Raw genomic sequence first — 57671 nt, forward strand, 5'->3', positions numbered from 1 at the left:
AAGAAACAGACCGAAAAGCCGAACGACTCGCGAAATACGGTGTCTACGACGACCCGGTTCTTTCTGTCCCGAATTGGCTCCCCACGATCAGTGACTGCGGGGCTTGGGGCTACAAGTCTCTACCCTTCCCGCCGTACGGGAACGAAGATATGCTTGACTTCTACGAGACGCTGAACGTTACTGTCGGCGTCACAATCGACCATCTCGTCCTCGGGTCGGGCAAGGACAAGGGCCGACTCTACCTTGATGAGCGAGCATTCGACGAAGAACTCAGCAAAGGCGATGTCCCTGATGCGATCACCGACGTCGTCGACGTAATGGTCGATGAGTGGCCGGAAGAGTGGCCCTCATACGCCGATGAGTATGAGCCGACCATTCGTACCGGTTCCGACACAGATGTTGAGCCGTTTGTTACAGAGGACTTCCAAGGAGATATTGACACGGTTCTAGCTCGTCTCGCAGAGGATCCACGCGCAGTCTACCGTAAACACGACGCCGAGTTCCGCTACGACCTAACGCTGCGGAACGCCCAAGAGATGTATGACCTCTACCAGCGTCGTGACTACGCGTTCCGACTGATGGTTGCCATCCAGGGCTGGAACCCCGACACATACAGTAAGGCCGCTGAGGAGGTGCTTGATATTGGCTACGACTACCTCGGAATTGGAGGCGTTGCAGGTAGTCCAACTCACGACGTCCGTGGAATCGTTAAAAGCGTCGGAAAGACGATCAAGCAGTTCGAACGGGAACACAACACACGTATCGACTCACACGTCTTCGGCTTCGCGAAGACTGAAGCGTTCGAGACGATCGGTCGCTCGGGGATGACTAGTTTCGATAGCGCCAGTATGCTTCGTTCGGCGTGGACGGGTGGACAGAATTATCGCCTTGATAATGGCGAACGCTACGATGCCATTCGAGTTCGCTATCCATCGAGCCGAGACGATCTCGACGAAGCTGTCGAGAAATCCCTACGCGGTCGTGAAACACTGGTAGCGCTCCGAGCATACGATGTAGGAGATCCTATTCGTGATGCTCTCGAGAGTTGGTACGAGCGGGCCGAGAAGGTACTACCAGCGACGAGAGAATATCTGCGGGAACATCGCCACGAGGACCAGTACGACGAGTCACTCCTACAGGACATAGAAAGGGCATTCCGAGAGGATTTCGAGTATGGACGTGAGCTTCAGGCGAGCTTCAGCGATAATCTACGTAGTAAGCTAGTCAAGCTCCTGCGGAAAGATACCTCGGCTGCCCCAGTATCGTTCGAGGAATACGACGAACTGCTTAGCACGGCGGTAGACGTATTCGAGGCGTTCCCACACGCGAAGACCGGTTTGGACGAGCCGTATGTCGTCAGTGATTATGACCGAGTCTGGGCGATTGTCAGGGATTATGCTACTTGGATCGGTGACGACGACCTGCTCGAAGAGTATCAAGACACCCTTCGAAGTCGTCCGTGGGAGAAATGTGACTGTCCAATCTGTAGAGAGCATGGTATCGAGATTTGTATCTTCCGAGGGAACGATCGGAATCGGAGACGAGGGTTCCACAATACACGCCGCTTCTACGATGAATTCGAAGAAGACCTTCCGAAGATCCTCGTCGCGACCCAGGGTGATGCGGCCCTCAGTGGCTACGATACTGTTGAAGACTATCTGCGCGACAAATACTCCTCGTTCTGGACTCAGACACATGACCTTCCGGTCGCAGAGATTGGTGTACTAGATGCGAACGGTGTGAGTGAGTGGTGGGAAGAAACTCCCTCGCTCGTCTCGTTCGCCCCAGATCGTATGGCAGCAAACGTCGGCGAACAAGCAGCGAGGTACCAACACCTCTTTGTACACACCTCGGATGATGGGCTTGACGAAGAAACCGTAGCGGCTGCTCGGAAAAACGGTTGCGAGGTACACACCAATAGCAACCCTCGAGACTTGCGTGATGAAATACTCGAGGTCTGCGGGCAGAACTATACAGCCAGCGACGATTTCGTGCCTCATCCACCTGAGATCGATACCGAAAACGGATTGGACATCCTTGTCATCGACCAGTGTTCAGGATCGAAGGAGATACCAGACGACGCGCCTATTTTCGGTAAAGAGGAAACTCTCCAGTTCTCTCGTGAAGACCTCCTCGCTCGTGATAATGTGCCAAGTATTGCGGCACGCGACCTGTACACGGGACGCCAGCAAAACCACGTCAAGAGTGCAATTAGATGGCTTCTGCGACAAGGCCACGACGTTGACCGTTACTTCGTGAGTGCAGGATTTGGCCTTGTCGCAGAAGACGAGTATCTCCCACCCTATGAGGTAACGTTCAGTTCAATGAACGTTAGCGATATAAGAGAGCGATCTGCGAAACTTGATATCCAAAAAGATCTACGACACCTCCTTCAAGAGGCCGATTACGATGTCGTCTTTTTCACCCTCGGGAAGGATTATTACACCAGTATCGACATCGATGAGATGGTTCAGGAGGTACGTGCCGACCGGATTGGTGTGGTCTTCAACCGCGAACTTGTCGAAGACCAGTTTGACAATATCGAATCGATCCCTGCCCGGACAGAGGAAGCAAAAGAGCATGGCACGATCGTGGTTGGACTCAAGGGGCAATATATGAAGAACTTCGCTCGATACATCGATACTGTCGATACTCTTCGCCCGGAAACCATCGAAGAACTATGTCGGCGAGCAGAGGAAGTACCGCCACAAGATGAATTCGAGTCTGAGTGATCCTCCACCTACCGTATGGCATCATATGCGTTGTTTCGTTCATTAAACAAAGACAGACTGGGATCACGAGATTCCCAATGGAAGGAGAATATTCTACGAGACGACTTCCTGAATGATCTCTTTGTCTATGTTTGCCCTTCCCCGCTTGGCGGCATCATCGACCGTGTAGCTACAGATCGAAAGCGCCTGTCGAACGTTCCCCTGTGAACTCTGTAAAATCAATTGGAGGCTATCTTCCTCGAAGACATCGAACACTGAAACCGCCTCACCGGCGGCAAGGTCAAGGTAAGAATCGACGAGGTCTTTCAAGTGTTCTTCTGTCATCGGTCGGAGAGAAACCTCTCGACCGATCCGCTCGGAGAACGCGTGGTACTCGCTCATGATGTCCTGCCAGACCTCCGGAGCACATCCGAACATCATGCTGAGTCCGGAACTGTTCTGATCCATCAAATGGCGTAGACTGTTGAGCGTCGCCTGTTCGTTCTTCGGGGAGAGTCGCGCCACGCTTTCGAACTCATCCACGAAGACGAACACGCCAGTATACTCGAGTTCCAGGAGCATATTCTTGAGCGCAGTAAACGCACGCACACCCATCGTATCATCGTCAAGCGCGCTGTGAATCTCCATCTCCTTGCGCTGCTCGTACCGAATTCCCTCTGCGGTGAGCCACTGCCACGCGTAGAGGTTCGTGTCCTCATAGACCATATGTACAATCGCCCGAGCGAAGTCTGCGAATTTTGTGACGTCACTCAGCAGTTGGACAGCTTTTGGAACGAGTTCTGAGAGCAGAATATCTCCCTCGTCGATCAGAGATTTCATCGAGGCTGCCCCCATCGGATTCGTCTCGGTATGCTTCCGGGCGACGTGAGAAAGGAATTCGTACGCAAGTTCCTGTACACGATCGAAGCCGAGATCGTACATGAACTCGTGATAGATGTCAAGGAACCCTTCTCCGGGCTGAGCGACGTATCCAACGAGAACATCTTCGCGGTCACGGACGAGCGACCGTGCGTATTTGAGGGTATGTGATTTCCCGTTTCCGTACTTTCCGGTTATGACGAGGTGTTTCGATTTTCCGGTACTGAGCACCGATGAGACGGTATCGCTCACCACGTCCGCTACGTGATCCTGTCCACAGTAAACCTCAGGATTATCCGAGGGTACTGGGCTGTAGGGGAACGGGTTTTGGTCGAGACCGAGGGATGAGTAGTCGCGCTGTTCGTCTGTAATCTCGAAATTATCAGTCGTCATTGTTGTTGAACTGGAGGTTGCGGTCGTATACCGCGAGGTAGTAGTATTGCTTATCGAGCTGTTCGACACCACGCATCACCTGCTCTGAAGACTGGTTGGTAGTGACGAGTTCGCCGTCGCTGTCGGCCAGTTCGATCGTCTTGAGTCCGTACCGTGCTTCCTTCGCGCCGGTGTCGATCGGTGCTCCGGAGAGCTCTATCCGACCAATATTCTCTTGTGCGAGCGTCCGCAGGGCGTCATCGAACGCAGCACGGTCACAACTGAGGCGCTCACAGGTATGCTCACGAAGTTCGGGGATCGAGAGATACCGCTTCTTCAGATTCACGCCAGCACTTTCTTCTAGGCTGTCAGCAACAGACAGCAACACGTACGGGAAGTTTGGCGGCACTTCGCTTTCTTCGACTGCATAGAAGGTCCCATCGAACGCGTTTCTTTGGATTGCGCCGAGGCGTTGTGCCCAAGCCCCGATGACATCTAACGATGTCTCGTTATACTCGTAGGTGGTAAACTCGGCTTGGTCCTCAAGCAGTTCCAGCGCCACATCTGGTTCGATGGTACAACCATCTTCGAATAGACCGAGAAACTCACCGTAGTGTGGACTGTGAGTTTGTAGAACCGAGCTGACTTTCTCCCAATCGCTCGCTTCGACGGCATCGATAAAGCGCTCACCGACGGACGTTGTCGCGTAGGTTTCCTCGGTAGATATTTCTTCAATAAGATTGATGCGCGTCGATTCGAGGATTGTTTCTCGTGCACGTCGTTTGCTCACGTCGAGTGTATCAACGACGTCATCCGTTGGCTGTGCGCCGTCCCGACACAAGTGAGTTAGTTCGACCAGTCGGCCGAGGTTAACCGGTCGAACGGTAGGGCGTTCGTCACTCATGCGAGCCTCCTAACTTGTTGTTTTGCTAGTTTGTAGGCCCGAGCTGTAACATCATTGCCACGGAAGCGAAGATCGAGGTATGATTCAACATCCTCACCTGCTTCCACCATGTACCGGAAGCGACGAAGTTCGAGTGCGAGTGCCCACAAGTTGTGCTTCACAAGAGCATCACGGTCCTTACGGACATCGTCAAGTGTGCGATCCTTACAGACCGGACAAGCACAAGGTAGGTATTCAAGATCCTTGATATGTCGGATTTCCTCCCCTCCGAATCCAGGAATCAGGTAGTTCCGGTTACCAGCACTCCGGATAAACGCACTTGAGTCGAAACTGTCCACTCCGCAATAGAGCAGTAATGGTTGATACACGAGGCCGCCCAGTCCGTACGCATGGAGATGCTTGTCAGTTGCTCGCCTCGCAGCTAATATCAGTTTTGTGACTTTCTCATAGTCGGTCCTGATAGGAACGAGACTACCGAGCGCGTACCCGTCAAATTCACCGTTTTTCTCAAGATATCGAATCCCGTTCTGTATTGTCTCAGGGTCGTACCCGTGTACGCTAGCGAAAAGTAAGCCGTCGCCGTTATGCGAATCACTCGCGGAAAGTGCCCGCTGTATATTCTCTTCTGCCCGTCGGTCGTTCTCTCGCTCTCTATTCTCACGCGAAAGTGGAATGTCGACTGTCCCAAGGATATCTGCTTCGATTGCCTGCTGTGTTTCGAGCGATTTCTCTGGGGTGGTGTCTAGTTCCTCAGAGCGGAAATCAAATCCACCACTATCGGCGAAAATAATGGTAGACTTGGGTACCCCCATCTCACTCCGCAGGGTCTGACCGTCCTGTATTCTGTCCCACTGTGGTTCGCGCTGACGTATCGACCGAGCGTTAACCATCGCAGTCGAGAGGTCAGGGATCCTATCCGTGTACTCTGGGGTGTTATCGCTTGATCGCTTCCCGATGTTACGGACTGGAAAGAGAACAGGTGTCTCTAACTCCCCGTGTGGTGTTGATAATGACCGTCGCCTGTACAACATATGACGAGCTGCGGTAAGCTCAGCTGTAACTTATATCTTTTCCCGACTAGAATGTATGAAGACCGCATTCGGTCAACGAATGTAGAAATATACCTATCCCGATAATATTAATCTGCTATTTATGTAGCCTGTAGTGTCGAGTATATTTGTCTATTTATTACACCACGTCGAACACGCTTCTCGAGCACTGTATTCGATATTATGCTTTGATACAGCATCGGAGATTGGTCTTCATTCAGCACAGATTACATCTAAGCCGGCCGCTCCACGAACTCCGTAACGGCGTAGAACGGGAGCGTATCAATCAGCGCGACAAGCAGTTTCACGATGTACTGCCCAGCAACGATCGACACGAGCGCCCAACCCCACGTCGGGTCCCCGCCAAGGCCGAGTGCCGGAAAGATAGCGAAGCCGAGCGTGATGAACACGACTGTGTCCACGGCTTGACTAATTGCCGTGGAACCGCAGTTCCGGATCCAGCGATGCCGACCGCCGGTGCGACTCTTCAGATTAGCGAAGAGTCGGACATCGAGATGTTGGGCAGCGGCAAGCGCTACGACGGAGGCGAGGATAATCGAGGCGGAACCACCAAGCGTCGAGACGAACGCTTCCTGGCCGCCGTAGAACGGGGCAGACGGCATCCAAATGGCGAGGAACACGAGCGCATACGCGATGACGAGCGTGACGACGGTTCCGTTGACCACGGTCGCGGCGTACTCTTTCCCGTGGTACTCGACGAGCAGGTCTGAAGCGAGGTACGCGACACCGAACGCAACGAACCCGGCAGGGACGGCGACGCCGCCAAGTCCGGGGAGTTCAATCCACGTAAGTTTCGCTGCGAGGACGTTTGCGAGGACGATTGAGCCGGCGAACACGGCAGTGAAGATCGCACGAGTGTCTTCAGTCTGCATCAACTGTCATCACCGTCTGTGACCATACAATTGCGTGCGGTGCTATGCTGCGGCCCGGCCGGAAATGATACCAGTGGGCGACGAGAGAGTCGACGAAGAGACGATTGTGAGTGGTGCTGCCGTTCCATGGGTGGAGTATCGAAACTCAATATTTATATATTCCCCGAATATTCTTCGAGTATGGCTCGGAGTATATCTAGAGACGAATCCGAAGCAGATGTGCTTCAGGAAGCAGGCCAACGAACACTCCAAATCGGGGACAACAACCCCATCCGAATTAGCTCGGGCCATCGAATCCTCCACCACGACGGGAAGTGCTCGCGGCCACACGGGCACAACTACGAGATCACCGTTGAAGTGACCGGGGAACTCACCGAGGAGGGGTGGGTCGTCGACAAAGGCGACGTCACGGACGTCATCGACGCGTGGGACCACCGGTTCCTCGTCGAGGAGGGCGATCCGCTCGTCGACGCGTTCGAAGCGTCCGGCGACGGCGACGCGCTCGTCGTCTTGGAGCACCCGCCGACGGCAGAGGTGATGAGCGTCCTCCTCGAACAACGCATGCTCGATGCGTTCCCGGACACCGTCTCGGACGTGTCGGTGTCGGTGAGCGAAACCGGCGAGCTCTGTGCGAGTTACTGATGCCGGTCGCTAGTGATATCGAGGAGCCCGCAACAGACGCTGACGCGACTGGTGAGGGCCTCCCGATCAACGAGGTTTTCTACTCGTTACAGGGCGAGGGAACGCTCGCAGGCGTCCCCTCCGTCTTCGTACGGACCTCTGGGTGTAACCTGCGGTGTTGGTTCTGTGATTCGTACCATACCTCGTGGGAGCCGACCGGGGCGTGGCGCGACGTCGACTCTATCGTGGAGGAAGTACATTCCCACGAACAGGCTGGCCACGTCGTGCTCACAGGTGGGGAACCACTCATCCACGAGGAGTCAGTCGAACTCCTCGAACGACTCGCCGCAGACGGCTATCACACGACGGTGGAGACGAACGGGACAATCTACCGGGACGCACCAATCGATCTGGCGAGTATCAGCCCGAAGTTGGCGAGCAGCACGCCAACACCCGATCGTGACCCAAAGGGGGAGGGCGAGTGGGAGGAGAAACACGAACAGAATCGGATCGATATGGATGCGTTGTCCCAGATGGTCGATGCGTACGAGACACAACTCAAGTTCGTCGTGACCGACGAGTCGGACCTCCCAGAGATCACGGACCTGGTTGACCGAGTACGAAAAGCGACGGCGACGACCGTCACCGATGATGACGTGTTGTTGATGCCGGAGGGCATGACGCGCGAGCAACTCGACGGGACACGAAGCGAGGTCGCCGAGTTAGCGATGGAGTACGGCTACCGGTACACGCCGCGACTCCACGTGGACCTATGGAACGACGCACCGGGGACGTGAGCACGTCACTCTCAGAGGCCGGTCGGAAGAGCGCGGTGCCGCGAGGGCGGTGTGGTGAACAGAGCAACAATCGATTCGACACAACTGAGCAACCATGAGCAACAAAAGTGCGGTCATTCTGGTGTCCGGCGGGATGGATAGTGCAACGGCGGTGTACGAGGCGATGGAGCAAGGGTACAATCCGTACTTCCTCCATACGTCGTACGGTCAGCGCACCGAAGACAAGGAGTATGAGTGTGCGAAAGCGCTTGCCGAGGAGGTCGGTGCGCCTGATTTCCTCCATATCGAAACGGGACATCTCTCGCAGATCGGCGCGTCGAGTCTGACGGACGAAGAGATGGACGTGGTTGACGCAGATATGGAGAGTGACGATATTCCGACGTCGTACGTTCCCTTCCGAAACGCGAATCTGTTGTCGATGGCGACATCGTACGCGGAGGCAACTGATTCAGAGGCGCTGTTCATCGGCGCACACTCAGAGGATTTCTCCGGGTACCCTGACTGTCGCCCGGCGTTCTTCGATGCCTTTCAGAACGTGATCGATGTCGGGACAAAACCGGAGACAGAAATTGAATTGAAAGCTCCGTTCGTTGAGTGGTCGAAAACAGAGATTGCGGAGCGGGGATTAGAGCTTGGCGTGCCGTATGAGATGACATGGTCTTGTTACCGGGATGAGGAGCCGGCGTGCGGAACGTGTGATGCGTGTGCGTTCCGGCTAGAAGCGTTCCGAAACGCTGGATCACGCGACCCAATTGCGTACGCTGAGCGACCGGAGTTCTCGTAACGCTTCTATTCAAACGACGTAGGAAAAACTAGCTCGGCCTGCTGGGGCTAAGCTTCGTCGGTGATGTCACCTGTAAACTCATCTTCGCCGTTGAGCCGTCCCGCAACTCCATTCATGGCGTAGATTAGCGTCGCTGCTACGTCGAACGCTTCTTCTCGTGATAGCCGAGATATCGGCCGTGTTACGAATTCCTCATCATCCGTATTCACGCCGGTGATCGGAGTGACAGAATAGTCGCCATCGCCCATTGTGCCGTCAAGACGGACGAGAATTGATTCATCATCATCGGATCTCCACTCGATATAGTACTCGTCGTGAATCTCCTCACTCCATCCTGAAGGATAGTAATCAAGAGCCTCAGTTTCACTTTCAGGCATTGTGTATATCAGAGTATTATACCCACTAGCGATTAAAAATATGTGTCTATACTTCGGTTGGGGTGCCCCAGAAAGTTGAGTCAAACGAATCACTTGAAAACCTGGGTTGTCAGGGTGATCAATAGTCAGCATATCAGACATGTCTCAGCTACTGAAAGCGGGGTTACGTGGTGTAACGATCAGTTAGGCGCTATCCGATGTCCTGGCCGACAATATGAATATATTCCTCTGCGAATACGATGGTATGCCGAAGGTCAGCGTCGAGATCCCTCAAGAACTGCTTGATGACCTCGATGAACACGTCGGTGACGAGGGAAAATTCGTCAATCGAAGTGATGCGGTTCGGGCATCAATCCGAAAGACACTGGATATGCTTGATGAGATAGATAGACGGCACGGACGGGCCGAAACTGACGAAGTAGAGTAGTGACATTAACCTACAATAGCTCCAAAGGTCCCCAATTGTTGGTTAAAGGTTCTAAATTAGGCTTGTAAATCAAATTGGCCACTCGAAAGTTTCTCTACGATTGACTCAGGAAACGAGATTTCCATCGTATCGAGTTGCTGGCCTAACTCTCTGATCTCAGCCGTTTCATCGATTGCCCGGAGCCACCGGTCGGGAAGTTCAGACGCGCCAAACCGTGCCCCCGCAACAGCGCCAGCAACGGCCGCAATCGTATCTGTATCACCACCCAGCATCACCGCTTCGACGATGGCGTCCTCTACACTCTCAGCAACTCGGACCCTTCCATGATAGACAGAACCTCCTCACACGCGGTTCGCAGTTCAGCAGGCGCATCGGCTGCGAGTTCAAGTGCCGACGTAAGGGGTTGTTTCTCACCGGCGAGCAGACCAGCGAGCGTCGCGTTTAGAATCACACATCCCCACTGGCAGCGCGGGTCGGCATGCGTGATCGCCGACGACACACGACTCGCCGTCACGAGCGCGTCGGAGTCACCAGCAAACGCAATTCCGTACGGGGCACATCGCATGACGCTGCCGTTGCCCGCATTGGATCCCTCTGGGAGGTGTTTCCATTCATCGATCCCAGCCTCATCCCACGCGTCACCATTTCGGAGTCGTCTGAGGATTGTGCTAGTGAGTATTCCAATATCAAACGGTCCAGACTGATACCACTCAACAAATCGTCCCGCGACATCGTCGGGATCAAAGGAGCCGGATTCTACGAGACTTTGTGCTATACACAACGCCATCTTGGTGTCGTCCGTGATCGTGCCAGCTGGTTGGCCATGTGTCCCATTGGCCAGCATCTCCGTGACGCGGCCGTGCCGGCGCTGGATGGAGGCTGTTTGCTGGAACTCTACCGGACGGCCGAGGGCATCACCGCACGCGAGACCGAGGAGAACACCTGCCGCTGAGTCACGCATAGGTCAAAAAAAGCAGCGAGGGATCATAGTAGTTGGACATCCGACGGATTGCTACTCTGTGGCAGTCTCCGGCGCGTACCCCGCACCCTGGAGGCTAGTCAGGATCTGTTCGATGTCCGCAAGGAGAGTATACAGGTTCTCAGTCGTGCGGCCACTACTCAAAAACTGGTCACTGTCCGTGTTCTCGACAAGGAGATTAGCGTGGGCGACATCGTTCCGGAGCTCCGTAATATCGTGGAGTCGCGACTGCGCCTCACCTGCAGTTGAAAACCCGCACTCTTGCCAACAGGCCTCGACGCTCGACACAATCGTACTGAGTGTCGAAAATTGCGCGTAGTGGATCTCTGATAATTCCACGTTAGCGGCTTTGGCATCCGCATACCGGGCTTCGATACCATCGATTTCGTCGGTACTCACAGGAGTCTGCTTCCAATCGGGAACCTCCGCCGAGATGAGTTCGCGCAGATGTTCTTCCAAGTACGTGATCCTATCGAAGAGATACATCCGCGCAGGTGATGTGTTTAGATCCGCACGGGTCAGAATACCGGTGATCCGGTTGTGGCCCCCAAGGAAGTAGACCGGCTCTTCGATTAGCGCTTCGAGACTTTCCGCAAACGACGTGTCGCCACTGATCAGATAGTCGATGGTGAGCGGCGTGAGTGCCGCCTCAAGCGTGTTACCAGTATCGTCGGTGTCGACGTCGTCTTCGTGGATGAATCCAATTGGATCTCCGTCCCGGTCGACTGGTGCCGCATCGTAGCCGTTCGTCACGAGCCAATCGGCAGCAGCACCCGGGGCGGTATCGTACGAAACGTGTTCAACAGAGCCAGTTGCGAGTTCTGCCGCGGTGCTCTCGTATAGATGTCGGGCCACACACGGCGGTGAACCGGGCTGGGTATTCAACTTACGGGCTACACGAATCGCGTGGCGCGGGAATGCTTGGCGCCGCAATATTAATGTCTTTGGAGCATATAGAAATATTCGATTATGTCCAAAGGGCATTTTTATTCGGCGGGGGCAAGTGTTCAGTACGGGACAGCGGCCTGTCTCTTCCCTGTCGATGAACTGGATGCGACCGTCCTCCAGCATCGGGATGCCCAACTCGCCCTCGACGCTGCCGATGGTGATGCGGTAATCGTCGTCTCTCCCACGAGTCTCGCAACCGGCTACAAGCTTGGAGGTCACCCAGTGACGGCGATCCGTGTCGACAGTCTCCCTGCCGACATTACTGCCACACTTGACGCCGCTGTTGAAGACGACATCGAGACCTTCGATCTCATTCAGATCGGAAAGTGGAACCACAACAGTCCCAACCACTCGCTTGCTGAGTTCACCGACGCGTAGGCCGGCTACCCTTCCCACTAGAGTCCACAATGCCCGATACCCTTGCTGACGAGTACCCGGAAGCAGCCCCATTCATTGCCGAAGCTGTCGAAGAGTACGGTGAGGAATGGGTCCTAGAAAACTACTACTCTGAGCTCTATCCGCTCACCCAAGTGATGGCGATGCCGGAGAAAGAGGTACTTCCGTTCTTCGACCCGGACACCGATGAGACAATGTCGAAAAACGAGCAGATCGAAATGTACGAGGCGTGGGCTGAGTACCGAGAGAATCTGCGAACTGGAACGAAGCCGGATAAGTGATCAGAAGTCAGACAGTACGACCCTTCACCAATAAACATCAACCCGGCTATCGTCTGTATCGTTGAGGCTAAAGCTGGAAACCAGGAGCAAATGACGGGGTGCGAAGACGCACGCGAGTAAGGACATTCGAGAGTATCACGAAGATAGAAGACCGAACCGACGACACCGTTACGAGTTGTACGGACTCGCTGACAAGGTGATCGAGATAATGGAAGAAGCAACTATCGAGTAGCATCTGTGGTCGTGATTATTGCGCTAATTCCACCCACTCGATGACATAATACACCTGAAACGGGCGTTTGAGAGGTTATTGTTTGAATGCTTTCGCCACAAGCAGTGGGAAGACAAGTGTTGCCTCTGCTTCCACTTGTGTGTAGTTCGTCTGGTTTTCTTTTATTTTCCCCCAAGAGACTGCCTCGTTCGGTGGTGCACCCGATAATGACCCATCACCCTCCATCCCCGTTGAAATATACACCACGTAATCCGCTCCTCCCCGAAAGAGGTTCGTCATGATTGCATGGTGTTTCGGTACTCCACCCCCCACCGCAATGAGCCCCGTCGAGTCCGCGAGCAGCCCATCTTCAATTAGCGAGTCATAGTCGTCCAATATCTCGATGCCGACATCTGAATCGTACCCTTGCCGATAGTAGTAGAGGAAGTTCCCGACCTCGGAGTCCGTCAACGCTGGACAGTACACCGGTACGTCGTTGTCCGCCGCCTGCTTCAGAACCGAATCCTCATCCTCAAGAGTTTCACCTAACTCGCGTGCGAACGATTTCGGCGTTCTCACTTTCTCCTCTGCGAAAAAGTCCTCAAAGAAATCATACAGATACTCTTCCAACCACACATACCGGTCAGAAGGAACGAAGAGATTCCCGAGCCGATTGATCCCACGCTCACGGAGCGATGCCTCGTCTGCGTCCCATTTTCCCATCTTGAATGGCTTTGCCGTCTTGATCACGTCCTCGGTCAGCGATCCAGACGTCGTAATAACTACGTCCACATACCCCTCTCGAACGAGATACGCGACGGTCTCGCGCAGCCCCGACGAAATAATGTTTGACGTGAACGTGAGGTACACAGTGGCGTCCGCCTCCTGCATACGTTCGGCGATGTCGATTGCCTCTGCGAGCTGCGTCGCCTGGAACCCCGTTGTCCCGTAGGCGTCGAGCATCTCGTCAAAATCAAATTCTCCACGAAAGTCGTAGCCACCAACATCCGGCGTGTCGGGTTCCTCATCACTCCCAGGAACGACGTCGCTGTGAGAGTCGTCTGTGTCCATACTACTGGATAATCTGACGCCGGTTTGAAGAACTCGGAATCAGTCTCCAAGCCGTTGTTAAAATCCTCAGCAGTTGAGAGTTTTCACCCCAATCGCTCTGTACAGCGTTTCAGTATAACAGACACAGAACGTTACTAGCGAATCTGAACCTACAGGAACCCCCACAAAACATACACTAAAACAACCAGACTAATTGGTACAATAGATATCAGCACTTGCCCTATGATGACCATTGAGTATACTACACTCAGTACAATTATGCTCCAACCGGTGACACGGTGTATGAGGGACGTATTTGGTTTGGACCATTCAACCATGCCTCATTTTACAAAATAGTGATAGTAAATCTTCTGTTCATGAACGTTAGGATGAGTAGACAACACAAGTTCAGTAGCTTTTGATAACTCTAGTAGTGTATTGTTGATAGGTAAGCAGCCCTCGTCGACTGGCTATTTCAGACGAGAATGTGTCTGGAAAATTGGATATCAACACAGCAGTAGTCGCTTGTTCTCTAGTGAATAGCTTCGGACATGGTGGTGTGCGGGTTCCCACGATTGCTCGTCAACGAAAGCTTCGGAAACGGTGGAGAGACAGTATTGAACTCACACACCACTGCTTCAAGTGAAATAACAGACTCCATTGGCGATAGGTATTTTCAGCAGTTCTCCATGAGAGTGAGCGATATTAACCAACATGCTGGACGGCTCCCCCGGTCTACGTTGGTTAAACAACGACCTCGTGTGTAGATTATCGGTGTAATCAGCGAACTCCCTATGCGAGAGATTCCAATACAAAAGTATGAGAGTTGGTGACTAAGAGCTGTCAGAATCTCTCGAAAGCAGAGTCACTCTTCCTCGTACGTGAGGTTCATCAGCCATTGGGAGAACGCGTCTGCCTGCGGATCGACCTCTTCTTCACCGATGAATGGCGAGAGCATATCACCCGCCATCAGCAGTGAAAAGTCACGATCAGATGCTGTTGGTTCGAGATAGTAGGTCCGTTGACCTTCGTACACCGTTTCCTCACGCTGGATCAGTTCGGCACTCTCAAGCCCTTCGACTAGTCGGCTTCCTTTTCGCGAAGAGACACCCAGCTCTTTCCAAAAGTCGCTCTGGTGAATCCCACCCGTCTCGCGGACCAGTTCAAGACCCGCACGTTCGTCCTCCGAGAGATCGGCTTCACCCTGTGACGCACTCATATTCCAACAGCTAACGTGTATCCATTATAATCGTTCTTTCTATTGCTAACACTGGTTATGATATTGGTCGTGATTGCTGTGCTGATCAGGTTGAGCCACCGGGGTGATGCTCTCAATAGTCACCGGCAGAGTCGAACACATCGGTAAAATTCTGAAGAATATCTTGTGACGACTTCCCATCAGCACGAGATGGGATTGGATCTTCCCGGCATTCGATCTCAAGTGTTTGTGCATCCGATATCGGATGCGGATCAGTTGTCACATTGAGAATTGCCGTGTGATAGATAGCAAGGAGTCGGTGATCATGGACACTAACGTGATCGATGCCAGCCCGATTCAGGACTGCTGGAATATCCGTGGGGCCAGAGAGAGATACCGAGACGGTTGGAGAATCCGGGTCACCCATACCATCAATTCTCACATCAGACGGATAAACCATCTGTGCTGGAGAGCCTCGAGGTACTCGCGTTGGCCTTAGACAAACGCCTGCGTCCGCTCTGCTGTGTGCTTGCTGACGACCTCGGTGACACCCTCGCGATCAAGCATCGCTTTGTGGAGCGCTTCCTCGATTGTTCTCAGCTCGCTTATCTCGTCGGCATCGTCAATTCCTTCCTCCCATGCTTCGCGTTCACCGGGTCGGAAGACTCCACGGTCGTCGAGCGCGGCGACCAGCTCAGACAGATCCTCGGAATACGCAGACAACTGCGCCATATTCCATGTTCCATTCTGTATATGGGTTAGGTCTTTCTTTCATACCCGAATCCGTTCACTGTGATATCAAGTAGAGTTCAGCAGACGGTTGGTGAGCAGCATGTGAGTAAACTGGCCCTCCAACTGGGTTGCTCTTAATCGGTAGCTCGAGAACACCCACGTCAGGGCCGACGTCGGCCGTGGCTGGTCTCTTCTCCTCGTCACGTCGCCGGACCGACTCACCGGTCGGCACTCGAGCGCGTGTGATACGACTGTCCAGACTTGAACTCAGTGAGTTCCTCGATCCGGGATTCAAGCTCTTCGACTTCGTCGCGAAGCTGGTCGGCGTTGTCAGCATCGCTCGCTGCAAGCTGGTCTTTCAATCCCTGGAGCCGTGTCTCCTTGCGATCCTCATCCACCTCGGCTTTCCGGACGTACTCGGTTTCTTCAGTCTCATAGACATCGCTTTCGGCGATGTCGGTGACCTCGAGGGCATCGTCAACCTTCCCGCGGTCAACGCTCAACACCCGGCCACGGTCGATCCCGACTGCTTCAAGCGTGTCCAGCACCTCGTCGTCATCTTTGAGCGAGCGGTTCGTCCGAGCGGTCCGCTGGACTGAGCCGTACGATCCTGAGACAGGCCGGTCGTGATGGAGTCGATCTAAGAGCGTGTCGGCGATCTCCTTGCGGAGGTCGTCAGCATTCCGTTGGACATCCGACAGCAAGGTATACAGGTCGATGAGTACCCCTGTCTCTACCTCTTCGAGTGCTGTAACCTCGTGACGTTCCAGCGCGTCGACGAGCAAGAGCGCATCCGCGTAGACATCAAGATCGGGCTCTGTTCGCTCGTCGGGATCTGGGTCAGGAGGCGCGCCCTCATCAAGTAACAGTGAGGTGGTTGGCTCTTCGGTCTCGATAATCACACCTCGGTCGTCGTTCACCTCGAATCGTGGATGGAGACTCAATACCGTCGGGTATGGATCCGCATCGGGTGGGAGCCGATCGAGGTCGAATCCGCCGGTAGAGTCGGATACCCGCCGATATAGCGTCTCGAACTGGTCTTTTTGAAGAGGCCGCGACTCACCGTTGTCTGTGAACCTGATGATGACACGGTGTTCCTGAACACCAGTGATCTGAAACCGGTCGTTCGAGAGTGGTGTCCGGAACGTGGCCCCTTCCGGAAGCTCATCTAACCGCTCAAGGAGATTATGCCAGCTGACCCGAAACGACATATTCGTACTGAGACAGCCGGCTGCTAAATGTCTGAGGTTGCTCACAGAGATTATTCTCGGACGGTTTGAGGTGTTTTTCACTTCTTGATTACAGCGACGGGGATGAGACACAACAGTAAGATACGATTGAGTCCACGGATTCAAGGTATTTCTCCACGAATCATCGCATATGACCGATAGTTCAGAGACTTCACCTTCGTTTCTCTCGTCGCTTCCGAGCCAACCCATTACCGACGGCATTGTGAAACAGATTGGCGAAAGCGACAATCAAAAAATTCGCGGAGCTATGGGTTTTCCGGGATCGTCTCCCGGCATGGTCGAAGCGTTTCTGCTGGATATGGAAGCGAAGACGCACGTGATGGTCTTTGATTCAAGTCCGGAACAATGGCAGGTCTACAAATCCTTCGAAACCAAGGGAATGGACCATCAGGAGATGGTCGATCATGCGAGCGAACTCGCCAACGAGTGGCTCGCGCAAAGCCTCTCGGATCGCATCGCAGCCGCAGAAAAGACTGAAAATCCATGATTCTCCGCTACTACGCCGATGCGGACGTCCGAGAATGGCACGACCATACGCTACAGCTCTTTCGAACACTGTATGATACGCACGGCATCGCTGTCGAGATCGACCGGATCGACGAGCAGCACGGACCGATCACGGACTTCCCAGGCGAAATACGATCCTTGACACCTGAAGATGTCTACGAGCGCGACCTCAAACGTAACCGTGCTCTGAACCAAACTATCGACCAGACACCGTCAGAGGCGTTCAAACGCTACGGGAAACTCGACATCGCTGGGAACGTCGCGGTCGTCGATGATGAGAGGACTGTTCAGTGGGCCTCGACACTGCCAGGCTACGCTAACGGCTATCGGCCAGGGGCTGCGTCACAGACCGCGATGGACTTTCTGGAGGATATCGCCACCGGTCCAAGCAACCGTCTCTGCGTTGAGTGCCTCTCTCTGCTGGATGGCGACGAAACCTTCTGTCCGAACTGTGGCTACGAATTTCCATAGCACAGTCGCTCATGTGTAAGAGATTGTTGATGGCCCGCCTTCTTGCGGTTTGACGGATTTTGTCTTCGGTTTGAGAATCGTCTTGTAAACCGATCTCCGTGGGGTTTAGAACTTACTTCGAGTTCGACTGAGCTGTATCAACAATCTCCGCCAGAAGAGCGTACATCGAGTTGTATGCTCGCCCGTCTTCGAGACTGGATGCGTGAGCATACCGAGCGAAAGCGACTCGTCGCAATCGTCGGGATCGACGACAATATCCGTGTCTGCTGCCAAGCCGCTGGATTCGAACTCGATCGAAGCAAAACCGTCTCGAGTACTGATTGGGAGAACCGAGAAGGACATACTGTGCCCCGTCGCGACGAGTGGACGGAACGAAGATACGTCTCGGCCTTATAACAACGATCTAGTCAGGCGGATCGTTTCAGCGAGGATCTAGAGATATCCCTGAACCGAGTATCTTCCATCACAATATCAAGGATAGCCTCAGGATTGTGGAGTAACCGATGAGAGTTGTGGCGGCCGCCGCCTTTTCCCATATTCACCTCTTTAGTTTCAATCACCTGACTGAGCTGCATCTCATCAAGAATATCCCGGAACCGCCGTATCCCGATCGTGTCCATGTCTATGGCGTTAGTGATCTGCTGGTACGCATCGTAGAGTTCGCCTGTGATGATGTAATCGTCACGCGAGTAAAGTGACTTAGCAGCTATCGAGAGACATGCGGCTTTCATTTGAGTGGGGGTTCCCTGGAGGAAGTCACGGAACCGATCCTTTTCAAGTGCGTCCTGAGCGCGTCGGACATGATCTTCCTCCACTACGTCAGATTCCTCACGATCAGCAAGCTCTCCCGCGGTCCTAAATAGTCGCATTGCCTTCCGTGCATCTCCGTGTTCCTGTGCTGAGAAAGCTGCGACAAGAGGAATAACGTCATCAGTTAGAACACCATCACGGAATGCGTCATCACGACCTCGAAGAATCTCTTGGATTTGGTTTGCATTATATGGGTCAAAATTGAGTTCTTGGGTCTGGAAGGCACTCTTGGTGCGTGGGTTCAGTTCGTCGAAGAAATTGATTTGATTGCTTATTGCGATAATCCCGATCTGACACGACGTATCATTCGATTCGACGGCCTTCGCGAGACTCATCAGAACGTGGTCGGTCTTGAGAAGGTCGACTTCGTCAAGAATGATGATAGCCGAATCGTAGTGATCGAGAATCTGCCAGAGCCGTTTGTAGAATTTGTCTTTCGGTAGCCCGGTATCGGGCATATTCACGATCTCCTCATCCTCGTCATAGATATCCTCGTCGTTCAGCTGTTGCCCGATCGTCGAGATGACCTGGACTTCAGTTGAGGACTTCGAGCAATCTAGATACGTATGGCCGATTCGAATATCATCAACTGACGCATTGACAGCTCGACGAGTAACGTATCGGGAGACGAGAGATTTTCCCGTTCCTGTCTTCCCGGTAATTGAGATGTGATTTGGTGCACCCCCATAGACAGCGTCATTCAGACAGCTACTGATAGTGGAGATATAGTCATCACGTCCGACAATACGATTGCCATCAGGTACCCAACCGACACGAACCATCTCTTTATTCTGGAAAATCCCCTCCCGTTGAGAAAAGAGCGGGTCATCAACCTGGAATTGTTGGCCGTCCCCATCGCTTGATAGCGGTTTTTCATCCTCGTCTGAGTTCCCCTTCGGTTCCGACGTTTGAACACTAGATCGGTCGTTTTGACCGCCTGAAGGTGTAGAATTCTGATCTCGACTTTCATCGGAAGTCGAGGTTCCGTTTGACATAGGGACACCGACGAAACCCGATGACTTAAAAGTATTCCCACCTCGACTTCCGACGTAAATCTACCACGAATGGGATCTACTGGAATGGTCGTCTCAATATTCGAACAATCACGGGACCCAACACACACACCCCTTCGGTTCCGTCGTTAGCGATGGACGTATCCCCTCCACAGGAAAGGTAGGAAGAAACACGTTTTAGGGGATAAAACACGTCTCTATACGGTATCTAGCCGTTTCTACCTGTTAGCAAGTTTCGTCACGAACGTAGTAGTCGCTTCGCTTTACTCTTCTTTGAATTTCGTCTCGCGGAATTGTTTTGACGCTATTGTAATAAAGCTAGGGTGAAATAACTCATTTCTTATATTTTCTCATTGTGGCACAGAATACAGGTAGCTACCACTAGTCTCAGTCTAATTACCTACTTTCCGTATCTGCTAACGTCGGAACCGGTGGGGTGTGCCTGGTCATAGCGATCTTGGGCTAGGTAGTCCACATATACCTAACGACGGAACCGAAGGGGTGTGGGCCAGATATCGAGCAGTGATTGAGTTTCTTGACTATAGTTCTCGTCTCTAACTTTCGCTATTCGACATTTAAGACCCGTTCCACTCGTGGAATACTGAAGAATTTACGCTTGATGAGGTTCCTCAGTTATTCTCCACTCGTCTTTTCACCTCAGTCGTCCCGCTTCCCTACTAATCTAAGCAGTAGATTCGACACGCTAACGTCGGAACTGGTGGGGTGCCCCCTCCCGATATCTGGAGACTTCATCCGATTTATCCCTCGTTTACGACGGAAGTCTTGGGGTGTCCCCTTTTCGATAACGTCGGAACCCGTGGGGTGTTGACCGTCTCGCCTTACGACGGAACTGGAGGGGTGTCCCTTCTCTGGATTTTTCTCCCCCCCACGTTGAACGGAGTCGATTCGTCGATGCCACGACTGCCTCGATGTCTCTATCCTGCGGAGATTTATAACCGAAAACGCGGCTAAACCGGTTACCGATGACTGCCCCCACACCAAATGACCCATTCGACACCGATGTACCCTCCACCACACCGCTGTACTCCCCTGTCACCGCCACGAACATCTACCACGCCGTAACCGACCTCGGATATCCTACCGAGTACGTCACTATCATCTCTCGCGCACTGGATGAATTTCAACTCGCCATCTCCGCTGCCAATGACGGTCATTTTCTGCTCGACCAGCTCGTACCGCAGGCTGAACGCTTCGAGGTCCTCGGCGTCGACCGTATCTCCGGCCGTAACCGACTTGAGGATCTCCTGTTTTTCAGCGGCCCCTATGCAAAGACGATCCTCACCGACGCCGTCGGCATCGCGATGCCCGAGTTCGAGGGTCCCGCCACAGGACACCCCTACCCAATGTCGCCCTCATCGTTTGGCGTCGACGACGACCATCAGCAGCGAGGACACGAGAACGTCACCGAGGATGATTCCAATCGCGACAGTGAAAGCAAACCGAGGTATGGATATGCCGACATCGACATCGATATTGACTTCAGGATCTCGTCGCTCGACGAGGGTCGACTCCTTCCCGGGGTACACTCGCAGGTAATGCGCGCCGAGGTTCAGCAGATTGTAGAACTCGCGTTCGTCTATTATCGAACGGAACCTGGACTGGTGAACGAACTCGATCCCGTCGTCGGTTGTACCTTCGCCGTCAGGTCGGCCCCCCACGATGACATCGTGATGGCTGAACCTGGCCCGCGAACTGTGCCACTTCCCGGCGACACACGCGTCGCCTGAGTTACCAAGAACCAGCTCAGCGTCCAATTGAGAATCCTGATCTGGATTCGGTGTTGTCTTCCTACCCAAATCTCGATGCGAGACTATAGACGAGTCCGACCCCGCCAGCGACTACCGCGATGGCTCTCGGGACGAAAAGCGCATATTCGGTACACACGTTCCGGTGAGGAGATTCGGTCCCGCGCCGTTGAGGAGGCAGACCGTGAACTGATACGAATCCCAGATGAGCACCGCACCCGCAAGCAGATCCACGGCACTCAGTGCTAAGACGCCCAACTTCCCACTGGACGCCGCGGTCATCGCCGAGGTCATCGCATCACCCAGCGGAGGCCTCGTAGGAAGGCTCGACCGGCCACTCGAAGGACACGCAGCCCGTTGAACCCACCTATGCCGTAGCCACTCCCCGTCGAGTGACCGTGAATCCCGTTATGGCAGTACTGGCAGACCGTCACCAAGTTCCCAAGGTGATGCCAGCCCCCATCGCGAAGCGACTGCCGATGATGAGCGTGTAACACGACCCCGCCATCTCCAGCGTGGGGGCCACTCCGTCGCCCACACTGCTGACATGTGTAGTTGTCGCGCTTGTAGACCGCCTTCCGACGAGCATCCCAGTCCGGCGGGTATTTGCCGTCGTGAGCTCGCGGATCGTCAAACTGACCGTTAATTCTGGAACGACCACCGAACATGACTAGTCGAGATCGGTGTCAACCCCGGATGAGTCGCCGAGTTGCTTCCCCAGCTCCTCCGGCGGCAGCGACTCTCTTACGAGCTCCTCAGAGTCGTCGCCGTCGTCACCCGTGAATTCAGCCGAGCTCTCGGACTCGACTTTCCGAGGGCGCTTCTCGAAGGTCTCTTCGTCGAGGCTCGTCCCGTTCACCGAGTTGAGGCCGTTCGCATCGAGGAGGTCCTGAAGAGCGAACGCTGCGACGTGCGCGAACGACGACCCATCGTGACCGTACTGTTCGCGAGCGAGTGCTGCTACTTTCGGAGATGTCTCACGAGCAGCGTGAACGCGCTCGAGCGTCTGAGCCGCTGTTTCAAACACCCACGCATTCCGCGTCTGCAGGTCGATTACGCCGACGTCCTCGGGAATGATCGAGACGTTCACCGCACCGTCGTCTGTGTTGTAGGTCCGTGGCTTACCGACGATCGTGACGAATTCCGGCGGCTGCACCTTCTTAAGTTGCTGGAGCGCGTCTGTCTGATACTCGCCGGCGTACACCCAGAACGTCCCGGTCGGGTCGACGACAGAAGCCCGGAGATACTCTGCGCTCTCCCCGACGTCTTCGATATCTGTGACTGTTCCTGTGATGCAGATTCGGTTGGCTCGCTCACCAGTCGGAAGCGCAACGTAGACCGGCGCGCGCTCATCTTGTGAGGTTTTGAATGTGTAGGTCGCCGTGTTCAGCTCTGCGGCGAAGACGCGCTTGGCGACTTCGCGAGTCGGTACGTCCATCTGCTGGGGGGTGGTGTCTGTTGCTGCCATCGGTCTTAGTTCCCTCCCGCCGCCACCGGCGCGTCATATGTCTGAGGGAGATCCTCGATGCTCTCGGTCGTCAGACCTGGCCCATCGTAGCCGTAATCGGAAAGCAAGTCATCAACCGCATCGTGGTAGCCCTGAGCGAAAGCCCTGCTCGATGATTCCATGACCTCATCAACGAGGAGATACCGACCGAGAAGTGGCCCTTCGATCGTGTATCGACGGCCGATGAGCACTTCGGTCAGTCGTCGCTCAACCACGCTGATATCGATGGCGTCCGACGCCATCTCCATCGCCGTCTCCAGGTCGATGCCAGTTACGACTTCCGTCATTCCGGCGGTGAACAGACACTCCTGAACGGACTTTCCATCGTCGAGGACGCCTTTAATTCGGAGGTCGAATTCACCCTTGTTCGGGCCGTGCTCGCCGCACTCGTCCTGCTGAATTACACGCGTACACTCCGGATTTGTGCACCGCTTGATGAGGCCGGATTGACTCTGTATCGCAACGAACACACCCTCATAGACAGTCGTCATCATCCCGACCGTGCCGATGGCCTCCTGGCTGTCCATCGCGTGTTCAATGATTTCGCTCCGCGAGTTGATTTTCAACGAGTAATTACCGTCGTACTCGTCGACGACGACGTCTTTGAACGTGTACGTCATTTCTTCCTCGAGGACCGGGGGATTCGACTTTGCCCACGCGACGAACTTCATCCGGCCGCTCTCGTCACCGACGAGGCCAACTTGGTGGATCGAGTCTTCACGGGGTTCCCAGAGTTCGACGATTTTCGCTCGCACCGTCACCCACACGCCGTCACTGGTGCATTCAGCGAGTGGGAGTGGTTCCTCGGTCGTTCCCTGGTCGCCGCCCCGAAGTGAGGCCCAGAACGCTTCCGTGTCCACACCCGCCTCTTTGAGGATATAGTTACGGACGCTGTCGAAGGCCGCGTTCCTCGGCACTCGATACGTGTTCACGTAGGAGTCGAATAACGTCTCGAGGGCGTCGACGTCGTAGTCATCTACTTGGTCGTCCGACAGGTGGGGGGCCACCTGCTCGTGGAGGAGTTGGGCATCTTCTCGGAGGGTGTTCATGTCCACTCAAATATACGCTCTATCTCGGTATAAACTGGGCCAGAAAAATAGGCTGCTATCGGGCGATTTTCGTCGCTATTCCCCGCAATCCCGCAGATTTCCACTGAGCGTCACGGGCCACGAATGCGGACACACCCCCCTCTATCGAAGTGACCTCAACGACGAGATCAAGACATCGCGATACGTGGCCTTGTTGCCAGCCATGCCGGAGTACCGTACTGCTACAGACCGTGGCACAGCGGATAGTGGGGGGTGTATGAACCTCGAGAGCCCCGATGTCGCGAACAGAGCCGCTGGCCCGGAAGAAGCGAGCCGGCGATTCCTACGCAACAGAGTGAAGTCGGAAGTCGGTTTAGCTGTTGCGTAGGACTGACCGCCCGGCCGTTCTCGCGCTGCTACGCCACAGAAATCCCGTCACCGCCATTCCGAATCCCCCGACCCTGTGAGAGCGTCTTCCCTACTGATAGCCGCGAGTAGGGCCGTTGGGCCCGGAATCTCTCTCGTCATCTGCTCGCACGCCCGCCTTCGCTTCCGGCGAGTCAGTGGTCCCAGTATCCGAGTCGTCGTCGGCTGGGAGTTCGCCCGTCTCGTTCGCCGCCGCTAACTCCGCCGACAGCTCCTCGAGAGCGTCCTTCGAGGGGAAGTCGTCGCGGGTGACCGCTCTCGCGTTCCGGTGTGCCGCACTCCGCCGGGCCTGCCCGACGAGATTCGCGAGATCAGCACCAGTCAGCCCGCCCGTGTGACGGGCTAGCGCCGCGAACTCATCACCCGACACTGCCGAGGGTATGTCCTTGAGATGGGTCTTGAGAATCGCATGGCGGGCCTCTTCGTCGGGGAGTCCAACCTCGAAGTGTGCCGTGAGGCGACCCGGTCGGAGAATCGCCCGGTCGATTTCACCCGGTAGATTCGTCGCCGAAACCACAATCGCCTCGCGGTCATCCCGCGTGAGCTGTGCGAGGAACTCACTCGTGACCTTCTGGTCCTCGGCGTGAGCGCGTTTGCCGGTATCGCGGGCGCCGAAGAGATGTTCGGCCTCGTCGAGGAAGACGACACATTGTCCGATATCGTTGGCCTCGTTGAACAGCGCCTTGATCCGGTCGCTACTTTCGTTGATCCACATACTCGTCACGTCCGCCGGCGACAGCTCCACGAACGGAATGTCCAGTTCTCCAGCGAGCGCCCTCGCGAACATCGTCTTTCCAGTCCCTGGTGGCCCGTAGAGGAAGATGCCTCGCTCCGATTCGATACCGAATCTCGAGTAGCGATTATCCCCCGTCTGTGCGGCTCGCAGTGGCTCGAGCACGTCTTCACGGAGGGCATTCTTCAGATCGTAGTAGCCGCCAATATCGCTGAACGACGTCTCTGAATCTCTCCAATCGTACGTCAAGTCTGTGAGTTGCTGTCGAGACCTGTGGGTCTGAGAATCCAAATTCTGTCCGCTGGATGCTCCGTGCCCATACGTGGTCTGTTCGCCGGGAGGAGTGCTTGGGCGACGAGTATTCGAGCTGGGACTCGACGCTGATTTTACAGGGAGTGGTTTGTCCCACTGCGGATTCAAGGGGTCAGAGTCGGACTCGGCTTCATCTTCCTCGCGACACCTGTCGATGAAGCCGAGTGCTATGGCTGCGCCAACAGCCATCGCCAACTCCCACACAGCGCCGCCGATGTAATCGGCTAAACCTGCATCCAGTCCCGGGGCGACCACTTCGATGATCCACCCGATGGCCAATAGTATGAATAATGCAGGAATCGTGAATAGCCATCCTGCCGCAATCGGTGGGTATAGCTCTCGGTCGGTAATGACGGTTAGAACGAATGCGAGTGGTATCGCGACGAAGCCTAATATAATCGCAGTCTGGTAGTTTTCAATTTGGTTTCCGACTACCAAACCAATACTTAGGAACCACCAGGTGACGGGCGCCGTGATGAGAACCGCTTCGATGGCTCTACCCTTCCAACCGTAGTTCGGAAACCGCTTTCTGGACCGGAGGACTGCGTATGCGAGGTCAACGATTAGTATCGCTCCAAGAATCGTTCCGATGTCCGCACCGGAGGGGGTGAGGATGTTGAGTGACATGGGTTGTTTTCTATGACGTCGTTGGTTGGGTTCGGGGGGCCTGCGAGCGATTGCCCGTACAACCCGCTGGTTACGCGCCAGGGGTAGCGAGACGCCTATCCGGGTATCTCACCACCCTTAGACCGGTATTTGTATTTAAACTCCACACCGGCCCGCAGCAGAGCCACCATAGCGTGTTTGATGAACGTTCAGGTCGCGTTTCGAGGTTGCTACGGAACGATTCCGAATACTAACCAGCCGAGACGACTCTATAATTGACCTCTGCTCGAGCTTTCCGAGCCGATGTCGCCGCTCTTCGCAGCTTGAGACTGACCAGCGCTCACCTGCCCGAATTCTGAAAGCCGGCGATTCGGATTTGACGTCTCCTGCGGGCTATTCGAGCCGATCATTGGCTTACCAGATCGGCGACCCGCGGAATACGCGAGGTAGGAGTTGCCACCGACCCCACCAATCATCGCGGCCGCGCCAGTCTTCGCCGTGAACGTTCCTGCTTTCTTCCCGGTTCTCACGCCCTTCTTGCCGGTCTCCACACGGCGGTTCCGTGTAGAGTTCGTTGTGATGTCGCTCTCGGCGGTCGTGATGCGCTCGCTGGCATCCTGCTGGTCGGCTTTGGCCGCCCGGAACTTCTGCGTGAGGTTGACCGACCGCCTCGCTCCATCTGTCCCCATATACGACATCTTCCGGTCGAGCGTGTCGGGATCGGTCTTGAACTTCGGCTCTTGGTTCTCCATTGGATCAGCGTCGAGGAAGCCCTGTTTCTTGGCCTCAGCCATGTCCATCTCCTCGTTCGCCATCGCGTTCTGGATGAACTTCGCTTGCGACGACGCAGTTTTGTGGTCGGTTTGAGCCTCAGACAACGAGGCCTGTGCTGAGTCCAACTTTCCCGACGTTCCATAGTGGCCGATACGCTTTGTCGCCTGCTGGTGTGCGCCCTGCTTGACGCTGTTGACAGTGCCTTTCGCACGCGCCGTCATGCGACTCGAGAGGCCGGACCCGCCGGCCCCGACGTTCGCACTTCCGGCACTCCCCGCGCTTGCTCCCGAGCTCGAGGCCGCCGCACTCGAACCACCAGCGGCGCTACCGCCCGATGCGCTACCGGAGGCCGCACCGCCGGACCCACCAGCAGCCGCACCACCGGCCGCGCCAGCGACGGCGCCGCCGACAGCGGCCGTGACAGCCATCGTCGCGACTGTTGCCGCCTCACCAACCCCGATGGGCTGGCCCGCCCACGAGATGAGTTTCCAGATCGCCACGATGAGCACAACTGGGAAGAGCAGCATCAACGCCAGTTCGGCGAAGATCAGGCCAACTTCTCCAACAGTATTCTGTATCATCGCACCAGCGCTATCGGCGCTCCCGCCCGTTGCCTGGAGAATCCCACCGTGTTCGATGACTTGGAATGCCAACACAATGATGGCGATAATCGGGCCGGCTAACAGCGCGAAGACGCCCATCCGCATGAACGTCGCTCCGACGCTCCCCACCGACTTGAAGGGGCCGCGACCCACGAACCAGACGACCGCGAAAAACGGCGTCCCGATGTAGGCCATCCAAATCATGAACCAGCGCAGCAGCAGGAAGAACAACGCCAGTAGGAGCGACAGCACCGCAAGAATTGCGGCGACTATCGAGACGATGAACTTCATCGTCCACGTACCGAACGTCCTGGGTGCGCCGACGAGACCGTTCCCGTACCCATAGTTCGCCACCCTTGGGTCGGGGTCAAGGTTCAGAATCGCTATCGTGATGGCATTCGTCGCGTCAATTGCGAATCCCCAGGCGGGCTGGGAAACCCCGATTAACAACAGGACCATTACCGTCCGGACCAGGAGGTCCATCAACCCGGACTCACGGTCCTCGCTGAATGGCCACGCGATGAGCGCCAGCGCGATCATAATCGGGAGCAAGACCAGGGAAATCTCAAATATCCCAGTCCACGCCCCGTTCGCCGCCGTCGAACCGTGTGGGTTCGGGACTTTCAGCAGACCCTTCAGGAGCTCGTCAGTGAGCGCCGTCGACATCTCCGACGCTGCCGTATTAAGCGTATCAATAAGCCATCCCCAGATTGCCTCTGCGACCGAATCTGGGCCTAGCAACTGGAGCGGCACCAACGAACCAACCGCGAGCTGCGGAACCATCAGCACCAGCAGCGTGGGGTCCATCAGCGTTCTCCAGACGTCGAGACATCCGACACAGAACCATCGACGGAGTCCGACCCCGGCGACGGCTCTGGCGCGGCCCGATCCTGTGCGAACTCACCAGTGAGTTGTATATCCAGCTCGCGGTTCGTGATGTCCGGCATATCAGTCAGGTCCAGCTCGGACTCGACCGACCCAGCATCTTCGGGACGGCGCGTTTCCTCACGCTCCTCGATGTACGTCCACGGATCGAGGTTGTTGTCGATCATATGGTGCTCAAAGTCACCGGAGTGAACCTCGAGTCGGCGACGACCGTGTTTCGTCGTCGACAACAGACAGCCAGAGTACCCGGATTCCTGCCCACGAGGGGCCGACTGTAAGTACTTCACTTCAGCCGGGGAGAGGTCGAAGTACTCCTTTGTCGCGTCCGAGACCGACTGTGCATAGAACAGCATCTTGATGTCACAGTTCTCGTAAATCTCGCGACGCTCCTCCGTCCGCAGGAACTCGTGTGCCGTCTGACTCATCAGCGTCAGTCCGGCATCGTAGTGCCTGGCGTGGCGGATGAAGAGGTTAATCAGATCTCGTGTCGACTCCCGGCCCAACAGGTAGTGGGCCTCGTCAAACGTCACGTCGAAGCGATTCGGCGACCGCTTGGCCTCCAGGTACGCCCACTGCAACATCGCGTGAAGGATGAGCGGCATCTCGCCCGTGTCCGCGAAGGAACTCATGTCCATCACGACTAGCCGTGAGTTCAATTCAAGATTCGTCGTCCCATTTAGGTTGTAATTGATACCACCTGGCTTGAACGACTCAAACTTCGGTTCCAAGGACTTCGCGACCTCCTGGTGCTTTTCCGAGGGCATGAACACCGCCATCGGGACCGAAATCTCTGCGTCCATAATCGGTTCGCCCTCCTCAGAGAGCACGCCCATCTCGCAGAAGTGCTCAAACTCGGCTTCCTCGACGAGACCCTCCTTGAGCGCCGCCTCATAGCCACCGTGAGTGATGACTTGGACGCCTTGGATGAGATCGTCGATGATGGGTGACTCTTTCGCGTACGTCTCGTACTCGCCGAGGACAATCCCCTTCGAGAGATATGCGTAGTGGACCGCCTGAATCAGCATTCCCTCTTCCGCAGCGGGGAGGCCGCCCCGGTCTTCATAGTGCGTATTCAGCATCTCCACGACCGACCGAACCGTGAGCGGGTAGGTGTCCTCGGCCGCACCGAGGTCGCCCGACGGCGGTTCGATATCCATTGGATTTACCTTCTGTGCACCACCGAAGCGGATGACTTCTCCACCCAACTTCTCCGCGAAGAACGGGTAGTCGTCACCCGCTGGGTCGAACAGTACACACTGTACGGTCGGATCGGCCAGCAAGCGGCGGTAAATCTCGAGTTTCCGAGCGTAGGACTTTCCCGATCCCGTCTTCCCCGAGATGACCATCCCGTACCCGGAGTGTGCGTAGCGGTCGATGATGACTGGCCGACTCGTGTCGTCGAAGCCCATCATGATACCGTCCTCGTCGTAGATTGGCGGCTCGACGAGGTTGAACAGCGTCGCTAAGGCCTCTAACTGAATCGGGTGGACGTTCTTGATCGTGTCTGTCGCGAACGGGACAATCGTCCCGTTCCCCTCGATTTGCTGGTGGCGAAGCGCTGTCGTCTCGACGTCCTGTTCGGCGAGGATGGTGTCGACGCGCTCGCGCATCTCCTCGAGTTCCTCGTGAGAATCCGCGATTAACTCCAGATAGATGGCGATATCGTACACCTTCGTCGTCCCCCGGACCACGTCTTGAAGGATACGTAGGAGGTCCTCGCGCTCGAGTTCGTCCTGATGGGTGTCCGTTCGCCCTTTCCGATTCTTGAGCGCCAGCGACGTCGTCGCCTGCGTGTAGCGTCGCTGGAGTCGCTGGCGAGTCTTCGCGGGGTTACGCGGCGTAATGTGGAACGACAGTCGGAGATCGACGTCGGCGATCGTCAGCGGCACGAGCCACCCGAGATTGACCTTCCGTGGGAACCCCGTGACGGTCATAATCTGGGTAACTTTCTCGTCGCGGATTTGGAACTCGGGGTGTCGCTCCATTGCGCGAGGCGCGACGATCTTCTTGTCGAGTTTTCCGCGCTCTTCGAGCGACTCAATGGCCGAGACCAGCGGGATCTCTTCGGCCTGAAGTTGGTAGGCCGCCCACTCGATGTTCTTCCGGGTCGCATCGCGGTCGAGCAGCGTCAGGTACTCGAGCGCGAACTGCGTCTCCTCACCCGAGAGGTCGTCGATGGGGATGCGTTCAATCTCGTCTTCCTCAGTGCTGTTTCGCCCGAGGAGTCTGTGTGGGAAATTCATCGGTCAGCCTCGTTTCGCTCGTCCATCGTGCGTGTGTCCGCGTCCACGTCTGCCGCCGCAAGCGAGTCGTCCGCGTCCACGTCGCCGTTCGTCTCTTCAGAATCCACTTTTGCATGGCCGCCGTTGGTGAGGGTATCGGCATCCACCTCGCCGCCGCCAGCGACAGGCACCGTGACGAGATGCGAAAGGTCCACCCTCTGCCGAGATCGTACTGCGAGAACGACACAGAGCAATAACGCGGCCAGTCCAGCCGCGTACACTTCGACCGTGTGCGTCGTCACTGCTGCATTCGAGTCCCACTCAGAGGGGTACGCCTCGAGAAACAGGCTGATCGCATAGCCGACCACGCCGAGGCCAACCAGCGAGAGGGCCTTCGTCTTCTGCTCCGAGGGGAAAAGAACGACGAGACTCAACAGGAAAGCCGGGAGGCCTACTGCGCCAGTCGCGAACGACGCTGTCCGAGCCAGCCAGTAGATGTCCGACCCCCGTTGGGCGACCTCCATTGACCACACGAATCCACCCAACGCACCAGCGCCAAGGAGGAAACTCAGCAGCCCGACGAAGATCCCCGCGTAGATTGCTCTTGGGACGACCGGACGTGGACCGTGGGCTACTGGCCCGATGTTCCGTGCATACCATCGCAGAACGCGCGAGTTCGCCACTCGCTCGACGAAATCGGGATGTGTGTATCCCCCATCGCCGACGGCCGCGAGCGGCTCGGCATCAGATTCAATCTCTATTTCGGGGTACTCATCGGAGATACGGTCGAACTCGTAGTCGCCATCTTCGCTCGCCTCTGCCTTCGCCGCCGCCTCGACATCGTAGGCCGCGTCAGCGATATCCTGAACGTGGTCGTCAGGAAGGGTGTAGTTGCCCTGCGTGAACGAGATTGGCGGCTTCTCGCCGTGATAGACTTCGTAGAGGATCTCTAGGACGGCCGCTCGCGTATCAATAAGCTCCGTCTTCACCTGCGTTTGGGGGAGTTTTGAGGCCACGCGCTGGGCGCGGGCTTTCACTTCCTCAATGCAGGCCGCTTCTGTCTCGCTATCTGGCTCGATATCGTTCCCTTCGGGCAAGAACGCCCGAAGCTGGGCCATAACCCCGTTGTCATCCTCTTCACCTTTTGTGACCGAGACCGCGACGTAGAATTCGCGGTCACGAATCTCTGCCACGTCGACGACGTTCCGGAGCCACTCAGCGTGATACCGCCGACCGTAATCCATCAGCGGCGACTCGTCGATCGCGGAGCCGTCGTCGGCATCGCCTTCGTCCACCCCGATGAGCGGCTGGTCGATGTCCTCGAATCGCTCTAAGTAGGGCTCAGGATCGTACTGGGTCGTCATCGAGAGAATCTGCGTCGGGAACTGGACCCCGCGCAGGAACGTCATGAACGACAGATAGAGGCTATCTCGGCGTTCCTCGGAGAGAATGAGCCATTCGCGGGGCTGTACCCGCATGAGCATCGCGTAGGTGGTAGGCGTTTCTACGACGCCGCCGTCACGGACATTCTTGAAGTCCATGAGGTCCAGCGTCGAACCGGCGTTTTCGTATTCAGTCATTCTGTATCTCTTCGAGTGTTGTTGCCGTAACAGGCCACTCCGCAGCGCCTTCGTTATCTGTGTCTACAGTCGATTCTCTGTCCAGAGCATCCGTTACGTCACTCTCATCGGTGTCGGGACGCCCCGTGATCCAGCCCTCGATGAGTTCACGATGTGCGATATCGTGTTCGCCAGCCTCTGGCGGCTTCCAGAGGTACTCCGTTCGTCCTCGGAAGTGTCGGGCCATCGCCGCCGCATACCGAATCGGTCGTTGGCCCTCCGGTGTCCGCGTGTAAGTCGCGAGGCCAACGACGCTCCCGAGGATCACGAACGGCCCCGTGATCAACAGTGGTAGTCCAATCGCATAGAGGACGATCGGGACGATGAGCGGCGGCCCCAACGACTCGGCCAGCTTCCGGGCCGAAACTCCGAACACCTTCGATGCGAGCAGATGCGACGCCATCGGGATGTCCTTGCTCATCCGACTACCTCGTCGATCTCTCCCAAAACGTCGTCTTTCCCTCCGTCCTCATGGGCGTCGACGCCGCCGCCGGCGCCGGCGCGTAGGTGCTCTGGCGCTCGGAACTCTTCCGGCCAGTGGCGTTCGGCGGCGAGCAACCGCTGTTCGGCTTTCAACAACATCCCCCGCCAAGTGAGGCCGTACTTTCTGCGGACGGAGTTGAGCCATTCGTACTCCTCTTGCGAGGTGATTCTGATGCGCGTACTCCCTGGCATCAGTACTCTTCCTCATAATCGTACAGATAGTCGCCATAGACTTCCCATTCGTCGAGTTCGTCATCGTGATGCTCACCGCCTTTCCCGTCGCGACGAAGGACATTCCATACATCATCGTGTGTATCGAGGTGGAGTACGTCGGTCTCTTCGACAGCGCGAACTTCCTGTGCGTCCCACTGTTTGTAAGCACGTGCTCGGTCAGTATCACCTCCCGACGGCTGTACTTCCATATCCTCGGATTCAGGAGTGTGATCTCTCTCGGTTTTACACGGTCTCTGCGCATCGGTGTCCGTCTCTTCATCGAATGCAGAGGGAGATACCTCGGTCGTCGCTCGGATGCGCTGACGCTCGCGGATTTGGGCATGTAACTCCTTGGCTAACCCTGAACGGTTCTGGTCTCCGGGTTTCACAAGCGAGCCGGGAAGCGCTGTCGCGAGTTCTGGGTGGAGCTCTGTGAGGGCCTTGAGCAAATCTATACTTTCTGCGTGTTTTGCCCCCTCGAGCAGGACGCCGCGCCAAACCATCCCGTGCCGATCACGGAGTTTGCGGAGGCGATCAGCCTCCTGTCGAGAGTGCCAATCAACTTGGATTTCAGGCATAGGACGATGTTCTCATTAATTGGGTCGTAGACAGAGTCCCGGTGACACTCATCAGAAGCCGGCGAGTGCCACTGAGCGTATCGACACGCCTAACAGCCTCTCGCCTAGGTTGGGAGAGCGAGCCGCCGCCCGACTCGCGAGCGACCGACTGATGATTGCCAGGATTTCCATCGACATTCGTATGCCATCCGAGTTTAAGAAGTTTTCAAGCCTACATTTACTGTAGAAATGTGGCCGGGGAGTGTATTTAGCCGCAGACGACCTCCCATGCTGTACCAACCACCATCGCCGTCACGCCAGACGGTGCGCGGAGAGAACACCCCTATGATAGCACTACAACCAGCGGCCACCGGGGCCGCTAGTCAGTGGCTCATCCTCATCGAGCCTCTCTCAATGTCCGGTACAGCCTTCAACGTGGTCTCCTCGGTCGGCCTGTTGCTCCGAGCAGTTGCGGACCCACTCCACTTGTCCGTGGATGCGCAGGGGGCTTCGTTCGTTCCCGTACAATCGAGCGCGGATCTCAGCACTCTCATCGCTGATCTGAAAGACGCGATCAAAATCCCCGGCTGGGTGGGCACCCTCCTCAAATGGAGTGGCCTTATCACGATGATCATCGGAATCATCGCCTACTTCGTCAGCCCCTCTCTGAACAACCGACGACGCGGATTTATGATGGCGACCACTGGAGTCGTCGTCTCGATTATCGGCTTCGCCTTCCCGGTCTTCATCCGCCTTATTGACTATGTCCTCTCGGGCTGACTCCCCTCAGAGGGACACCGACGGCTCGCTGACCGAGGTGCGCCAAAACGACACCACGCTGAGAGAGCGTGTCGCGTCGGGTGGTTGTACATTCCGGTCAGGACTTTGCGAGTGGAGCCTCTGTCTCCCCTGGTTCAGCTCTAGAAAGTACTCCCATCGCACGCGCGCGTACATCGCAGCAGTGCTCACGGCCTCGCTACTCCTCGCGTCTGTCAGCGTCGTTACCGCCGCTGGACTGGGGACGATCACCGCAATACCCTCCTCCGATCCTGGCATCGATAAACGGTACGACGATACCTACCGCATCCTCGCGAACAACGACGACGATGTCGATCCGAGTGACATCTCATACAGCGGCTACTTTGAGAACGACTATCCATACGGTCCGACCGAGCTCAGTGCCCGATCGCAATCGCCCTCGCAGATGCTTCGATATGCCGCGACGCAGGATGTCTACGTCAGAAACCTCGGCGATTTCCAAGCTGTTCCCTACCGGGACCGATGGACGCGCTACGCTGATATTCACTCCTATCAGGAGACGCAATTCCTCAGAGCACATGATAAAAACACCTACGACGGGCCGACGAGCACAGACGGAGAGTGGTTCGTTCGCGTCACCAGCCAATACGGTGGGTGGCAACCCGTCTACAACGCCGAAGTCAGGTGGAATCCCAACGCAGAGGAACACTACGTTGCCAACCCAGAGGGAGCCCTCGTTCACGAAGCGTACTACTCGAACACAATTGACCGGAACCTCCACACTGCCGGCCAGTACACGCAGTATGCCCAGGACCCCGACCGGGTCGCCATCCCGATAGTGAACGGTCGAGAACTCTACCCCGCCAGCGATGGAGCGGGTATGCCCCGGCAATGGGGGCAGTCAGATTTCAATATCGTTCGAGATGCGTGGGTCGGCATCAACCACGTTTTCGGCGGAGTTTGGTATCGCGATAGTTACGTGGTGGGTGGGGTTCCGACCCGGGGTGCCTACGTTTCCTTCGACCACCGAGCCGTCGCACCGCCAGACTACGGCTACGAAGATCAATGCCGGAAGAAGCATATCCATCGCTGGACGCACACCCACAACAACTCTACCCACACGCATACGCGCACCCACTGGCACTACTACGACCGGACGAAGTGGGCCGAGTACGAACTCGTCGACTCTAGTGCCGAAGTAACCTCTGTTCGTCTTGACCGGCCTGGATTCAGCGGTGACTCCGAATGGGCGAAGTTCGGAGACACCACTTGGATTGCCATCGAAGACCCGTCCAGCACGCCACTCGAATATCCTCGAGGTGAATATACCCTCACTGCCACGCTCCAAGTGACGAGCGAGGTCGAAAGTCGCTGGGGAATCACGAGTTCACGATGCAACGAATGGTCGCGGTCCAGTACGGACACGTACACGCACACGACGCGGTATAGCGTCCCTGTGACTATCACCGACTTCGATTCGCCCAACCTCAACATCAGCGTCGTTCACATCGACGGCGAAGGCGATGACCGGCTGCTCGTTACATGGACGGGCGATCAAGACCTTCCCCACGACCCATGGAGACAGGTTCAGATCGACATCAATGGGAAAGTCATCAACATCGACTCACCGTGGCGCTTCTACGGCGTCTCACGGAACGATGGGGTAGAAGTCCGGACTGAGAGCGGGTCAAGTACTCGCAATGTTACCTACACGCACGACGACCGCTGGCCGGCGATCTACCACTACCAGACGAGTGTCGCCAACGTCACGATGAGCTTCCCCCACCAACAGCGATCCGTCACAACCCAACGCTGGGGCTACCTCAGAATGGTCGATACACGCGTCGATGTCCGCCCCGGTGGCGCACCACTCCCAACCGGCGTCGACGATCCGGATAACGATGCCCCGACCGAACTCTACAGACAGTACGCCGTTACCCTCAACTCCAACGACCTCGAAACGGGTGAGACGGCCACCGCGACCGCAAATAACCCCTTCGGAGCGAGTCTCGACGACCGGCTCGAGGTTTCTACCAAACTGTACTCTCCAACCGTCCTTCGACTGATGGAGATCAATCGCTCATCGACGGGCCAAAATCACGAAGGAACGCTCATCTTGACCGATACGAACAGCAACTTCCTCGCCGGTAAGACTATTACGGTCACGCAAGGAGACGGGACGGAGTGGACCGTGACCACGGATTCCGGGGGCCGTGCCCCAGTCACGTGGGACGGTATGTCCCTTCGAGCCCGCTACGACGGTGATGTCTGGGACACCGGCCCGGGGAATCCGTACTATAAGTGCGACAGTATCCTCTATCTTTTGCCGCCAGGTACGGTTGCCTTTGCAGCCGTGGGAACCGTCGGTCAGTACATCTCCGCGGCGATCAATAACACGTTCATCTTCGTTGAGTGGCTCGCACTCGGCATCTTCGCGGTCTGGTACGTGCGGATGCGCCGTCGAACGACCAAGCGTGGCGGAGGAAAGAAAGCGTGAGTAGCGTCGGGAGTTTCGTCGAGCCGTTCCTCCGCATCTACCAGATTATGGAGGTAATCGGGCGCTACGGGATGCTTATCGCACTCGTGATTGGCGTGATTGGCTGGTTCTACGCCTCGGACGACGCCCGCTCGATGACCCGCTACCGAGGGATGGTCGTCGGCGGTGCGGGTGGGTTTGTCGCCATCGTTGCCCTCGACGTCATCTACGACGTCTTCGTGTTCATTCTGGGGACGCAATTCCTCCCTGCCGGCTGGCCCTACGGCGCTGTCTCGGGTTCACATGCGGCCTCCCTCTCACAGCTCGCAACCGCTCTCAGTCTCGCGCTCGAAGCGCTCGGCCTCGCCATCTTCGTCACCGGATTGACCTGGTGGGCGTTCGGCACTCGAGATTCACTCGCAGACGCACGAGGGCGGCGTGGTATCGTTATCGGACTCACTCTCGTCGGAGCAAGTATCGGCGGTAACGTGTTCAGTACACTCGCTTGGATCGTCCTCTAAAACAGCGGCTCACCGGGATTTTCGTATTTTCCCTCAGCGTGTGGTCACAGTACAGCAGGAACGTGGTCTAGCCGAAACCACGTAGATCAGTCAGTTCGATCGTCTGTAGGCATCGAGAACGTCTGGTCGTCTGTGTCTGGGAGGACCGGGAACTCTGGATTCTCAAAGGCATCGGCTTCGGGGAACCCAACCGAATCAAGGAGTTCGTTGATCGCCTCGTCGAACGCCTTTCTCCTAGTTGGATGTCGCGTCTTGGAGATCCTCGGGCGTTTATGCGCAGTCAGGCGCTTGTAGGCAGTTATACGCGCATGCGTGTCCCGATGTAGACTGATATTAATCGGCTTTTCAGGCTTGTTGTGGTCGGCAGCAGTACCCGTCGTTGAGTTGATATCATCTTTAGACGACATTTTCTCCTCTCATGGACTTTCCCTGTATAGGGTGTTTTCTGTCCACACCTAGCGACGCATAGCACCTAAATAAACTGAGCGGTCAATCCACACAATCCCGCGTCTCTGCGAATCCCCCTGATATCCCGCGTATATTATGGAAGCTTGGATAGCAGTCTCAGATAGCCCTCAGACAGCGATTGTTGAATATCGTCTTGATCACATTCTCACATCTACCACATTCTTACATTCAATGTGGGCTGGGCTTCTTTATTTGTGGTCTTTGCGTACCTGATTCGAGGAATCACATGAACACTCACTCAGTAACGAAGCACCTCAAGAAGCACCGAGTTCCCATCCTCGTAGCGCTCATTGCGCTGATCCTCTTCGTCCAACCCGTCGCGGCACAGACCGCTGGGGCTGGCACGAGTGGCTTGGAAAGCATCATGACTAACCTGTACGACACTGTACTGCTCGTTCTGAAGTACGCCGGTCTCGTCGGACTCGCGCTGGGCGCAGTCGTCTGGTTTACCGCACGGAAGAACTCCGACCGTGCAGAGAACGGAATGTGGCTTATGATCGGTGGGGGCAGCATGACAGTCTTCTACTTTGGCGTTACCGTCTTTGTGGCGCTGCTTGAGTGGATCGCCACCCCTTGATTTGTCAAGTACAGATACAAATAGCAGACTATCACCACCCCACCGTGCCTGACCCACCAAGCGGTCCTTTCTGGGCGGGATTGTTTCGCCGTTCGGGAGCGGCAGCCTCCGAGCTACCTGAACCACCGGCATCCGTGAGACGAGACGCTCACACGCAAATCACAAAAATGATCAGCAGCATCCACAGTAATCGAATTGACCCCTCTGCGGGTACGCTCTCGACCGTTGCACACGTACGCTTGGGTGATGACTTCACCCCCGTACCCGCGATTGTGCCTGTCCCCGTGGCGGTGGCGCGATGACCACAGACCCTTCCGACCGCGAGAAGGCAGCCAGCGACGCCGAGACCGACACCTCGAACGACTCTCGACCAACTGAGAGTGTGTTCGAGCGGAAAGGTATCGACATCTCGAACATCGGAACGGCCAAACCGAATTCAGCCTTACGAGGGCGAAAGCGGTCCCCGATAGTCGACGCCACAATCACCGATACGTCGGTATCTGAGAGGACGAAGTCAGATACAGACAGCGAGTACCAAGCCCAGGGTGGCCGTGATGGACTCTCCGCAGAGACTCGTACGGAATCATCAGATCTTGACTGCGTCAACACGCCTGCAGCCATCGATAGCGGCACCGCCGATGGTGAACGCGAAGACCGCCTCACCGCCTACGAGGACGTCGAGACCGGGTCAGGGCCGGGAACGAAACTTGGCGACCCCATCGAAGCCCGCCCGTACATCCACATCTCGCCTGCCCGCGAGCAGGTCACGCCCGGTAACATCATCGCAGGGCTCTTCGGCCTGTATCGGGCCGGTGTCACCGACACTGGGCGGTTCAACATCGTCGGTCGTCTTGGACTCAAAGACACGAAGAAAACCTTCGAGTTCGTCGTCCACAAGCCGCGAGACACCAAACGCTTCGACTTCTACCTCTCGGTGACGCCCTACGACGCAACCGCGTTCAAGACACTCGCTGCCAACGTCGCTGCGATGTATCCTGAGTCCTTCGAGTTCGAGATCGTCCCGTTCAACCCTGTGGCTGCGTTCGCCAGCGATAACGGCAACGCACAGGTCGGCGGGCGACGCATCGCCACCCTCGATGATATTGGCGACCTCGAACGCCTCAGCGGGTTCGAGGACCCCACCGTGTTCGAGGACCACGATATCGGTCGCGACGATGGTCCCTCTCCCGAAGAAGCCGAACAGCAGCTCATTAAGAAAGGTGTCCCGCTCCGTCCCGAGGAAGTTCCCGAGGAGAAGCGCCCCTCGCTAGTTCGCTGGAAAGGAATCTCATCGAAAAAGAACGACTGGATGACGCTCTTGCGGCCGTTCAGCGACATCGCGACGGATAACGACGACCAGTATCGGTCACCCCTCAGCGTTCTCCTTGAACAGGCCGTACACTCCGACGACCCGTTTATATTCCAGACTGTGTTCAAGCCACGGCCAGATTGGACGAGTGAAGCCGAGGTTCACAAGCGCAACCTCAAGATGGGCAACCACGGGACGCTCAGCGCATTCAAAAACGAATTCGCCCGACAGATGTTCGGCACTTCAGAACAGGAACGCCGCAACATCCACGGAGGCGATATCTCCGAACAAGTCGGTGGGACCGTCACCGCTGGAGACAGCGACAAGATCACCGGCTCACGGATGGCCCAGATCGACCACAAACAGCCCACGACGACGTTCGACCTCACGCTCCGGGCCGCGTGTAACGAACAGACCATCCAGAGCATCTCGAACGCGTTCACCTCGCTGTCAGGGCCCTACTACGGCATCGAAGGCGATCTCCTCGGCATCAGCGACAAGGAGTTGGCTGCGCTCTGTCACGCCCGCCTTGCGACCTCGAGCGGGCTCTCCGGGCGTTTTAGCAAAGGCGATCCCATCCTGTGTGCCTCGCCCGACGAACTCGCGAACTTCGTCGTCGTCCCCCACACTGACGCTCTCCCGCGCGCGAGCCGAGGGTCATCCGGTGGGTCACCCGACGCTCGCTCACCACTCACCGCGACCGACGAGGACCTCCTCTCGAAGTACAGCCACGGGATGCACATCGGCTACGCCGAGACTGCCGTCGATAACCGGCCCGACATCCCGATCAGCCTGAGCGCCGAGCAGCTCACCCACCACATCATGCGCGCGGCCACGACGGGTGGCGGGAAGACCACCGCGATGATTAACGACGCCCTCAGTGCCTACGACTCGTTCGACGGCCCCATCTTCGTCTTCGACAAGAAGGGTGGCTCGATGACCGAGCAATACAAGCGCGCCCACTTCAAGAAATTCGGGAACCTCGACGACGTCGTCCACATCCCCGTCCCGGGGCCGAACGACGAAGTCCTCGCGTTCCCCTACTTCGATATTCGCCCGCAGCTCGCCGCCGGCGTCAGTCGAACGGTCGCTGTCCAAGAGAAGATCGACCGCTACAACGAACTGCTCGTGTACGTCCTCGGTCGAGAAATGGCTGACCAGGCGTTTGTCGCCCAAGAAATCCTCAACAGCCTCATCAAAGCGAAGTTCGACTCCGTCTACGGCAAGGACGCGTGGCCCATCAGCGAACTCCTCACGGCCGCGATGAATATGCAGAAATTGGGGAGCATGGATGGGGCGACCAAGGCCCAAGGCAAACTCCCAAATGTGAGCGACGACACGCTCAGGCGGACCCTTCAGCGCCACGTCGACGCCGACCGCCAGCGGTTCATGACCTCCATCGACGCGGTGATGAATCGGATAACCAAACTCGCCGAGCGGTCGTTCATCTGGCGGATTCTCAACTTTGTCCCCGAGTGGGACGACGAGAGCGGCCACTACGCCCACCAGTCGCCGATGTTCGACATTCAGAATATCCTCGCGAGCAAGCGCGTCGTCCTCATCGACACCGGCGACCTCCGGCCCGCCTCGAGTAACCTCTTCACGTTCATGCTGCTCGATTACATCTGGTCCGGCGCTCGGCTCCGCCACCGCCTCGGAAAGACCCCCTCCGTCAGTGATGGCTACGTGATCAACCTGATTATCGACGAGGCTGCGCCGCTACTCCAGTCGGAACTCGTCCGCGACGATATGATTCCCGACGGCCGTGAGTTCGGCCTCGCACTTGAGGTAATCGTTCACTTCGCCGAGCAGGTGAAAGCTGACGCACTCGACGTCTCCTCCTACAAAGAGATCCTACGGAACATCAACACGAAACTCATCGGCAAGCTCGCCGTCGACGAAGAGCTCGTCATGACGCTGTTCCACGAGGGGATCGACGACGAGGAACTCGTCGACCGGATTACGTCACTCCCGCGTGGGGAGTGGGTGGCCCAACTCCCCGATACGGGCTTCATGACGGATGTTCCCGAACTTGTCACGCTCCTCCCGGTCGGCATCCCCGCCGGCCACTGGGACTCGGACGACCCCGTGACTGAGGATTCACTCTCGCCCTACGGTGACTCCTTCGGGGAGATCGACGCGAAGAAAACACGCCAAACGCGGGACGACTACTGTCTCGTTCCCGGAAGCAACACGGACGCCTCCGCCGAGCAACTCTCGGCGTCCCACCTCGAATCTGGAGGCGACTCCACCGATCCGAACGCACACCACGACGATGTGTCCGGTACCGACTCCGACTCTGAAGAGGACGTCTGGGAGAGCCGGCGGAACACAGCAACTCAGGTCGGGACGCAACCTGCAACTGGTGACGCTCAGACTAACTCCTCAAGCCGTCTCACTCGACCCGCAGACGAGCTCACGGACGACTTCGGTTCGCGCCGAGCAGTCCTCGATGGAAACGGTGGCGCTCAGGCCGAATCACTCGCTGAAAATGGCGGTGAGGATTCGATAAGCAATCTGGAAGATCGTATCAACGACTTCCTCTACCACGGGACCGACTCAACAAGCACGGACGAGACCGATACCACCGGTACACACGATGGGGCGGTGAGGGACACGATCCCCGCCAATAGAACGAGGACGGCCACGGATAGTCCCTTAGACGCGGAGCACACCGACCGGCAAAATACTCGTCTTGGTGGCGTTGGCTCAGGCATGGACGAGGCTCTGACAGTTCAAGAGCGGCAATTCCTCGCAGCTATCGTGACGACTGTCAACGGTCGACACCCCAAGTTCGACATCGTCGAGACCATGAAGCCGATCAACAGTCATTTCCCTGATGTAGACTCTGAGCGCCTTATCGGCCTCGGCTATCTGGAGGAGATGACCGAGAATCTTCGCGTCTACTACACCGTTACCGAGGACGGCCAGCGTGCGTGTGGCGCACGGGTTGTATTCGGAGAAGACCAGGGTGATGTGAACGAGAAGACATACCACAAGGTGATGGTCGAGGTACTCGCTCGCACACTCGCGAACGACGAAAACCATCACTACTTCGTCAAACGATATACCCCAATCTTCGGGACAGACGTGAAGCCCGATGTCGTTGCGTACAGAGATGATAAGCCAGCTGTAATCGGGGAGGCAATCTGGAACGTTCGCCACGAGCACATCGTCAAGCACTACGAGGACTTCAACCGCTTCGAAGTCGAGAAGAAGATCTGGATTGTCCCGAATCTCTCAGAAGCAAAGAATATCATACGAGCCCTCCATAATGCGGGGCTGATCGACGAAATGCCCGCCGAACGAAACAGTCGCTCCTACGCCGACATAACCCGAGCTACCTGGGGCAACGACAGCGAGTGGCAGTTCGTTGGTGTCTCAAATCTCCTCGATGAACTCCAGTAGCCATTTCTGGGGGTTCGCACAAAGTGCGCGCACGGCGCGCACGAGGGGTATGAGCGTTCTATCCCCCGAATTGCGGTCTGAGACGACTTCCCTACCGTTACAACTTAGCGCACGTGCTCACAACACCTTAGATGGTCTAAAAAGCCCTCTTGTGGGCCCGATCAAACTTGGCCGACTCGAGAGTGATTTGGATGTGCGCAAATCCGCGCACAATCCGCGCACGGCGAGCACGGCAGATAAGAGCCTTCTACTCCAAGAATCTGTGTCTGAATCGACTCCTCCACCGTTACAACTTAGCGCACGCACGCAAAATGGCTTAGAGAATCTATTGAGCAGTTTAATGGCTCTATATCGCCCCTCCAGTGCTACATATCATAGTATGGGATGGGAGAGGGCTACCATTCCTGCGCAAATCGCGCGCGCGGTGTCGATTTCACTCATATTCGGGTCGAGATCGACGAATTGGGTTTGTTTCGCCGGACGTCGAGTGGCGACGACCCCTCCAGACATCACAATGAATCCATGACGAATATAGACGTAACAAACGACGGGATCCCGGACGACATTCGCACCATCGAGAACTGGATTCTCTGGCGCGAAGGAGAGCGCAGTGGAAAACCTACCAAAATCCCGACCAAACCGTATCGCACCAGCGGTGACATCAACTGTGACGTCACTGACCCGAATCACCGGCGTGACTTCGACACTGCGTGGGCCGCCCTCAACGACTCCCGCGTGTCCGGCGATGGCCTCGGCTTCGTCTTCACCGATACAGTCTCTGTCACCGGTGTCGATCTCGATAAGTGTCGTGACCCTGATACAGGTAAACTTGAAGAATGGGCCGAAGATATCATCGGCCGACTCGACTCCTATACCGAGGTGTCGCCCTCCAGCACGGGTGTGCATATCCTCGTTGGAGGCGAGCTCACTGCCGCCGGCAATCGCCGGGGTCGCGTCGAGATGTATGACTCCGATCGCTACTTCACGGTGACCGGCGCGCACCTCGAGGGAACCCCCACGGAGATTCAGAAATGTCAGGATGAGTTAGACGCAGTTCACCGAGAGTACATTCGTGGTGAGACCAGCTCAGACGGGCAGTTGAGTCTCACCGATACCGCCACGAGTGATACCTCAGGAAACGCAGACAATCGTAGTGGTCGGCGTTCCACCGAAGCCTCCGGTCGGCAGAGTGAAAGCGCACTCGTTGAGCGCTACGGTGACGCCTTCAGAAACATCCGTGACCCGGCTATCCGGGAAGCCCTCGAGCGGGTTCGGACGAAGTACCTCCCGCCCGTGTGCCCCAGTACGTTTGCTGACCTCGCCGGCCCCGGTATCGAACTGTCAGATGGCGAGATTCTGAAGCGGATGTACGACTCCCAAGGCGGCGACCGCAAACGCCGACTCTACGAAGGTGACTCCTCGATGTGGGGCTCTCACGACGCCGACTATCCGAGTCAGTCTGAAGCGGATATGGCGTTCGCTCATACCCTTGCGTTCTGGACCGGGAAAGACCCCGATCGGATGGACGCGCTCTTTCGCAACTCCGGGCTGATGCGACCCAAGTGGGATGACCAGCACTACTCAAGTGGCGCGACCTACGGCGCGGTCGCACTCGCCCGTGCACTCCTTCGAGTGAACGACCACTACGAACTTCCGAGTGAAGACGGCGTGAAGTTCTCGAAGGCCGACGGGCCAACGGCATCGTCCGTGAGTGATAGCAAGTCTACATCGGCCGAGGCCGCTCCGAGCTCCCCAGACCCGCTGCACACGGATGATGCGGCGACCACCGGCGAGAGTTCCCCTGACGTCCTCCCCGATCTCGACGGCGACAGTGAGACCGAGGACGTGGGTGTGGACCCAGCTGCTGCTGTGGACGCGGCTGCGACCGCCGCCCCCGACGGGACGGACACCGACTCCGACCTCAATGAGAGTACTCGGCGGATGATGGCCGAGTCCGTCGCACGAGCCGGCCAGGAGTGGTCGCGGACTAATCCCCATCTCGACGAGGCTGAGAAGTATCCCACCGATTGGACGGTCGGGCATATCGAGGGTCGGACGCCGACTGCGCAGGCGATGAAGGTCGCTCGTGAGGATAACCGCGTGCTTGCGCGGTATCAGACCCGCCTCGAAGAGCGGCTCCGTGATTTCACGGACGTCGAGGAGGAACGGGACCGCTACAAGTTCACCGCTGAGACCTACCTCAAGGCGATGGACGAGTTGATGGGTGAGCGCGAACGCTATCGTAGCCAGCTCAAGCAGGCGGGCCTCCTCTCGAAGGCGGATGCCGACCTTCCGGATGACCCCGTCAAGCGGCTTAAACAGATTCTCCGCCCGATGGTTCGTTGCGAAGACGTCGTGACAGCGAAAGAGACGCTTACCGGCCTCGACGCCGTCCTCCGCGAGTACGAGGAGGCAAACGAGCAAATCCAGGCCGACGAACGCGACCGCCGGAAACAGCGGGGCGTCTTCTCCCGCTTCTTCGGCTAACCCGTCTGCCTCGCTCCGCTGTTGGGGTAGTCGTGGTGCGTCTCGGGGTCGCGTCTCCCGCACCGCCGGCGGTGTGCTCCTCCTCGTCGCTGCGAGAGTATTGGCCCCCAAATGGGGGTGAGGGATTTGAGATGACTAACATCCAGTCCGACCAGCGACGCACCGACACCAACCACACGGCCGGGCGCGAGCCCGTCAGCGTAGTGTTCAAGACGGGCGAGGAACCCGAGTTCCGCAAGCCCGACCACGACCCGCACGGCGAGACCTTCGCCGCGGTCAGCCACTCTCACACCTCGTGTGATGGTGGCTGTGGCACGAGCGGCCTAGTCCCCACCGCGCTCCTCGAGGACGCCGACGGCCTCACCGGGTGGCCCCCCTTCGACATCCTCTGTGAAGCCTGTGCGAACGCGGTTGTCCGCGACGACTACTCGTTCTAGAAGCTCGACCCGACAGCGAGCCCACCGAACACTACACTTCGATTTTCACGTTCCCTTCTTCCTCCCTTCCGCCGTGGGTATTGGTCCCCAAAGGGGGGTGAGGGACGTGCGAGAGGGCGACGAAGACTTCGGTCCTGTTCGTCTTCTCACCATCCGAACTCACGAGCGACAGGGACGAACCCAGTCGGTCGGCACGAGCGTACGAGCTGTCCCGAGACACAGACAGAGACTCCAAGAAGAGCCTGCAAACACTCGGGGTGGTGTGATCAGTACGCTCTGCCGCCGGCGGCTGTTCTGCTTGCGACTCCCGAAAGTATTGGCCCCCAAAGGGGGTGAGGGAAGTGCGGGTGGGGCGAGGCGCGTCCTCGTTCTGTCCTGACTCGTGAGAACCCCCTCAGAGAGACTACAATGAGTGCAAACTCCAACCTCAGCGTGGAGCAGCGTGCGGCAGACATCAGCGGTAAGTTCGGCGATATGGGCGTGGACGTACCCACCTCGACCGTCCAGGAGCGGATCGCGGCTATGCAGGAGTTCAGCGTCCCGATTGAGGAGGCGAGTACGACGACGGTTCGCAACCTCGCAGCGGAGTACGACCTCGACGACGGCGACCTGTCCGAGGACGTCTCAGCGCTGGCGGGATTCGGTGGCGACGCGAGCGGCTCGCACGCCTTCGAGCGCGTTATGCTTGAGGACATCTCGGAACTCGGTGCGGAGGAATGGGTGGATGTCCGAGCGCAGGTCGTTGACCTCTGGGAGCCCAAGCACGACTCTATGCGACAGGTCGGTCTTATCGGTGATGAGAGCGCTCAGATGAAGTTCGTCGTCTGGCAGAAGAACACTGAGAGCCTGCCCGCCCTCGAGGAGGGCGTCACCTACGACATCGGCTCGGCCATCACCAACGAGTACGAAGGCAAGTACTCCATCTCGCTCAACAAGGCCAGCGAGGTCACCGAGGTCGCCGCCGAGGACGCCGTCGAATCCACCGATGGGACGGTGTGCGCGACGGGCACGCTCGCCGCTCTCGAAGACGGTAGTGGCCTCATCAAGCGCTGCCCCCACGAGGACTGCACCCGCGTCGTCCAGAACGGCCGCTGCTCCGAGCACGGCGAAGTTGACGGCGTGTTTGACCTTCGGCTGAAGGCCATCCTTGACGACGGTGAGCGCGCTGTCCGTGCGCTGTTCAACGCCGAGATGACCGAAGCCGTCAGCGGCATCTCGCTTGAGACGGCGAAAGAAATGGCCGCAGACGCCCTCGACGCTAGCGTCGTCGGCGCGGAGCTCCGGGCCTCGCTCATCGGGAAGACCTTCGACGTACGCGGCCCGGTCGTCGGCGAGTACTTCCTCGTGGACGAAGCGGTCGAGACGAGCTATTCTACAGACAACCCCGGCCTTAATGATGCGACCATCGCCTCGGCCGTCACCCAGCGCCAGCCCGCCAAGCGCCTGTTCGCCGAGGAACTCAACCAGGCTACCCACTCGTTCACCCGCCCCGAAGACGAGGGGGATGACCGAGCACCGAAGTTCACGCTTCTCCCAAGTGGCGAGGCGGCCAACCGCGTGTTCGTCGTCGGGACGCTCATCGAGACGGCCGACGTCGGCAGTGACTCCGAGTTCTGGAAGGGGCGCGTCATGGCCGCTGGTGAGGCCGTCAACCTCTACGCGGGGCAGTACCAGGCCGAGGCAATGGACATACTCCGGGCGGCCGAGACGCCCTCGTACGTCGCTGTGGTCGGCAAACTCCACCACTACGAGACGGACTACGGCGTGAAGGTGTCCATCCAACCCGAGTCGATCACAGTCGTCGACCGCGAGGCCCGTGACTCGTGGGTGGCTGAGACTATCGACGCGACCCAGCAGCGCCTCGGCGCGCTCGCCAGTGACGACTCCGACGCCACCGACGCCGTCCAGTCGGTCTACCAGTCGGATGTCTCCAACATCGACGCGGCGGTCGAGGCGGCCGTCGAAGACATCGCGCCCGAAGCGATCCCCGCCCAGTAGGGGGCGAGCCGTCCCACCCCGTCCCGTCTTTGGAGAGTGAGTTTTGACCCCCGTTTTGAGGGCGTCATAGAACGATCCACACGGTGTTGATTTCACACCAATTTTCGATGAACCGACCTGTACGTATGTGCGAACTGACCCTAAGGCTTCCTACCAGTATCAGGTGATATTCAGATCTCCTTACAAGATACAGGGCGCGAGTCTTGCACGGCCCTTCTCAAAACAGGGTGTCCGCTAGAGTACTGCAGTATTGGGCGTTGTCTTCGTCTTTGTGATGCGGGTTCGGGACGACATCTCCGTCCACCTGAAGCTTCTGTGTTCCGTTGGTGTCCGTGGTGATACGGACGGTGTACCAGATCACGCCATTCAGATTATCGTCGAGGAGTGACCATCCTTGGAGGGCGTCATCTGGGTCGCGGACCGGGCGGTCATCGACGGCTTGGCCTGTGTCCGTATCGTACGTTAATTGGATTTTCAATGAGCCGTAGAGTGAGGCGACGATATCTTCGGGGAAAATCTCTGATCGTGTGATGTCGAGCGCGATGAAGACCGGTTCGCTGGTGAGTTCCGCACTGCCCAGGTAGTCGGACCTGAATTTATCAGCAATCTTGTCATACGCGGTGTTCGGGATGCCGAGCGCCCTGTTTGCGACTTCGAGATTGCGCCAGGTCTGAGGCGCTCGGATTTCGATGTAGTTGCCGTCAATGACGATGTCAACGTCTTTCTCCAGTTCGTTCCCTGTTTTGTGGTCGTGAAGCGGCACGTCAATGTCATAGGACAAGCTCTGGGTGTCGAGCCAGAGTAGGAATCTAATTTCACTCAGTGTCGACTCAAAGGCGTCACCAAGCAGCTGCTGTTGTTTCGCCGAGGGGATGCGATGCCAGTTCTCTTCGAGGAACTGGAGGTATGTTTCGGCGTCGTTCCGCAGCAGGTTGAGCATCGGATGATATGTTCCCTGGTCAATTTTCCGCGTTAACCGGCGATGGAAGTGGGCCTTGAGCTGCGGGTATTCGTCAAGCCGGGTAAGCGTACTTTGGTTGTATTCCCGGTTGTCAAGATGGTCGTTGAGCACGTTGTAGAGGTGGTAATACACCTCTTTGTTGTGATGCTCGTCATTATCCGGCTCCTGCTCGATTAATGCGCGATCTACTGAACGGACAAAGGCTGGTGCGTCGAGCGATGTGAGGAAATCGGCGATTGTGGTTGCTGTCGACCGTTCATAGGAAGTAGCGAAGAAGAGCTCGCCGACCGCCTTCTGCAGCAGTTGAAGCATGACACGGCGATGACCGGTATCGTACTGATCAATTACGAGATCAACAAGCTGTGCCGGGTTATCTTCCCCGGCGGCGAACACCGTTTCAACGGCATGGAATGCCGAGGGGAATGCATCAATACGGTCGAATACGGCGGGGAGAATAGCATCGTTCTCGTCCGCGATGTGGTCCACAAGTTGCTTGGCTGTGGTGAGCCGGTGCTTGCTGAGCCTGACCGTGAAATCGGCCAACTGGTCTGTCGCGTCGGCGAAATCCATGTAGAGATAGTGGACGGGGATGTCATCGACGGTGTCTTCCGCCATACCGTGTTCTGCGAGCGCGAGATAATCTACGAGATGGTCGTGCTCAATGTAGCGGCCGTACTGATGGAGAATTTGGGGGACATAGTCGGGGTGGGTTCTCCCGATTTCGAGGGTGAGCTCCCACAGATCGGAGTTGGCGGTGAAGACTGCTGTATTCGCTTGGAGGACGTAGCCGTGAAATGCGGAGTCGTCAGCCAGCTGGACCAGCGAATCCACGAGTTTCGATGGGAGTTCCGTGTCTTCGAACGTGGCTATCAGGCCGCGGATCCCGGCCTTGACCTTGGTCTCCTCGTGGCTCTCCAGTAACCGGTAGAGTTCGTTCGTTGCGTCGTCGCGGGGGAGACCTGCGATGACCGGGCCGATGATGGGGTGGGTCCAGTCCTCGGTGTCAACAGGGAGTTCGCTGTAGAGTTCCTGCGCCAAGTCTGGATTATCCTGCATTATCTCCCTGAATGCGGTGTAAAATTCGCCCCAGGCGAGATCAGCGTCGATGTGGGGTGAGAGACGTTCGAGATTCTCAGCGAACTCAGGAGCGGTGTCTGTGGTGTCAAGCGTTAGTCTGATGACGAGAGGGAAGTACGCGAACGGGTCATCGATGATCCAGTCAAACAGGTTGTCGCACTGTTCCTGTGTGAGATGGTCCTGATGGTTGTCCCACCACGCTGTAAGGTCGTCGCGGTGATGTCTGTGCGTATCGACCTCGTCGTAGATATCATCTATCTCCATTTTTACTAGCAGAATAGTTACCACTTGTTTTAATAACCCGTCACAGTCATCGGGGACAGCTGGAACAGCATAGAACCCCCCGCGGGCCAGGACCCGTACGACGCCGCAATAAACATGGCACGCGAGTCACGAAAGACTGGGCGTACAGTCTGATGACCGACTCCTGACCCTGCCGGATTCAACTTTCTCGCAACACTGCAGAGCCCCATTCGATTCGAGATTCCATTCAATCTCTGCCTAGACGGTGCCTCATCCGACACGACCGTAGGCGAGTCGCGATGCGACCATTCTGCTGCGTCAATGCTCTCTATCTTGCCTGTGTCTCCTACCAGTCAACGTATAGATCTAGCTCGCCGCGGTAACCCTTTCACCTGTCTTGAGCTATCTTGATCCGAGTGTGAGAACACTTCTATCATATCCTATAGTGTGTCGTAGAACAGTTGACATTGTTCTCAGCTACTGGTTGAGAGAGGCGCCATGGGTAGTTCTAAACAATGATGGTAATTAATCTCTCTCCTGATGTTTCTTCGGCTTCTACTAATATATGTAAACAATTCTATGACACTCTGTCTCTTCCAGTATGAGCCTCGAAGAGACGGTCGACTACCTCGCCGAGGAACTTGACCTCGAGCGAAGTGAACACGTTCGCGAGGTCGGTCAGTCGGTCGCAGAGCTCCGCGACTGATCAGATCATTTCTCTGAAGTAGACTCTAATTCTGGCTTCTTGCTTTCCGGGGTCGGCGTCGCACGGCGTACCCCCAGGACGGTCAACGGAATGTCCTTCATTCGCACGCCCAACTCTCGCTTTGCGATACGCGAAGCCCCCTCAGTTGACGACGCCTGGAACTGCGCCAGGACCGTCAAGACCACCAACGCGAAATCCGTCGTCGAAAGCGCCGCTTCGTACTCATATCCACAGGACGGACACGCGACGTCCTGCACAACGATTTCCGAGTACCGCGCCGACGTCTGATTTACTCGCTTGCCCACCTCCGACACCGCAATGTTGATCACGTCCTGTACGCCCGTCGTCCCCGCGACCACCCACGGGACCGACAGCTGTACCTCGAACCATGTCTCCTCCTCGCCGTGCCCAGACGCTGTCATCGACTCACCATCCGGTCGGACCACCGAAGGTCACTTATTAGTCGCCGTCCGATCGCCGTCGCCGTTGAAGGGGGTGTTGAGGCCATCTCTTGTCTTCTCTTCTCAACGATACCCAAAACGGGGGATTCGATACTCGCGGTCGGCCTGAAGCCAACCTTGAGCTGTCCCTCCCGCCGTGTGGGGGGTTGCTGTTGTTCCGTATGCGTCCTACCAGTATGAGGACTCGCTGGCTACATTTAATGTGGAACTACACCCACAACATCTCACTCCGCACGATATTGACTGGGCCACAGGCCGCTGAGGAGGGGTTAGTTCTCGACGGTTCGGGAGGCTGAGTCGCTGCTCGGCGGCTTCAGGTCCGGTCTCGAAAGAGAGTTTAGTTTGAGTTCTGAGTTCGATCGGTAGGGAACTCGGGGGTGCTAGGGTTCGTTACAGTTCAGGATACAACTAGGTAACGGGGAGTACCGTTATCGAGGTCTGGCGAATCTGAGCGTGAATCCGAATCTGAGTGCGGGTATCAGAGTTACTCATACACATACTCAGGCAGCTCCTCCGTCGAGTGACTCGGTGTACTCGGTGAGACGCTGTTCGGTGTATTCCTTACAACTCTCAACACCAGCGCGTGCCAGGCAGAGTGGGTGGAATCGAGACGCTACGACCGGATCGTAGTTCATGTCTTCATTCCGGACACCACAAACCCAACACGACGAGGGGTCACGAGGCGAGTCGCTGTTCACGAATCTCATCAACGCGTTTGCCTTGAAGAGTGTGAGTGCCTCAGGGTGTTCCTTGAGGAATCGGCGGTTTCGCTTTATTTGACGCTCTTGCTGTGCAAGCTGTTTGCGTTCGGCAATCGCTTGAATGCGGTCGGAGATACGAGCGAGTTCGTCTTTGATGAGCGTCCCGAGCAGTACTGGCGAAGGCCAGGTTGTCGAGACGTCACCAGAGAATTTCGCAGCGGAACTCCGGGGAACAGCCTCACCAGCATCAGACGGGCGCGACGACTGACCAACACGCTGGGGTGTGGCAGGCGTCAAGCGAGCAGATGCGGTGATCGGCGCACGCTCGAGAATCTGAATCTCCGATTCCCAACGCGAGTCGAGCTTCGGTTGCCCTTGGTACGTCTGGTTGGACTTCTTGTACGGTAACTTGAAGTCAACGAAGCGGACCACGTCACCTTCGTTCGGCTCGGCGAGGATCTTCTTCGAGATGATCACTTCACCATCGGCGTCATCCGGGTCGGCCGTTGATGCAGTAATCTCCTCTTCGCTTGACTCCCAGATAGAGACACGAACTTCATCCTCGCGGCGATCTCCATCCTTGACGATCATCCCGAATTTCAATCCAGGGACGTCAGCATGGTAGACCTTCTTCACTACGCCTTGCGTCGTGAGGTAGCCTTTCGAGGACCAAAGGTTCGCCCGGAGAATCGTGTTGATTCGCAGGACGTTCCTCGGGTTCGTTGCTTCATCTTCAAGGAGCCTGAGGAATGCCGATGTCACATCTTGTCCCCCCAGCACACGCTGTGCAAGATCGGACGCGATTTCGACGGGTCGGCGACGAACCTCGTGGACGGTCTCGGCATGCAGTAGTCTGCGTGCTTCGGTCAAGACTTCCTCACGAAGTTCAGAATCCTCAGCGTCGAGCTCCCGAAGGGGCTCGGCGAGGTCGTAGAGCTGCTGGGCGACGGTCTGTTCACGACGCTCAGGAGAAACACCAGCACACGCGCTGCGGTAGCGAGCGAGCCATTCGGTGTGTGCATCCAACGTCGCAGCCAGGCCAGTCAGGTGTCCAGCAGCGTCAATTCCCGCAGAGACTCTCTTCAGCTCTGCATCCAACGCCAGTCGGCGCTCGATACCAGGAATCGACGACCGAGAGTACTCCGCTGGATTCGCAACGAGATTCCGGAGTGCGACTAACTCCCCAGAGGGAAGCGTCACTTCCAGATCGTCCGTTCCGACACCCTCTGCCTCACATGGCGTCTGCTCACCCTCGGGGATGACCTTCAGCGCACGCAGTCGACGAGTGTGTGCATCCAGCTGGTCTTCAGAGACGAGTGTTCGTCCAAGGCGCACCGGAACATCCGTCGAACTGATGGGGTCGTACTCATCGAAGCCAGACGCCGTGCCCGTCAACTGATCGCCAGTCGGGTCGGTCAGGCGGTCGTGGCCCATGTAGATGTACTGCCCACGTGCGAGAACATCGGACTCAGAGAGCGCATCAGCGGGCCGTCCGCGAGCGTTCATCGAAGCCCTCCGCTCATCACTCCGAGACGTGACCATCGGTTGGTCATCGCACCAGCCGTAGATGCCCTCGGATTCACGTTCGAGTTCAGAACCAGATTCGCGTGCACCAGTACTCTCGTTCTCACGCTCGAAGTCGACCTCGGTATCGACATCAACAGAGACGTCGAAGCCAGAGTCGGACTCACCGGTGGACGAGTGTTGTCCCTCCACAGTGCCACGGAGCCCACGCTCAGACGAGACCGCAGAGAGCGAGTGAGAACTCGCGGCTGCGTCTGCATCGAGATTGAGCCACCGACGAATTGTCGGGGATTCCACTCCGTCGTCGAGACGGCGGATCTCCTCAGTGGAGAGGCGAACCGTCGCCGGGAATCCGTGTTCTGCCGCCTGTGAGAACAGGCGAACAGTGGGGGTGGGGTGCTCATATTCGGTTTCGTGTTCGATTTCGGTACTGCCGTTCTGTAATCCGTCCTCAGTGAGGTCGGACCTGTCGGTGTATCCACTCATATCAAAGCCAGAAAGCGCCGTGCTTTCTGCTCTCAGAGACGCGAACAGCAGTCATAACTATATCGTGCTATATCGGTGCTGTCTGTCGATTTTCCGTTGGAAACCACCACAATCCCGCGTACATTCGACGGGCCCCCGGAGCACGACGGATGAGCTCCTGCGAACAATCACGTCCAACAGAAGCAGTCAGGAAAGAAACTCGCACACGGAACGGCGCTCCCGCTCATCGAAAGTAGAGTGGAAAGGCGAATGCCGCCTTTCCGGCTTTGATATGATGAGCCGTTCAAGGCTCGCTAATTTGTAGGCTGGAGGAGTATTTAACCGTAGCGTGAGAGTCTCAATCAACGAACCGCTTGGCATTCGCGATCGAGAGGGCTGCGTTTGCGAACGCGAGGTTGCGCCGAAGCGTCTGCCACTCTTGAAGCGTCTTCGGATTCATAGCCGACTGTTCCGCGGCTATGTCTCCGAGTGTCTGGTTCGTCTGCTCGATGGCTAATTCTTCGGGCGAATCAACGCCGTATTCAGAGCGATACTCGTTGAGCTGGTCACGCATCTCGCCAATACGCGTGACGAGTTCATCCGTCGAGACGTGCTCGAGGATATCTGCCGCCTGCTCAACGACGAGCGATTCGGGGGACCGGCGGTAGGACGTCCCGCCGTGTTCGCCGGTGGCCGTCACGACGAATCCCTCGTCGGCGAGTGTATTGAGGTGTTTTCGAGCCGTCTTCGGCGAGGTGAGTGCGTCCTCGGCCACAGTGCCTGCCGACACGGGTGAATACGTATGGGCGATAACGTGGCGGACACGCTCGTAAGGTGTCGTCTCGTCCTTCCACTCCTCTTGGACCTCTTCGTTGATATCCACGAACTCGTCCGGCGCTCGATTACTCATACTGGCTTCTTTGTAACGTGAGAATATAGTGGTTCGATAGAGGACTATATTACATATTTGACCATATCCTGTCGCCAACCTGCTTCGGTTCGGGCTCTACCACCTACGCCCTAACCGGACTAGAAAGTAGATTCAATTTGGGTATTATAAAATACCCTATTTTGAACTACCTTATTCGGCACTATTATAGTGGTGGCGCAAGGTTGTGAGTCTATGGATGAGTTCGTCGATCGGGATGCTGACATTGCGGCCCTCCAAGAGCGGTACGACACCGATGGCACCTCGCTAATCACCGTCTGGGGCCGCCGACGCGTCGGGAAGACGGAACTGGTCGAACACTCCATTCGCAACCGAGACGACGTCGTCTACTACCAAGCCACGGAGACCACAAAGCAGGTGCAACTCGACGATTTCGTGGCAGAGACCGCAGGAACTTTTCCAGGCATCGAACGCATCCGCCGCGAGTGGGAAGACGTCCTCGGCTACCTCTTCGAGCAGGACGCGCTGCTCGTCCTCGACGAGTTTCCGTTCCTTATCGAGAGCGACGAGAGCCTCCCGTCGGTTATCCAGCGACTGTGGGATCATGAGGTAGACGGGACGAGTGCCACGTTGGTGCTTGTTGGGTCGTCAATCAGTATGATGAAAGAGAAAGTGATGAGTGGCGGGAGCCCGCTTCACGGCAGATTCGATATGCGTCTCCAGTTGGAGGAACTGACGTTCGACGCTGCCACGGAGTTCTTCCCCGACTACGACCCCGAAGAGACGATACTGGCGTGGGCCGTCTTCGGCGGGACGCCACACTACCTGCAGGCCGTCAACGACGACCGCCCACTGCGAGAGAACATCCGGGATACAGTCCTCTCGAAGCGGGGGTTTCTCCACGATGAACCTGAGTACGTCCTGCGCACCGAACTGGAGAATCCGAATCGTTATTTCTCGATTCTGAAGACGATTGCCGCCGGGAATGAAACCTCGAATGAGATCGCGCAGGCGGCCGGTATTGACTCCGACCAGATCAGCCACTACCTGAAGAACCTCCAAGACTTGGAAATTGTCGACCGGGAGGTGCCGGTGACCGAAAACCCCGCACGGTCTCGGCGGGGACAGTACGTATTGAAGGACGCACTGTTCCGGTTCTGGTTTCGATTCGTCTACGGACAGGGCGAGAAGTACGACCGAGCAGGCACCGACGCCTACGAGGAACTGATCGAACCGCATCTCGCAGATGCAGTCAGTCCGAAGTTCGAAGAACTGTGCCGAACTGCCGTGTACAACCTCTACGACGCGTATACCTTCGATCGAGTTGGCCGTTGGTGGTATCAAGAGCAGGAAGTCGACGTGATTGGACTGACGACCGAGAATACGATGGTCGCCGGCGAGTGCAAGTTCACCAGCCAGCCGATGGGATACGACGTGCTGAATACCCTCGAGAATGATGTCGAAGACATCCGTTGGACGCCGCAGGGCACGGACGACGTCTCCCACGAGTTCTGCTTGTTCTCACGGAGCGGGTTCAACCACAGCCTCATCGAGGCCGCAGAAGAGCGCGATGACCTCCGCCTATTCTCGATCGAAGACCTCGTCACGGTGTTCTGACAACCAGTCGAATGTCTGGCCGTCCCTGACATCCTGAGTGATTTTTCGATCGTGTCGCTACCGTTGTAGTCCGGACTCGGCTAGCTCTCGCTCAGTATTGGCCCCCAAAGGGGGTCAAGGGGGTTCGAGAGGAGGATGGCCGATAGCCGCTCGCCTCCCGAATCAACCACCACGGAGTGACCTACCGATGACATACTACCACGACGGACAGCACCGCCTCTCGAACAGCGACGTCGAACAAGACGCCCGCTTCGACGAACTCCGGCTTCGTGGACTCTACGAAAGCCCGCACCTCGAGAGTGACTGTCTCGGCGTCCGCCTCGAGAATGCTGGCGAACTCATGATGGCCGCCCGTACCCAGCCCGAATACGACGAGTTCGGTCTCGAAATCGAAGGCACCGGAGGACAGGAACTCGACGCCTACTGGGTCGGCGCAAGCCTCCGCACCACCCAAGCCCGCGATATCGACCCGATGGACCTCACCGACGAGGACCTTACCGGACTCCCGCTCGAAGCCCAAGAACGCCTCTACGGACTTCGCGAAGAGCGCAAACGCCAGCGTGAGAAAGCACTCGCCGCCCACATCACGGGTATCGACCGCGAGACACGGCGCCGTGACGAACTCCTTACTGAGTACCACGAGCGTCGTGCCGACTACAACGACCGCGTCATCGGCGACAACATCCACTCGTACGACCCCTTCGAGCACCTTGACGAGGAGGCCAGCCACCGCGTTCACGAGGCTGCCGACCGAATCACCGACCGCCTCGTCACGCCCCCGAACAAGGCCATCCTCGAACACCGCCTCGGCAGCAAGGTCGTCCGTGGGCAGGATCTCTTCACCGCCCAATCGAACGTTCTCGACGAACTCTATCAGGAGGCTGGTGTCATCCAACCCATCTCCTCAGTGCCGGTCATCCCCTCGAAGTACAACGTCGAAGCTGACATCCAGGGGACGGTCACGAGACTCTGGCAGCCCAAATCCCGCACCCAACAGCAGGTCGGCCTCATCGAAGACGACACCGGGACCATCAAATTCACCGTTTGGACGAAATCCAATCAGGGAACCATCCTCCACGAAGGCGACACCGTTCGCGTTGTCGCCGGGAAAGTCGGGAAATACCAGGGGCAGGCGACGCTCGCCGCCGACTCTGAAACCCGAATCACCGTCATCGAGGCCGGCGACGGGCCAGC

Annotated in this window: 47 protein-coding genes and 1 pseudogene (2 of these 48 cut by a window edge); 20 read left to right on the top strand and 28 right to left on the bottom strand. The window is 56.9% G+C overall.

The genetic code is table 11. From position 1 onward, the window contains the following. Nucleotides 1-2732, top strand: the 3' portion of a protein-coding gene (locus tag EXE51_RS08075; protein WP_137692398.1) for a DUF6884 domain-containing protein. It extends 172 nt beyond the left edge of the window; the window shows 2732 of its 2904 coding nt (coding positions 173-2904); its start codon lies off the left edge, out of view; it ends in the stop codon at nucleotides 2730-2732. Between the two features lie 93 nt (nucleotides 2733-2825). On the opposite strand, the gene EXE51_RS08080 is transcribed toward EXE51_RS08075, so the two are convergent. The 4 genes from EXE51_RS08080 to EXE51_RS08095 all read right to left on the bottom strand — a co-directional run bounded on the left by EXE51_RS08080 (nucleotide 2826) and on the right by EXE51_RS08095 (nucleotide 6808). Then, a complete protein-coding gene (locus EXE51_RS08080; RefSeq protein WP_137692399.1) occupies nucleotides 2826-3983 on the bottom strand; it encodes a BREX system ATP-binding domain-containing protein in 1158 nt (385 codons plus the stop codon). After that, on the bottom strand, nucleotides 3973-4866 hold the full coding sequence (locus EXE51_RS08085) for a hypothetical protein (RefSeq protein WP_241990607.1): 894 nt from the start codon (nucleotides 4864-4866) through the stop codon (nucleotides 3973-3975). Before EXE51_RS08085 ends, EXE51_RS08080 begins: the two co-directional genes overlap by 11 nt. Then, the gene (locus EXE51_RS08090; RefSeq protein WP_158413890.1) at nucleotides 4863-5897 is read right to left on the bottom strand and encodes a tRNA-guanine transglycosylase; all 1035 of its coding nucleotides are present in this window, start codon (nucleotides 5895-5897) and stop codon (nucleotides 4863-4865) included. The genes EXE51_RS08085 and EXE51_RS08090 overlap by 4 nt, the downstream gene beginning before the upstream one ends. A gap of 251 nt (nucleotides 5898-6148) precedes the next feature. Further along, nucleotides 6149-6808: a queuosine precursor transporter gene (locus EXE51_RS08095; RefSeq protein WP_049932897.1), complete on the bottom strand. Its 660-nt coding sequence runs from the start codon at nucleotides 6806-6808 to the stop codon at nucleotides 6149-6151. A gap of 180 nt (nucleotides 6809-6988) precedes the next feature. On the opposite strand from EXE51_RS08095, the gene EXE51_RS08100 reads away from it, so the two are divergent. The 3 genes from EXE51_RS08100 (at nucleotide 6989) to queC (ending at nucleotide 9010) form a co-directional block, all read left to right on the top strand. Then, entirely contained in the window at nucleotides 6989-7450 is a 462-nt protein-coding gene (locus tag EXE51_RS08100; RefSeq protein WP_137692400.1) for a 6-pyruvoyl tetrahydropterin synthase family protein, read from the top strand. Further along, nucleotides 7450-8226, top strand: a complete 777-nt coding sequence (locus EXE51_RS08105; protein WP_137692401.1) for a 7-carboxy-7-deazaguanine synthase QueE — start codon at nucleotides 7450-7452, stop codon at nucleotides 8224-8226. The genes EXE51_RS08100 and EXE51_RS08105 overlap by 1 nt, the downstream gene beginning before the upstream one ends. 94 nt (nucleotides 8227-8320) lie before the next feature. Continuing rightward, complete coding sequence (queC, locus tag EXE51_RS08110; RefSeq protein ID WP_137692402.1) at nucleotides 8321-9010, top strand: 7-cyano-7-deazaguanine synthase QueC; 690 nt, start codon at nucleotides 8321-8323, stop codon at nucleotides 9008-9010. A gap of 47 nt (nucleotides 9011-9057) precedes the next feature. On the opposite strand, the gene EXE51_RS08115 is transcribed toward queC, so the two are convergent. Further along, complete coding sequence (locus EXE51_RS08115) at nucleotides 9058-9387, bottom strand: hypothetical protein (protein ID WP_137692403.1); 330 nt, start codon at nucleotides 9385-9387, stop codon at nucleotides 9058-9060. A 244-nt stretch (nucleotides 9388-9631) separates the two neighbouring features. On the opposite strand from EXE51_RS08115, the gene EXE51_RS08120 reads away from it, so the two are divergent. After that, nucleotides 9632-9814 carry a ribbon-helix-helix domain-containing protein gene (locus EXE51_RS08120; RefSeq protein ID WP_080508614.1) on the top strand — a complete coding sequence of 61 codons (183 nt, stop codon included), beginning with the start codon at nucleotides 9632-9634 and terminating at the stop codon, nucleotides 9812-9814. 56 nt (nucleotides 9815-9870) lie between these two features. Here the strand turns inward: EXE51_RS08120 and EXE51_RS08125 are convergent. Both EXE51_RS08125 and EXE51_RS08130 read right to left on the bottom strand, forming a co-directional pair. Beyond that, nucleotides 9871-10775: pseudogene (locus tag EXE51_RS08125) on the bottom strand (ADP-ribosylglycohydrolase family protein). A 51-nt stretch (nucleotides 10776-10826) separates the two neighbouring features. Further along, the gene (locus EXE51_RS08130) at nucleotides 10827-11648 is read right to left on the bottom strand and encodes a CBS domain-containing protein (protein ID WP_199234036.1); all 822 of its coding nucleotides are present in this window, start codon (nucleotides 11646-11648) and stop codon (nucleotides 10827-10829) included. Nucleotides 11649-11762: 114 nt separating this feature from the next. Here EXE51_RS08130 and EXE51_RS08135 point away from each other — a divergent pair, with 114 nt between their 5' ends. Both EXE51_RS08135 and EXE51_RS08140 read left to right on the top strand, forming a co-directional pair. Then, nucleotides 11763-12119, top strand: coding sequence for a hypothetical protein (locus EXE51_RS08135; protein WP_137692404.1), 357 nt, complete (start codon nucleotides 11763-11765; stop codon nucleotides 12117-12119). A 29-nt stretch (nucleotides 12120-12148) separates the two neighbouring features. Next, complete coding sequence (locus tag EXE51_RS08140) at nucleotides 12149-12418, top strand: hypothetical protein (protein ID WP_137692405.1); 270 nt, start codon at nucleotides 12149-12151, stop codon at nucleotides 12416-12418. Nucleotides 12419-12725: 307 nt separating this feature from the next. Here the strand turns inward: EXE51_RS08140 and EXE51_RS08145 are convergent, their stop codons facing one another. The 5 genes from EXE51_RS08145 to EXE51_RS08165 all read right to left on the bottom strand — a co-directional run bounded on the left by EXE51_RS08145 (nucleotide 12726) and on the right by EXE51_RS08165 (nucleotide 16820). Continuing rightward, nucleotides 12726-13700: a deoxyhypusine synthase gene (locus tag EXE51_RS08145; RefSeq protein WP_137692406.1), complete on the bottom strand. Its 975-nt coding sequence runs from the start codon at nucleotides 13698-13700 to the stop codon at nucleotides 12726-12728. Between the two features lie 844 nt (nucleotides 13701-14544). After that, a complete protein-coding gene (locus tag EXE51_RS08150) occupies nucleotides 14545-14898 on the bottom strand; it encodes a MarR family transcriptional regulator (RefSeq protein WP_137692407.1) in 354 nt (117 codons plus the stop codon). Between the two features lie 112 nt (nucleotides 14899-15010). Next, nucleotides 15011-15304 carry a hypothetical protein gene (locus EXE51_RS08155; protein ID WP_137692408.1) on the bottom strand — a complete coding sequence of 98 codons (294 nt, stop codon included), beginning with the start codon at nucleotides 15302-15304 and terminating at the stop codon, nucleotides 15011-15013. 68 nt (nucleotides 15305-15372) lie between these two features. Next, nucleotides 15373-15609 (bottom strand): hypothetical protein, encoded by a 237-nt coding sequence (locus EXE51_RS08160; RefSeq protein WP_128909989.1) that lies wholly within the window; start codon nucleotides 15607-15609, stop codon nucleotides 15373-15375. Nucleotides 15610-15827: 218 nt separating this feature from the next. Further along, nucleotides 15828-16820 carry a hypothetical protein gene (locus EXE51_RS08165; protein WP_137692409.1) on the bottom strand — a complete coding sequence of 331 codons (993 nt, stop codon included), beginning with the start codon at nucleotides 16818-16820 and terminating at the stop codon, nucleotides 15828-15830. Nucleotides 16821-16989: 169 nt separating this feature from the next. Here EXE51_RS08165 and EXE51_RS08170 point away from each other — a divergent pair, with 169 nt between their 5' ends. Both EXE51_RS08170 and EXE51_RS08175 read left to right on the top strand, forming a co-directional pair. Then, nucleotides 16990-17346, top strand: a complete 357-nt coding sequence (locus tag EXE51_RS08170; RefSeq protein ID WP_137692410.1) for a hypothetical protein — start codon at nucleotides 16990-16992, stop codon at nucleotides 17344-17346. Further along, entirely contained in the window at nucleotides 17343-17837 is a 495-nt protein-coding gene (locus tag EXE51_RS08175) for a zinc ribbon domain-containing protein (RefSeq protein WP_137692411.1), read from the top strand. Before EXE51_RS08170 ends, EXE51_RS08175 begins: the two co-directional genes overlap by 4 nt. A gap of 407 nt (nucleotides 17838-18244) precedes the next feature. Here the strand turns inward: EXE51_RS08175 and EXE51_RS08180 are convergent, their stop codons facing one another. Next, the gene (locus tag EXE51_RS08180; RefSeq protein WP_137692412.1) at nucleotides 18245-19642 is read right to left on the bottom strand and encodes a Cdc6/Cdc18 family protein; all 1398 of its coding nucleotides are present in this window, start codon (nucleotides 19640-19642) and stop codon (nucleotides 18245-18247) included. 1001 nt (nucleotides 19643-20643) lie between these two features. Here EXE51_RS08180 and EXE51_RS08185 point away from each other — a divergent pair. Further along, on the top strand, nucleotides 20644-21408 hold the full coding sequence (locus EXE51_RS08185; RefSeq protein ID WP_137692413.1) for a hypothetical protein: 765 nt from the start codon (nucleotides 20644-20646) through the stop codon (nucleotides 21406-21408). Between the two features lie 308 nt (nucleotides 21409-21716). Here the strand turns inward: EXE51_RS08185 and EXE51_RS18230 are convergent, their stop codons facing one another. From EXE51_RS18230 to EXE51_RS08235, 10 genes are all read right to left on the bottom strand, one after another. Further along, on the bottom strand, nucleotides 21717-22094 hold the full coding sequence (locus EXE51_RS18230; RefSeq protein ID WP_137692414.1) for an HNH endonuclease: 378 nt from the start codon (nucleotides 22092-22094) through the stop codon (nucleotides 21717-21719). Nucleotides 22095-22096: 2 nt separating this feature from the next. Continuing rightward, nucleotides 22097-22894: a DNA-binding protein gene (locus EXE51_RS08195; RefSeq protein ID WP_199234037.1), complete on the bottom strand. Its 798-nt coding sequence runs from the start codon at nucleotides 22892-22894 to the stop codon at nucleotides 22097-22099. Between the two features lie 5 nt (nucleotides 22895-22899). After that, nucleotides 22900-23988: a replication factor A gene (locus EXE51_RS08200; RefSeq protein WP_137692415.1), complete on the bottom strand. Its 1089-nt coding sequence runs from the start codon at nucleotides 23986-23988 to the stop codon at nucleotides 22900-22902. Nucleotides 23989-24439: 451 nt separating this feature from the next. After that, nucleotides 24440-26059, bottom strand: coding sequence for a 26S protease regulatory subunit (locus EXE51_RS08205; protein WP_137692416.1), 1620 nt, complete (start codon nucleotides 26057-26059; stop codon nucleotides 24440-24442). Between the two features lie 248 nt (nucleotides 26060-26307). Beyond that, nucleotides 26308-28221 carry a hypothetical protein gene (locus EXE51_RS08210; protein ID WP_137692417.1) on the bottom strand — a complete coding sequence of 638 codons (1914 nt, stop codon included), beginning with the start codon at nucleotides 28219-28221 and terminating at the stop codon, nucleotides 26308-26310. Then, nucleotides 28221-30542, bottom strand: coding sequence for a VirB4 family type IV secretion system protein (locus EXE51_RS08215; RefSeq protein ID WP_199234038.1), 2322 nt, complete (start codon nucleotides 30540-30542; stop codon nucleotides 28221-28223). Before EXE51_RS08215 ends, EXE51_RS08210 begins: the two co-directional genes overlap by 1 nt. Further along, nucleotides 30539-32101, bottom strand: coding sequence for a YIP1 family protein (locus EXE51_RS08220; protein ID WP_137692418.1), 1563 nt, complete (start codon nucleotides 32099-32101; stop codon nucleotides 30539-30541). Before EXE51_RS08220 ends, EXE51_RS08215 begins: the two co-directional genes overlap by 4 nt. Beyond that, nucleotides 32094-32561, bottom strand: coding sequence for a hypothetical protein (locus EXE51_RS08225; protein WP_137692419.1), 468 nt, complete (start codon nucleotides 32559-32561; stop codon nucleotides 32094-32096). The genes EXE51_RS08220 and EXE51_RS08225 overlap by 8 nt, the downstream gene beginning before the upstream one ends. Next, nucleotides 32558-32815: a hypothetical protein gene (locus EXE51_RS08230; protein WP_137692420.1), complete on the bottom strand. Its 258-nt coding sequence runs from the start codon at nucleotides 32813-32815 to the stop codon at nucleotides 32558-32560. The genes EXE51_RS08225 and EXE51_RS08230 overlap by 4 nt, the downstream gene beginning before the upstream one ends. Further along, the gene (locus EXE51_RS08235) at nucleotides 32815-33414 is read right to left on the bottom strand and encodes a hypothetical protein (RefSeq protein ID WP_137692421.1); all 600 of its coding nucleotides are present in this window, start codon (nucleotides 33412-33414) and stop codon (nucleotides 32815-32817) included. The genes EXE51_RS08230 and EXE51_RS08235 overlap by 1 nt, the downstream gene beginning before the upstream one ends. A gap of 324 nt (nucleotides 33415-33738) precedes the next feature. On the opposite strand from EXE51_RS08235, the gene EXE51_RS08240 reads away from it, so the two are divergent. From EXE51_RS08240 to EXE51_RS08250, 3 genes are all read left to right on the top strand, one after another. Then, a complete protein-coding gene (locus EXE51_RS08240; RefSeq protein ID WP_137692422.1) occupies nucleotides 33739-34173 on the top strand; it encodes a hypothetical protein in 435 nt (144 codons plus the stop codon). Nucleotides 34174-34354: 181 nt separating this feature from the next. Continuing rightward, nucleotides 34355-36649 (top strand): hypothetical protein, encoded by a 2295-nt coding sequence (locus tag EXE51_RS17730; RefSeq protein WP_199234039.1) that lies wholly within the window; start codon nucleotides 34355-34357, stop codon nucleotides 36647-36649. After that, the gene (locus tag EXE51_RS08250) at nucleotides 36646-37149 is read left to right on the top strand and encodes a hypothetical protein (protein ID WP_137692423.1); all 504 of its coding nucleotides are present in this window, start codon (nucleotides 36646-36648) and stop codon (nucleotides 37147-37149) included. The genes EXE51_RS17730 and EXE51_RS08250 overlap by 4 nt, the downstream gene beginning before the upstream one ends. An 86-nt stretch (nucleotides 37150-37235) precedes the next feature. On the opposite strand, the gene EXE51_RS08255 is transcribed toward EXE51_RS08250, so the two are convergent. Then, nucleotides 37236-37556 (bottom strand): hypothetical protein, encoded by a 321-nt coding sequence (locus tag EXE51_RS08255; RefSeq protein WP_137692424.1) that lies wholly within the window; start codon nucleotides 37554-37556, stop codon nucleotides 37236-37238. Between the two features lie 287 nt (nucleotides 37557-37843). On the opposite strand from EXE51_RS08255, the gene EXE51_RS08260 reads away from it, so the two are divergent. The 5 genes from EXE51_RS08260 (at nucleotide 37844) to EXE51_RS17735 (ending at nucleotide 47833) form a co-directional block, all read left to right on the top strand. Continuing rightward, nucleotides 37844-38194: a hypothetical protein gene (locus tag EXE51_RS08260; RefSeq protein ID WP_137692425.1), complete on the top strand. Its 351-nt coding sequence runs from the start codon at nucleotides 37844-37846 to the stop codon at nucleotides 38192-38194. Between the two features lie 298 nt (nucleotides 38195-38492). Continuing rightward, nucleotides 38493-42911: an ATP-binding protein gene (locus EXE51_RS08265; protein WP_137692426.1), complete on the top strand. Its 4419-nt coding sequence runs from the start codon at nucleotides 38493-38495 to the stop codon at nucleotides 42909-42911. 522 nt (nucleotides 42912-43433) lie between these two features. Then, the gene (locus EXE51_RS08270; RefSeq protein ID WP_137692427.1) at nucleotides 43434-45398 is read left to right on the top strand and encodes a hypothetical protein; all 1965 of its coding nucleotides are present in this window, start codon (nucleotides 43434-43436) and stop codon (nucleotides 45396-45398) included. Between the two features lie 131 nt (nucleotides 45399-45529). Then, nucleotides 45530-45835: a hypothetical protein gene (locus EXE51_RS08275; protein WP_137692428.1), complete on the top strand. Its 306-nt coding sequence runs from the start codon at nucleotides 45530-45532 to the stop codon at nucleotides 45833-45835. Between the two features lie 408 nt (nucleotides 45836-46243). Further along, complete coding sequence (locus EXE51_RS17735; RefSeq protein ID WP_199234040.1) at nucleotides 46244-47833, top strand: hypothetical protein; 1590 nt, start codon at nucleotides 46244-46246, stop codon at nucleotides 47831-47833. A gap of 217 nt (nucleotides 47834-48050) precedes the next feature. Here the strand turns inward: EXE51_RS17735 and EXE51_RS08285 are convergent, their stop codons facing one another. The 4 genes from EXE51_RS08285 to EXE51_RS08300 all read right to left on the bottom strand — a co-directional run bounded on the left by EXE51_RS08285 (nucleotide 48051) and on the right by EXE51_RS08300 (nucleotide 54881). After that, on the bottom strand, nucleotides 48051-50135 hold the full coding sequence (locus EXE51_RS08285; protein WP_137692429.1) for a hypothetical protein: 2085 nt from the start codon (nucleotides 50133-50135) through the stop codon (nucleotides 48051-48053). Nucleotides 50136-50825: 690 nt separating this feature from the next. Further along, complete coding sequence (locus EXE51_RS08290) at nucleotides 50826-51242, bottom strand: DUF555 domain-containing protein (RefSeq protein WP_137692430.1); 417 nt, start codon at nucleotides 51240-51242, stop codon at nucleotides 50826-50828. A gap of 539 nt (nucleotides 51243-51781) precedes the next feature. After that, nucleotides 51782-53992, bottom strand: coding sequence for a hypothetical protein (locus tag EXE51_RS08295; protein WP_137692431.1), 2211 nt, complete (start codon nucleotides 53990-53992; stop codon nucleotides 51782-51784). A gap of 337 nt (nucleotides 53993-54329) precedes the next feature. Continuing rightward, nucleotides 54330-54881, bottom strand: a complete 552-nt coding sequence (locus EXE51_RS08300; RefSeq protein ID WP_137692432.1) for an Rrf2 family transcriptional regulator — start codon at nucleotides 54879-54881, stop codon at nucleotides 54330-54332. A gap of 213 nt (nucleotides 54882-55094) precedes the next feature. On the opposite strand from EXE51_RS08300, the gene EXE51_RS08305 reads away from it, so the two are divergent. Both EXE51_RS08305 and EXE51_RS08310 read left to right on the top strand, forming a co-directional pair. Then, nucleotides 55095-56477, top strand: a complete 1383-nt coding sequence (locus EXE51_RS08305; RefSeq protein WP_137692433.1) for an ATP-binding protein — start codon at nucleotides 55095-55097, stop codon at nucleotides 56475-56477. A gap of 187 nt (nucleotides 56478-56664) precedes the next feature. Continuing rightward, nucleotides 56665-57671, top strand: partial view of a hypothetical protein gene (locus tag EXE51_RS08310; RefSeq protein ID WP_137692434.1) — the 5' portion only. 730 nt of this gene lie beyond the right edge of the window; the window shows 1007 of its 1737 coding nt (coding positions 1-1007); the start codon lies at nucleotides 56665-56667; its stop codon lies beyond the right edge, outside the window.

It is taken from the genome of Halorubrum sp. CGM5_25_10-8B (assembly GCF_005435095.1).
GTDB lineage: Archaea > Halobacteriota > Halobacteria > Halobacteriales > Haloferacaceae > Halorubrum > Halorubrum ezzemoulense.

Bases quoted from the DNA above. Each gene is read 5' to 3' on its own strand.
- EXE51_RS08080 (WP_137692399.1), bottom strand. From the start codon at position 3,983: ATGACGACTGATAATTTCGAGATTACAGACGAACAGCGCGACTACTCA.
- EXE51_RS08085 (WP_241990607.1), bottom strand. From the start codon at position 4,866: ATGAGTGACGAACGCCCTACCGTTCGACCGGTTAACCTCGGCCGACTG.
- EXE51_RS08090 (WP_158413890.1), bottom strand. From the start codon at position 5,897: ATGTTGTACAGGCGACGGTCATTATCAACACCACACGGGGAGTTAGAG.
- EXE51_RS08095 (WP_049932897.1), bottom strand. From the start codon at position 6,808: ATGCAGACTGAAGACACTCGTGCGATCTTCACTGCCGTGTTCGCCGGC.
- EXE51_RS08100 (WP_137692400.1), top strand. From the start codon at position 6,989: ATGGCTCGGAGTATATCTAGAGACGAATCCGAAGCAGATGTGCTTCAG.
- EXE51_RS08105 (WP_137692401.1), top strand. From the start codon at position 7,450: ATGCCGGTCGCTAGTGATATCGAGGAGCCCGCAACAGACGCTGACGCG.
- queC (WP_137692402.1), top strand. From the start codon at position 8,321: ATGAGCAACAAAAGTGCGGTCATTCTGGTGTCCGGCGGGATGGATAGT.
- EXE51_RS08115 (WP_137692403.1), bottom strand. From the start codon at position 9,387: ATGCCTGAAAGTGAAACTGAGGCTCTTGATTACTATCCTTCAGGATGG.
- EXE51_RS08120 (WP_080508614.1), top strand. From the start codon at position 9,632: ATGCCGAAGGTCAGCGTCGAGATCCCTCAAGAACTGCTTGATGACCTC.
- EXE51_RS08135 (WP_137692404.1), top strand. From the start codon at position 11,763: ATGTCCAAAGGGCATTTTTATTCGGCGGGGGCAAGTGTTCAGTACGGG.
- EXE51_RS08140 (WP_137692405.1), top strand. From the start codon at position 12,149: ATGCCCGATACCCTTGCTGACGAGTACCCGGAAGCAGCCCCATTCATT.
- EXE51_RS08145 (WP_137692406.1), bottom strand. From the start codon at position 13,700: ATGGACACAGACGACTCTCACAGCGACGTCGTTCCTGGGAGTGATGAG.
- EXE51_RS08150 (WP_137692407.1), bottom strand. From the start codon at position 14,898: ATGAGTGCGTCACAGGGTGAAGCCGATCTCTCGGAGGACGAACGTGCG.
- EXE51_RS08155 (WP_137692408.1), bottom strand. From the start codon at position 15,304: ATGGGTGACCCGGATTCTCCAACCGTCTCGGTATCTCTCTCTGGCCCC.
- EXE51_RS08160 (WP_128909989.1), bottom strand. From the start codon at position 15,609: ATGGCGCAGTTGTCTGCGTATTCCGAGGATCTGTCTGAGCTGGTCGCC.
- EXE51_RS08165 (WP_137692409.1), bottom strand. From the start codon at position 16,820: ATGTCGTTTCGGGTCAGCTGGCATAATCTCCTTGAGCGGTTAGATGAG.
- EXE51_RS08170 (WP_137692410.1), top strand. From the start codon at position 16,990: ATGACCGATAGTTCAGAGACTTCACCTTCGTTTCTCTCGTCGCTTCCG.
- EXE51_RS08175 (WP_137692411.1), top strand. From the start codon at position 17,343: ATGATTCTCCGCTACTACGCCGATGCGGACGTCCGAGAATGGCACGAC.
- EXE51_RS08180 (WP_137692412.1), bottom strand. From the start codon at position 19,642: ATGTCAAACGGAACCTCGACTTCCGATGAAAGTCGAGATCAGAATTCT.
- EXE51_RS08185 (WP_137692413.1), top strand. From the start codon at position 20,644: ATGACTGCCCCCACACCAAATGACCCATTCGACACCGATGTACCCTCC.
- EXE51_RS18230 (WP_137692414.1), bottom strand. From the start codon at position 22,094: ATGTTCGGTGGTCGTTCCAGAATTAACGGTCAGTTTGACGATCCGCGA.
- EXE51_RS08195 (WP_199234037.1), bottom strand. From the start codon at position 22,894: ATGGCAGCAACAGACACCACCCCCCAGCAGATGGACGTACCGACTCGC.
- EXE51_RS08205 (WP_137692416.1), bottom strand. From the start codon at position 26,059: ATGTCACTCAACATCCTCACCCCCTCCGGTGCGGACATCGGAACGATT.
- EXE51_RS08210 (WP_137692417.1), bottom strand. From the start codon at position 28,221: ATGGACCCCACGCTGCTGGTGCTGATGGTTCCGCAGCTCGCGGTTGGT.
- EXE51_RS08215 (WP_199234038.1), bottom strand. From the start codon at position 30,542: ATGAATTTCCCACACAGACTCCTCGGGCGAAACAGCACTGAGGAAGAC.
- EXE51_RS08220 (WP_137692418.1), bottom strand. From the start codon at position 32,101: ATGACTGAATACGAAAACGCCGGTTCGACGCTGGACCTCATGGACTTC.
- EXE51_RS08225 (WP_137692419.1), bottom strand. From the start codon at position 32,561: ATGAGCAAGGACATCCCGATGGCGTCGCATCTGCTCGCATCGAAGGTG.
- EXE51_RS08230 (WP_137692420.1), bottom strand. From the start codon at position 32,815: ATGCCAGGGAGTACGCGCATCAGAATCACCTCGCAAGAGGAGTACGAA.
- EXE51_RS08235 (WP_137692421.1), bottom strand. From the start codon at position 33,414: ATGCCTGAAATCCAAGTTGATTGGCACTCTCGACAGGAGGCTGATCGC.
- EXE51_RS08240 (WP_137692422.1), top strand. From the start codon at position 33,739: ATGATAGCACTACAACCAGCGGCCACCGGGGCCGCTAGTCAGTGGCTC.
- EXE51_RS08255 (WP_137692424.1), bottom strand. From the start codon at position 37,556: ATGTCGTCTAAAGATGATATCAACTCAACGACGGGTACTGCTGCCGAC.
- EXE51_RS08260 (WP_137692425.1), top strand. From the start codon at position 37,844: ATGAACACTCACTCAGTAACGAAGCACCTCAAGAAGCACCGAGTTCCC.
- EXE51_RS08265 (WP_137692426.1), top strand. From the start codon at position 38,493: ATGACCACAGACCCTTCCGACCGCGAGAAGGCAGCCAGCGACGCCGAG.
- EXE51_RS08270 (WP_137692427.1), top strand. From the start codon at position 43,434: ATGACGAATATAGACGTAACAAACGACGGGATCCCGGACGACATTCGC.
- EXE51_RS08275 (WP_137692428.1), top strand. From the start codon at position 45,530: ATGACTAACATCCAGTCCGACCAGCGACGCACCGACACCAACCACACG.
- EXE51_RS17735 (WP_199234040.1), top strand. From the start codon at position 46,244: ATGAGTGCAAACTCCAACCTCAGCGTGGAGCAGCGTGCGGCAGACATC.
- EXE51_RS08285 (WP_137692429.1), bottom strand. From the start codon at position 50,135: ATGGAGATAGATGATATCTACGACGAGGTCGATACGCACAGACATCAC.
- EXE51_RS08290 (WP_137692430.1), bottom strand. From the start codon at position 51,242: ATGACAGCGTCTGGGCACGGCGAGGAGGAGACATGGTTCGAGGTACAG.
- EXE51_RS08295 (WP_137692431.1), bottom strand. From the start codon at position 53,992: ATGAGTGGATACACCGACAGGTCCGACCTCACTGAGGACGGATTACAG.
- EXE51_RS08300 (WP_137692432.1), bottom strand. From the start codon at position 54,881: ATGAGTAATCGAGCGCCGGACGAGTTCGTGGATATCAACGAAGAGGTC.
- EXE51_RS08305 (WP_137692433.1), top strand. From the start codon at position 55,095: ATGGATGAGTTCGTCGATCGGGATGCTGACATTGCGGCCCTCCAAGAG.